This is a genomic window from Aeromonas sp. OTU364 (assembly GCF_038440395.1).
Classification (GTDB): Bacteria; Pseudomonadota; Gammaproteobacteria; order Enterobacterales; family Aeromonadaceae; genus Aeromonas.
This window is the reverse complement of sequence record NZ_JASATR010000004.1, coordinates 113,413-170,026: the sequence shown is the minus strand read 5'-3', so window position 1 is coordinate 170,026 and position 56,614 is coordinate 113,413. Positions and strand designations below refer to the sequence as shown.

The window sequence follows — 56,614 nt, the reverse complement described above, 5'->3', positions numbered from 1 at the left end:
GGCGCCATCGACGAGACGCTGACGCAGCTCGCGCAGCACAAGGGGCTGCGGGCGGTGATCCTGCACGGCGAGGGGCGGGCGTTCTGCGCCGGGCTGGATGTGAAATCCATGCTGAGGCAGCCGGTGGCGGCCCTCGATATTCTCAAGCGCGAGGCGGATGAGGCGACCAACCTGGCCCAGCGGGTCGCCTATGGCTGGCACCAGTTGCCGGTGCCTGTGATTGCCGTGACCCAGGGGGTCTGTTTCGGCGGCGGTCTGCAGATAGCGCTCGGGGCCGATTTTCGCTTCAGCACCCCGGATTGCCGCTTCTCGGTGATGGAGATCAAGTGGGGCATCATCCCCGACATGAGCGGCAGCGTCACCCTGCGCAATCTGATGGGGGTGGACACCGCCATGGAGCTGGCCATGAGCGGCCGCGAGCTGGATGCCCAGGAGGCGAGGGCGCTCGGGCTGGTGAGCCGGGTCTGCGAGGATCCCCTCGACGCGGCGCGGGAGTTCGCCAGGACCCTGATCACCAAGTCGCCGGATGCACTGGCGGGGATCAAGCAGCTCTACCATCAGGCCTGGGCCCGCAGCGACGAGCTGATGCTAAAAGAGGAGACCCGGTTGCAAAAGCAGATCCTGGGGCGCCCCAACCAGTGGCGGGCAACCCTCAACAGCCTGTTTCGTTGGCGCCTGCCGTTCGGACCGCGCCGCAACGCGCTCTGACCCGCCGCGCCCTCAAGAGAGCACAAATGAAAATGGCAGCCGAAGCTGCCATTTTGCATTGTGCCGTCTGATCACTTGGCAATGGAATCCGCATCCGGCTCGAACGGGTGACCAGATTGTTCCTGCTCCAGGTTTTGCTCGGAGCGACGGCCCGTCCAGTAGTCGGCGTTCTTGATGCCGAGTTTCTCCGGGTGGAACACGGGATCCAGCCCCAGGGCCTTTTGGGCCTCATAGTCCTTCAGGCAGGCGAAGGCGGGCTTTTGCAGCAGCAGGATGGCACCGATGTTGAGCCAGGCCATCAGGCCGACCCCGATGTCACCCAGACCCCAGGCCAGCTCGGCGGTCTTGACGGTGCCGTAGACGGTGGAGGCCATCAGGGCCAGCTTCAGCAGGAAGGTGAGCCAGGGGCGGTTTATCTTGCGGTTGATGTAGGCGATGTTGGTCTCGGCGATGTAGTAGTAGGCCACTATGGTGGTGAACGCGAAGAAGAACAGCGCGATGGCGACGAAGTAGTTGCCAAAGCCGGGCATCATGCTCTCCATGGCGGTCTGCACATAACCGGGGCCGGCCGCGATGCCGGCGATGCCGGTATAGATGGCGGCACCGTCCGGACCCTGTACGTTGTACAGGCCGGTGATCAGCAGCATAAAGCCGGTGGCGGAGCAGACGAACAGGGTGTCGATGTAGACGGAGAACGCCTGCACCAGGCCCTGTTTGGCCGGGTGGCTCACCGCGGCGGCGGAGGAGGCGTGCGGGCCCGTGCCCTGTGCCGCTTCGTTGGAGTAGACGCCACGCTTGACGCCCCACATGATGGCCAGGCCCAGAATGGCACCGAAACCGGCTTCCATCCCGAAGGCGCTCTTCCAGATCAGCAGGATCACGCCAGGCAGCTGGCCGATGTTGAGGGCGATGATGACGCAGGCGACGATGATGTAGCCGAGCGCCATGAAGGGCACCACAGTACTGGCGAAGCTGGCGATGCGTTTCACGCCGCCGAAGATGATGAAGCCGAGCAGCAGCGCCAGACCGGCGGCGGTGACGTTGGGATCGATGTCAAAGGCGGTCTGCAGACTGGAGCCGATGGAGTTTGCTTGCACCCCAGGCAGCAGCACGCCGCAGGCGAAGATGGTGGCGATGGCGAAGGTCCAGGCGTACCACTTCATGCCGAGCCCTTTCTCGATGTAGAAGGCCGGGCCGCCGCGGTACTCGCCGTTGATCTTCTCCTTGTAGACCTGGCCCAGGGTGGACTCCACGAAGGCGGAGCTGGCGCCGAGGAAGGCGACCATCCACATCCAGAACAGGGCGCCCGGGCCGCCGAAAGTGATGGCGGTGGCGACGCCGGCGATGTTGCCGGTACCGACCCGGCCGGCCAGGGTCATGGCCAGCGCCTGGAAGGAGGAGACGCCCGCATCCGTGCTCTTGCCATCAAACATCAGGCGCACCATCTCCTTGATGTGGCGCAGTTGCAGGAAACGGCTGCGCAGGGAGAAGTAGAGGCCCACCCCCAGGCACAGGTAGATGAGCGCTGGGCTCCAAATCACGCCATTGATGGCATTGACGATCTCATTCATGTACAACAACTCCTTTGTTGCGCTGTCTTGGCGAGGTCTGTGCCTCGCTCCCTTAACATTGAAATATGTGGTGACCAAGAGGGTCACTCAGTATTGTGCGGGACTTTCGACTGGTTAGTCCGCGGGTTTTAACATATCGGTTTGTATCGGCCCTTCCTAGTGAAAAGTGTTGTCACTTTGTTAATTTGTGAATTGACATTAACAAATGGTGCGTGGAACTGGACAAGATTCGGAACTTACCCATCAAGTGCATCTTTTTCCAGAGCCAGGGGCCCGCAGGGCATAGTGCAAATAGGAGGCCAGGAGTGACAATGAGAGAAAATGACTGCACCATTCGTCTCGCCGAGCGGGGGGATGGCGCCCTGTTGTCGGCGCTGTTCGCCCAGCTGGGCTATCCAACCTCGGGGGAGGAGGTGAACGGGCGGCTGGCCGAGCCGGATCCCGCTCGGGAGGTGCTGGTCGCCTTCCATCATGGGGAGATGGTCGGGGTGCTGGTATGGCATCGGTTGCAACCCATGCACCTTGCACCAGCCTGGGGCCTGATCTCGGCGCTGGTTATCGATGAAGGTGCAAGGGGCGGCGGCGTGGGTGCCCTGCTGCTGGCGGCGGCCGAGGCGCGGGCGCAGGCCTCGGGTTGCAGCCAGCTGGAGCTCTCCAGCAGCCTCAAGCGCGAGGGGGCTCACCGTTTCTACCTGGCGCAAGGGTATGGCGAGCGGCCGAAACGGTTCGTGAAATTATTCTGATGTGGCATGAGGAGTCTGTGTGTTCTGGTCCAGGTTGAAAGCGGTATTCGGTCTTGCATCCCCCGGGGAGCGTCATGTCCCCGAGGCGCTGGAGTGGCAGCAGGCCCTGGCGGCCGTGCCCATCTTGCAGGGCTTCTCCCACGATGAAGAGCAGCAGCTGATCGAACTGGCCCGCCACTTCCTCTCTCGCAAGACGCTGACCCAGATCGGGGTCGAACTCACTCCCCGTCAGCAGGGGGTGCTGGCCCTGCAGGCTGTGCTGCCCATACTGCATCTGGGGCTGGAGTGGTATCGCGGCTTTCACGAGGTGATCATCATCCCCGAGCCCGTCACCCGCCGCCAGGAGGTGCAGGACGAGTTCGGGCTGGTGAGCGAGTTTGAAGAGGAGAACGCCGGCGAGTCCTGGCCCCAGGGGCCCCTGGTGCTGGCCTGGAGCGAGTTGCAGCAAGATGGGGACTGGGATGGTTTCAACCTGGTGATCCACGAGCTGGCGCACAAGCTCGACATGCTGGGGGGGGATGCCGACGGCGGGCCGCCGCTCCCGAGCGGCATGGATCAGCGGCAATGGACCCAGGCGCTGCAGAACGCGTTCGATGAGATGAATGCCGCGCTGGCCAGGGGAGAGGTGACCCAGATAGACCCCTATGCCGCCACCCATCCCGCCGAGTTCTTCGCGGTGTGCAGCGAGAGCTTCTTCACCGAGCCCCTGCGTCTGAGGGCCGTCTATCCCGCCGTCTACGAGCAGCTCGCCCGCTTCTATGGTCAGCAGCCTGCCGCCCGCTTCCCGGCTACCCGATGGCTGGCAGGGGATGGCGAGCTGCACAGCTGACGGGCTCTATGCCTCGGCGACAGAAAAACAAAAGGCACCCGAGGGTGCCTTTTGCATGGGCGCGAGCGCCAGGGCGCGGCAGATTATGCGGCAGCCTTGAGCTGGACTGCGGCGGCTTTCTTGTGATCGCCGATGGGCAGCACGGTACGGCCGAACTGCTCGTTGATCACTGTGGCCATGGCCAGGTAGATGGCGCTGGCGCCGCAGATGATCCCTTCGAAACCGGCGATGGTGCCGATCAGGGTGCTGCCGGTGAAGTCACGGGCGGCCAGCAGGAAGAAGAGCACGGTCAGGGAGGCGAACACGAACTGCTTCACCCGCGGGAAGTTGACGGTGCCAACCAGCATGAAGAGGGTGAACATGCCCCACATCAGCAGGTACCAGCCCATGTAGGCGTGGGGAGTGGCTTCGGCCAGACCCATGGTCGGCATCACCAGCAGGAACACCAGGCTCCACCAGAAGGTGCCATAGGAGATGAAGGCGGTGACACCGAAGGTGTTGCCACGCTTGAACTCCATGATGCCGGCGATGATCTGGGCCAGACCGCCATAGCACAGGCCCATGGCCAGGATCATGGCGCTGATGGGGAAGAAACCTGCGTTATGGATGTTCAGCAGAATGGTGGTCATACCGAAACCCATCAGACCCAGAGGGGCAGGGTTGGCCAATTTTTCGCTCACGTGGCGTTCTCCAAAAATAGAGGTGGGGGTTGATAAAAGACGCGCGATTTTAGGCAGGCTCTCGGCCCTGAGCAAGGGGGTGAGGAGGCTAAATGGTAAAAAAATGACAGGAAATTTTAAGTGACCAACCATTCGTGCCATTCAGGTAGACGACAGGTGAATGGATAACGTTTTCAATGTTGCTTTTTTGTATGAAAGGCTCCCGAAATGAAAGCAGGCAACGAAAAGCGCGTCTGCGGCTATGACCGGGTTGCGGGCCCACCGCGCGCTGGAACAAGCGATGCCGGGTTGAAAATTCACCTCATATGCCATCAGACAAGAGGTGTTCAGCACCACTTGATCAGCTGGCACCCTCTGCTGATTGACGGCACAGCCCCGACGCCAGGCAGGGGGGGCCTCGGGGTAAGGCATAACCGCCCTCGGGGCAGGGCTGTGGTGCTGGTCCCGAGCCAGGAGATCGGCCAGCGAAGCCGGGAAGCCTTCTTCAGGAAGTACGGGTACAGGAAGGTGCGCATATCAGCCGCCAATCGGTCTGAGTGGAAAGTGCAGGTTCACGGAGGTGCGCCTGGACGCTGGCCTGTGCGGGAGTGCCGGATTTTCCACCCTCCCTGGGCTGGTGCCTGATCACAAGGGATGGTGCAGGGCCAGGGGCCTGCGGTTAGCAAGGAAGCAAGCAAAGCGGCGAGCAGAGAAGGGAGCAGAGAAGGGAGCAAAAAGAGGGGCCGAGGGCGCGAGCCAGAAGGGGGAAATCCCCCCTTCCTGGGGCCATCATCGCGGATCAGTTGTCCAGGGTGAGGACCACCTTGGCCTCCTTGTCGCTCTCCTTGACCTGGCTGTCGAGCACGAACAGGCGATCCGGCGTGATGCCCTGGGTATCCACCAGGTACTCCTTGGTGTTCTGGGCCCGGCGCATGGCGAGGTTGCGCAGGGACTTGGCGGTGATCAGCTGCTGGTCCCGCAGCAGGATCACCGCCTGGGTGCGCAGGGCCGGGCTCTGGGCCGGGAGCGCCAGGCGATCGGCCAGGGTGCCGAAGTTTTCGCTGAACTTGGCCTCATAGGCCTCGGCCAGGGCACCCTGCAGGGCGGGATCCTGCTCCAGCAGGGCGAGATCCACCGGGTTGCCGGTGATCTTGGCCAGCACCCGCTCCAGCTTCTGGCGCTGCAGGATGGGGCGCTCCTCGTTGAAGTTGACCTTGCCGCGGATGTTCATGCTGAGCCTGGGCCTCTCTTTCAGTGCCTGAGCCAGGGTGGTCAGCTTGCTCTGCTGGCTCGGGGTGAGGGCGGGATCGCCGGGCAGGAAGGGGAGCTCATCGAGATCCTTGGTGCCCCCTGTCAGGGACGCCAGCAGGGAGAAGGGGGAGGTGATGGCCTTGCTCAAGGTGTTGCCGAGCACGTCCCAGAAGATGTTGCCCAGGCTGAAATCCGGCTGATCCAGGTTGCCCTTCACCTTGAGGTTCATCTTGATGACGCCGCTGGCGTCGCTCAGCAGGGCGATGGCGAGCCCGAGCGGCAGATCCCTGGCCTGCTCGCTTTTGACCTTCTCGCCGAGTTGCAGCTTCTTGATGGTGATGTCGTTGTCCCCCTCCAGCCGGTTGCCCTGCAACTTGTAGTTGAGCTTCATGGAGAGCTGCCCCTTGTCGATGGCGTAGCCGGCATAGGTGCTGGAGTAGGGGGTGAAGGTGGTGAGCTCCAGGTTGTTGAAGGCCACGGCGACGTCGAGCACGGGATCCTCGATCAGCAGGTTGGCGCCCCCCTTGATGGTCACCGGGGCGTATCTGTCCACCTTGCCGTTGAAGTCGAGCTCGGAGCGCTGCCCCGGGACATTGGTGATGTGGCGGCTCTGGCCCGCGAGGGAGGCGATGTCCACCACGAACTCCGGGCTCAGGCTGCGGTCGGCGAAACGCAGGTTGCCCTGGGTGGTGCGGACCTGGTCGATGAGGATGTGCGGTGCGGGCGCGCTCTGCTTGCTGGCCGGTTGTGGCAGCAGTAACTGCTGGACGTTGGTGACACCTTCCTCATTGATCTCGATGCGGGCGAAGGGTTTGCTCAGCAGGATGTCGGCTATCTTCAGCTGCTGGCTGATGCCGTCATAGTGCAGCCCGCTCAGTTGCAGCTTCTCTATCTGCAGCAGTCGCTGGTTGTCGGCCCGATCCAGCACGTTGAGCCCCTCGATGTCGAGCCCGCCGCTCAGCGCCAGCTTGCTGAGGGCCCCTTTGTCATCGGTGGCAAGGTCCAGCCGGGTACGGCTGGCGAGCCGGCCGTCCCGCACGCTGATGCGCAGCAGATCCTGCAGGTAGGGCTGGGCCAGGGTGAGCGGCAGGCCCTGCTGCTTGAGGGTGCCGTTCAGGGCGAAGGGGGCGAGATCCAGGGTGCCATCAAAGGCCAATGTCGCCTGGGGAGGGAGTGTGCCGGTCAGGGTGAGGGGGCTACTCTGGCCGGGCTGGCTGCCGAGGGGGCCCAGGGTGAGCTCCAATCCCGAGAGCTCCCGCAGCAGGGGCTTGCCGCTGCTGGACTCGGTCAGCTTGAGCGCCCCCTGGCTGATGCGGGTCTCTCTGAGCTGCCAACGCCAGGGCTTGTTCGCTGTCGGCTGTTTGGCCGCAGCTTTGGTGTTGGGCTGCGAGATCAGCAGCGCGGCCAAGTCCAGTTGCTGCTTTTCATCGAGCACGGCGGTGACGGCGGGGGCCTTGAGAGTGGCGGCATCCAGCTCAAGGCTCTGCTTGCTGCCATCGACCCGGATCCCGGTCAGGGCCAGCTGGTTGAAGCGGGCAAATTCGCCGCCCTTTGCCCTCTTGAGCTGCCAGTTGACCAGGGTCAGCCTGCCCTTGGCGATCTGCCATGCCAGCCCCTGCTTGCCGGATGTGAGCCGGTATGCCAGCTCGGCGCTGGCCTCGCCCCTGGCCAGGGTGGCCTTGAAATAGGGGGCCCAGAGCGGGGAGAAGGGGGCGAGGGCGACCTTGCCGAGGCTGAGTTGCCCCTTGCCGGCCCCTGTCAGGATGTCGAATTCACCGTCGGCCTTGAGGGGGCTCTTCTCATTGAGGGTCGCACTCAGCCGATAGCGGTTGAGGGCCGCTGGCACGCTGGAAAAATCGGGTAGCTGCAGGGCTATCTTGCTGAGGGTGAGAGGCGGTACCCAGCCCGGGCTGCGCTGCTCGCGGCTATCGCGGTAGTGGAATTGCCCCTGGGCCAGGGCCAGCTTGCCGATGCTCACCACCAGGGGCTCGCCGGTCGATGGCGCCGGCTCCCTGCTCTGCAGGGCGTCGAGCAGGGGGGTCAGGGCCTCGGTCAGGTTGAAACTGGCCTCTCCCTTGTTATCCGCCAGGCGCACCAGGCTCACCCTGGGGGTGGTCAGGGTCAGCGCCTCCAGCACCAGGGCTCTCTGGCGCCAGCTCTCCTTCAACCTGGGGATGAGCCGCAACTCTTCGAACGACACCAGGGGCTGCTGCCGCTCATCGAGCAGGGCGCTGGGCCCCAGCACGAGGGAGGGGGAGCGCAGCCCTACCTCTATCTTTCCCAGGGTGAGCTGCAGACCATAATGGGTGGCGAGCCAGCCCGGCAGGTGGCGCTGGATGAGGTTGGGGGCTTGCCAGAGCAAGATGGTGACGCAGATGAGCAAGAGCGCGACAAGATAGAGGGCGTAACGCAACAGGCGAGCGGGCAGAGGCTTGAGCATGATGGTCTCCATTGGATGCGCACATGGTAGCAATTAATCGCCGTTCGATCATGGTATGGCTCTCGGGCTGCGCCTTACTCTGTCCGGGTTAGCTGAATTATCGAGCAAGGCTCGGCCTCCCGCGCCAGGTCGGGACTCTTTTTGGCCGAGCGGCCTTCTTGCTGTTCGGGACGGGGGGGGTTGAGCCGTCGGCAGCCTTTAGCGCCGACTCGGGTGTGCGGCGCGGGCCTGCGGGGTGTGCGGCGCCAGGCCTTGAGAGCAGGGATCCTTGTCAGGGCCATGGCTTGCTTCGGGGGCGAGCGGCCCCCAGCGCCCGTCAATCCGCGTCTGTCTTCAAGCCGCCGAGGGAGTGGATGCAGCGCTGCTCGGCGGCATCGAGCTCGGCCATCACCATCTGGATGTCTTCGAGCTGCTGGCGCAGGGAGTGGCGCCGCGCTTCTATGAGCTGGATCATGGAGTGCAGCTGCATCCGGCTCGAGCGGTCGGTGTCATACATGTCGAACAGCTCGCGGATCTCCGCCAGGCTGAAGCCGAGCCGCTTGCCACGCAGGGTCAATTTCAGGCGGATCCTGTCCTTGTGGCTGTAGATGCGGGTCTGCCCCTCCCGGGCTGGGGTGATCAGCCCCTCGTCCTCGTAGTAGCGGATGGTGCGCGGGGTGATGTCGAACTCCTGAGCCAGCTCGGAGATGCTGTAGGTTCTCTCCTTGCCGCAGAAACTGCCGCCTCTCATGGCCTGATCCTGCATGGGTCAACCTCCTGACATGACGACATGCTGCCGCTCTTCTCCCCGGCGGGGGCGCTTTCAGGGGTCATGGCACTCTCCTTGTGCTATCACATCGAGTCCTGGCTGCAGCTCTCTGGCCCTGGCGTGGAGCGCCTGCCCGACCCGCGAGCCGTTGGGGCGGCCGAGCTGCTCGCTCACCCACTGACCGGTGGCGGCCAGCCTGTCGAGGTTCACCCCTGTGCTCATGCCAAGGCCGTGCAGCAGGTAGACCACCTCCTCCGAGGCGACGTTGCCGGAGGCCCCGGGGGCATAGGGGCAGCCACCCAGTCCCGCCACCGAGCAGTCTATGGTGCGGATGCCGCGCTCAAGCGCCGGCAGCAGGTTGGCGAGTCCCTGGCCATAGGTGTCGTGAAAGTGCACCGCGAGCCGGCCGGCCGGCACTTCGTGCAGCACCGCATCCAGCATGGGGGCTACGGTGCCCGGGGTGCCTGTTCCAATGGTGTCGCCGAGGGAGATCTCGTGGCAGCCGAGATCCAGCAGCCGCTCGGCCAGGGCGGCGACCCGTTTCGGGCGGGTCGGGCCGTCATAGGGGCAGGCGATGACGGTGGAGAGGTAACCCCTCACCTTGATGCCGAGGCGGCGTGCCTCCGTCACCAGAGGGGCGAAGCGGATCAGTGACTCTTCGACGCCGATGCCGATGTTGGCGCGGGTGAAGCCGTCTGAGCAGGCGGTGAAGAGGCCAATCTCGTCGACCCTGGCCTGGATTGCGGCCTGCAAGCCCTGCAAGTTGGGCACCAGGGCGCCGTAGCGGGTCGCTCCCTTGCGGGGCAACGCCTTGAACAGTTCGGCGGAGTCCGCCATCTGCGGCACTCGCTTCGGGGAGACGAAGGCCCCCACCTCGATCCGTTGCAGGCCGCTCTCGGCGAGACGGTTGATCAATGTCAGCCGCTGCGCCAGCGACAACAGGCGGGGTTCGTTCTGCAGCCCATCCCGGGGCCCCACCTCCACCAGGCTGACCCTGTCGACGGGGGTGCCATGCTCCTTGCTCATGCTGCGCCTCCCTCGGCGTTCTCTGCGTTCGGGTCGGCAAAGTGCACCAGCACGGCGCCCTGGCTCACCTGCTCCCCCTGGCGGCAGGAGAGGGCGGTGATCACCCCCTCCTTGTCTGCTTTCAAGACGTGTTCCATCTTCATCGCCTCCAGTACCAGCAGGGGCTGCCCCTTGCCGACGGGTTGCCCGACCTCGACCAGCAGCGCCACCACGATGCCGTGCATGGGGGCCACGGCGCCCTGGGCCCCGTCGTGATCATGATGCGACCTGTGGCGCCGATCATCGGCGGCGAAGGGAATGCGCCTGCCATCGAGGTGCAGCACGAAGGCGGCCTCTGCCGCCGGGGTGACGGGGCAGCGCACCCAGCGGCCCGCCCGCTGCAGGCGGACAAAATCAGTGCCGAGCTCACAGGGGCAGGTTTCCCCCTGCCATGTGAGCAGACCGGCGCGCTCGGCCAGGGTCAGCACCCGGGCCTCCTCGCCGATCCGCACCGCCGCCGTCAGGCTCCTGCTCCCGCCCAGCCGAAAACCGGGGGCCTGCTGCCAGGGGGAGAGGCCGGTGCGACTGGCGAGCCAGAGGGTGGCCAGCGGCCAGGCGAGGTCCGGTATGGGCAGGGAGTCGGTCGGAATGGGCCACTGGGTGTGGTGCGCCATGGCCAGCACGTCCGGCTCCTCGCACAGGCGCAGCAGCAGCGGGCCGTTGTGCACCAGGGGGCCGAGACTCAGGGCCGCCAGGGCATCGGCCAGCCTGGCGAAGGCCTCGGCGCGGCTCTGACCGTGGGCGATCAGCTTGGCGATCATGGGATCGTAATAGGGGCTCACCTCATCGCCGGCGGCGACCCCGGTGTCGATGCGTACCCCCTGTGGCCAGTGGAGCCACTGGATGGGGCCGCTGGCGGGCAAGAAGCCTGCGCCGACGTCCTCGGCGTAGAGGCGCGCCTCCACCGCATGGCCGCCCAGCACCACCTCCTCCTGGGTGAGGGGCAGCGGCTGGCCCTCGGCGACCGCCAGCTGCCAGGCCACCAGATCCTGGCCGGTGACGGCCTCGGTGACCGGGTGCTCCACCTGCAGCCGGGTGTTCATCTCCATGAAGAAGAACTCGTCCCCGCACAGCAGAAATTCTATGGTGCCTGCCCCCACATAGTCGATGGCCCGGGCGGCGGCCACGGCGGCCTCGCCCATGGCGCGGCGAAGCGCCGGGGCTATGTTGGGGGCGGGGGCCTCTTCGATCACCTTCTGGTGGCGGCGCTGCAAGGAGCAGTCCCTGTCCCCCAGATAGATGGCGTTGCCCAGGGTATCGGCGAAGATCTGCACCTCCACATGGCGGGCCCGGGGGAGGTAGCGCTCGAGCAGCACCCTGTCATCCCCGAAGGCGGCCAGGGCTTCCCGTTTCACCGCCGCCAGGGCGGCGTCAAACTCGTCTATCTGCTCGACCCGGCGCATCCCCTTGCCGCCGCCGCCGCTGGCGGCCTTGATAAGAAGCGGAAAGCCGACCTGGTGCGCCTGATCACGCAGCAAGGCCTGCGTCTGATCCGCGCCGTGATAGCCGGGCAGCACGGGGACGCCGGCCGCCTGCATCAGCGCCTTGGCGCCGGATTTGTCCCCCATGGCGAGGATGGCGGCGCCGCTCGGGCCGATGAAGCGCAAGCCCCGCTGTTCGCAGGCGCTGGCAAAGTCGCTGTTCTCCGACAGAAAACCGTAGCCGGGGTGCACGGCGTCGGCTCCGGCCTCGCGGGCCATTGTCAGCACCCTGGCGGCGTCGAGATAGCTCTCCCGCGCCGGGGCTGGCCCCAGATGCCAGGCCTCGTCGGCTTCCCGCACGTGCATGGCGCGGGCGTCGGCGTCCGAGTAGAGGGCTATGGTGTGAATGCCGAGGCGGCGGGCGGTCCGGATGATACGCACGGCAATTTCGCCTCTATTGGCAATCAGCAGGCGCTTGATGGGAGCCTGATGTGTCATGTCTGCTCCTCGTCCGTCAAGGCACACTCGTTCATGAAGAGATTGAGAGGCGAAAAGCGTTGATCCGCATCCCGGTTATCCTCGCCGCGGTTGGCGATCAGCAGGCGTTTGATGGGCTGGTATTGAGTCATGTCTCATCCTTGAAACGGGGGCGCCAGCTGGGGGGGCGCTTGTCGAAGAAGGCCTGCATCCCCTCCTGGGCTTCGAGTCCGACCCGTACCCGGGCTATGGTCTCGACGGTTATCTCTTCGTGTTGATGGCCGGGCTGGTGTTCGATGGCGGCCAGCAGCCGCTTGGTCTCCTTCATCGCCTCCGGGCCGTTGCGGCAAAGACGCATGCCCAAGGCCCGCCCTTCGGAGAGCAGCGTCTCCGGCGCACAGAGCCGGTGCGCCACGTTGAGGCGGCAGGCGGTGATGGCATCGAAGGGCTCGGCGCTCAGCATGTAGCGGCGGGCCTGGCGCATACCCATGGCGCGCACCACATAGGGGCTGATCACCGCAGGCACCAGTCCCAGGCTCACTTCTGAGAGGCAGAAGCGGGCGTCCTCGCTGGCCAGCACTATGTCACAGGCACAGAGCAGGCCGAGGGCTCCGCCATAGGCCGCTCCCTGCACCAGGGCAACGGTGGGGAAGGGCAGCTCGTCCAGGGCTTGCATCAGCCTGGCCAGCACCCGGGCATCCTCCCGGTTCTTTTCAAACGAGCCGGGATCGAAGTCGCCCTGAAGCTGGTTGCGCATCCAGTTGAGATCGGCGCCAGCGCAAAAGTGCCTGCCCTCTGCCCGCAGCAGCAGGACATGGGGGCGTTCGGCCAGGGGCTGGCCGTGGCGATGGGCCAGATCCCCCAGGCAATCGAGCAGCTCCTGCATCAGATCGGCATCGAGGGCGTTGTGGCGGGCGGGGCGTGCCAGCACCAGCTCAACCAGCGGACCGTGGCGCTCAAGCCGGCAGCCGGCCAGGGGGTCATTGCACAGTGGATCGGACATGTCGAACTCCTTACATCCTGAAGATGCCGTACTGTTCCGGGCCGGTCGCGGCCCCCTGGCAGGCGGCCAGTGCCAGGGCCAGCACGGTGCGACTCTGGGCGGGATCGATGACGCCGTCATCCCAGAGCCTGGCGCTGGCGTAGTAGGGGTGCCCCTGGCGTTCATACTGCGCGATGACGGGGGCGCGGATGGCGTCCGCCTCCTGCTCCCCCAGGGTCTTGCCGTCGGCCGCCAGCTTGTCCCGGCGTACCTGCACCAGCACGTTGGCCGCCTGCTCGCCCCCCATGACGGAGATGCGGCTGCCCGGCCAGCTGAACAGAAAGTCGGGCTCATAGGCGCGGCCGCACATGCCGTAGTTACCGGCGCCGAAGCTGCCCCCGACGATCAGGGTGAGCTTGGGCACCCGGCTGCAGGCGACGGCGGTGACCAGCTTGGCGCCGTGCTTGGCGATGCCTTCTCGCTCGGCGGCACTGCCCACCATAAAGCCGGTGATGTTCTGCAGGAACAGCAGGGGAATGGCGCGCTTGTTGCACAGCTGGATGAAGTGGGCCCCTTTCTGGGCGCTGTCGCTGTGGAGCACGCCGTTGTTGGCGAGGATCCCCACGGGCATGCCCTGGATGCGGGCAAACCCGGTGACGAGCGTGGTGCCGAACAGCGCCTTGAACTCGTCAAACTCGGAGCCGTCCACCAGGCGGGCGATGAGCTCCCGGGCGTCATAGGGGCGCTTGAGGCTGGTGCCCACCAGGCCGTAGAGCTCCTCCACGGGGTAGAGGGGCTCCTCGTAGCTTGGGTGGCACCCAGGCAAGCCCGAGGCTGGCATGCGGTTTTCCCCCAGATTGCTCACCAGGGTGCGGGCGATGGCCAGGGCATGGGCGTCGTCCTCGGCCAGGTGGTCTGCTACCCCGGAGTGGGCGCAGTGCACCAGGGCGCCCCCCAGGGCCTCGGCGCTGATCTCCTCGCCGGTGGCCGCCTTGACCAGGGGCGGGCCCGCCAGAAAGATGGTGGCCTGTTCCCTGACCATGATGGATTCATCCGCCATGGCGGGCACATAGGCGCCCCCTGCGGTGCACAGCCCCATCACCACGGCGAGCTGGGGGATGTTCTGGGCCGACATGCGGGCCTGGTTGTAGAAGATGCGGCCAAAGTGCTCCCGGTCGGGGAACACCTCGTCCTGCATGGGGAGGAAGGCGCCGCCGGAATCCACCAGATAGAGGCAGGGGAGGCGCAGCCGCTCGGCGATGGCCTGGGCCCGCAGGTGCTTTTTCACCGTGAGCGGGTAGTAGGTCCCCCCCTTGACGGTGGCGTCGTTCACCACCAGCAGGCAGAGCCGGCCCGCAATCTGGCCTAGCCCCGTGATGATGCCGGCGGCGGGCACAGCTTCCTCATAGACCTGCCAGGCGGCCAGCGCCGAGAGCTCGAGGAAGGGGGAGCCCGGGTCCAGCAGCCGATTGATGCGCTCCCGGGGCAGCAGCTTGCCGCGCCCCTGATGGCGGGCATTGTTGGCCGCGCCGCCGCCCTGGGCTATCTCGGCGAGGCGGGCATCGAGATCGGCCACCAGGGCCTGCATGGCGGCCCGATTGGCGGCAAACTCGGCGCTGGTGGTATCCAGGCGGGAGTGGATCTGGCTCATGGGTTCTCTCCCATCTGGTTGTTGTTGCCGATGGCAGGTGACAAAGGGAGCAGCATCATGCGTTATCTCCCATCAGCTCGCGGCCGATGAGCCAGCGGCGGATCTCCGAGGTGCCGGCCCCTATCTCGTAGAGCTTGGCGTCCCGCAGCAGGCGGCCCGTGGGGTATTCGTTGATATAGCCGTTGCCGCCGAGCAGCTGGATGGCATCGAGCGCCATCTGGGTGGCGTTCTCGGCGGCAAAGAGGATGGCGGCGGCGCAATCCTTGCGGCTGGTGTGGCCCTTGTCGCAGGCGCTTGCCACCGAATAGACCAGGGCGCGGCTGCTGGCGAGGCGGGTATACATGTCGGCGAGCTTGCCCTGCACCAGCTGGAACTCCCCGATGGCCTGACCGAACTGCTTGCGCTCGCGCACATAGGGGAGCACCACGTCCATGCAGGCCTGCATGATGCCAAGGGGGCCAGCGGCCAGCACCACCCGCTCGTAATCGAGGCCACTCATCAGCACCCGGGCCCCGCCGTGCAGGGCGCCGAGCAGGTTCTCTGCCGGCACGGCGCAGTGGTCGAACACCAGCTCGCAGGTGCTGGAGCCGCGCATCCCGAGCTTGTCGAGCTTCTGGGCCGTGGTGAATCCCGGGGTGCCCGCCTCGACGATGAAGGCGGAGATCCCCTTGGCCCCGGCGGCCGGATCCGTCTTGGCATAGATGACGAAGGTGTCCGCATCCGGGCCGTTGGTGATCCACATCTTGTTGCCGTTCAGCACGAAGTGATCTCCCTCGCGCACTGCGGTGAGGCGCATGCTGACCACGTCTGAGCCGGCTCCCGGCTCGCTCATGGCCAGCGCCCCCACGTGCCTGCCACTGACCAGATCAGGCAAATAGCGGGCCTTCTGATCAGGGGTGCCGTGGCGGTGGATCTGGTTGATGCAGAGGTTGGAGTGGGCGCCGTAGGAGAGGCCGACCGAGGCGCTGGCGCGGCTCACCTGCTCCATCACCAGCACATGGGCCAGATAGCCGAGGCCCACCCCCTCATACTCTTCCGCCACCGTGATGCCGTGCAGTCCGAGCTCACCCATCTTTGGCCAGAGATCGCGGGGGAAGGCGTTGCTCTGGTCAATCTCGGCGGCGCGCGGTGCTATCACTTGTTGGCAGAAGGCCTCGACCTGTTCGGTCAGGGCGCGGAGGGTTTCATCCATCAGGGCATGCATCCTTGCTCTCCTTGGTCTCTGGTGCTCACCCGTCTCGCGCCTCCGAAGCGGAGGGAAACTGGTCAGTCCATTCGTGATTTAAGTTTACGTTAGCGTAAACGTAAATGAGTTGTTAGTCTAAGGTAAATTCGTTGAGTGCCGACTGCAAGGGGCATACCCCCGAGCGGGCAAACGCAAGGAGCGAGCAAGATGATCAGCGAGTGCATCCGGTCTGCCGGTCTGCCTGAGGGGCGCTGGCACAGTGCCGGCCACCGGGCAGCCAAGGAGAGTGCGGCATGAACCAACACCACACCCAGTACGGGGATCTGCCGCTCTATATCGGCGGCGAGGCGTATCCTTCCGCGAGCGAGGCCTGGATCGAGGTGACCAACCCGGCGGATCAGAGCCTGCTGGCGCGGGTGCCGAGAGCCACGGCCGGGGAAGTAGAGCTGGCGGTGCGCCGCGCTCACGACGCCTACCTGCTGTGGCGGGAGGTGCCGGCCCCCGAGCGGGCCAGGGTCATGTTCAACTACCAGCATCTGCTCAAAACCCATCACGACGAGCTGGCGACCCTGCTGGCCCAGGAGACGGGCAAGAACCTGGCGGACGCCAGGGGAGATGTGTGGCGCGGCATCGAGGTGGTGGAGCAGGCCTGCGGCGTCGCCAGTCAGACCATGGGGGAGACCATGGGCAATGTGGCGCGCCGGGTGGATGGTCACTCCTGGGTGCAGCCGCTGGGGGTCTGCGTCGGCATCACGCCGTTCAACTTCCCCGCCATGATACCGCTCTGGATGTTCCCCCTGGCGGTGGCCTGCGGCAACGGCTTCGTGCTCAAACCCTCGGAGCAGGATCCCCTGACTCCCATGCGGCTGGCCGAGCTGTTCACCGAGGCGGGGGCGCCAGCGGGCATCCTCAGCGTGGTGCACGGGGGCGCCGAGCAGGTGGATGCGCTGCTCGCCCACCCGGACGTGAAGGCGGTGAGCTTCGTGGGCTCGGCCCGGGTCGGGGCCCACGTCTATCGCACCGCCACCGACCACCTCAAGCGTGCCCAGTGTTTCGTCGGCGCCAAGAACCACATGGTGATCATGCCGGACGCCAACAAGGCGCAGGTGCTGAGCAACCTGGTGGGGGCCGGGGTGGGGGCCGCCGGCCAGCGCTGCATGGCCATCAGCGTGGCGGTCTTCGTGGGGAGCGCGAGGGAGTGGATCCCGGAGCTCGCCGCCGAGTTTGCCAGGGTCAAGCCCGGTGTCTGGCATGATCCAGAGGCCGCCTATGGCCCCCTTATCAGCCCTGAGGCAAAAGTCAGGGTAGAGAGCCTGATTGAAGCAGGCATGGCCGAGGGGGCCCAGTGTCTGCTGGACGGGCGTTTTTGCGACGTGCCCGGCTACCCGGTGGGCAACTGGGTGGGGCCGACCCTGTTTCGCGGCGTGACCCCCGAGATGCGTATCTACAAGGAGGAGATCTTCGGCCCCGTGCTCGCCTGCCTGGAGGTGGAGAGCCTGGACGAGGCGCTCGCCCTCATCAACGACAACCCCTATGGCAACGGCACCTCCATCTTCACCGGTTGCGGTGCCGCGGCCCGCAAGTTCCGCCACGAGGTGGCGGTGGGCCAGGTGGGGATCAACGTGCCCATTCCGGTGCCGCTGCCCTTCTTCTCCTTCACCGGCTGGCGCGGCTCCTTCTACGGGGATCTGCACGCCTACGGCAAGCAGGCGGTGCGTTTCTACACCGAGACCAAGACGGTGACCGAGCGCTGGTTCGACGAGGACATACCGACCGGACCCAACATGACTATTCACCTGCGCTGAGCAATGGATGATGGGCCTAGGGCTCGCCCGCCGACGCCCACCACGACCATCCACCTGCGGTGAGGAGTGGCCGATGGGCCGACGGTATCCCCATCGGCGCCTACCCTGGCTGTCCCTGCATCTAAGGGTGGATCTGCGACAAGCAATCGAGATAACGAGGAAGCGAACAAGATGGACTTTACCCTGACCGAATCCCAACGGGCCTGTGTCGACTCGGCCGGTGCCTTCGCCGATCTGGCGCTCAAGCCCCACGCCGCCCGCTGGGACAGGGAGCACGAGTTCCCCGTCCCTACCATCAAGCAGGCGGCGGCGCTGGGTCTGTGCGGCCTCTACACCCCGGAGCAATATGACGGCCTGGGGTTGAGCCGGCTCGACGCCAGCCTCATCTTCGAGCGCCTGGCCATGGGCTGCACCTCCACCACGGCCTACCTGACCATACACAACATGGTGAGCTGGATGCTGGGCAGCTGGCTGCCGAGTGAGGTGGCCGCAGAGTGGGTACCCAGGCTTAGCTGCGGCGAGCTGCTGGGCTCCTACTGCCTCACCGAGCCGGGGGCGGGATCGGATGCCGCCGCCCTCAAGACCCGTGCGGTGCGCGATGGCGACGATTACCTCATCGAGGGCAGCAAGGTGTTCATCTCGGGGGCGGGCAGCACTCAGGTGCTGGTGGTGATGGCCCGCACCGGGGGGGAGGGGGCCAAGGGGATATCTGCCTTTATGGTGCCCGCCGATACGCCGGGTGTGAGCTATGGCAAGGCGGAGGAGAAGATGGGCTGGAACAGCCAGCCGACCCGGGAGGTGAATTTCAGCGCCGTGCGCATTCCCGCCCGCTACCGGCTGGGGGAGGAGGGAGAAGGGTTCAGGTTCGCCATGCAGGCGCTGGATGGGGGGCGCATCAATATTGCCAGCTGTTCGCTGGGCACTGCCCAGCAGGCGCTGGACGACGCCCTGGCCCATGTGCAGCAGCGCCAGCAATTTGGGCACCCGATCAGCGAATTCCAGAGCGTGCAGTTCCGCCTCGCCGACATGGCCACCGAGCTGGCTGCCGCCCGCCTGTTGGTGCGTCAGGCCGCCGCCAAGCTCGACGGCGGCAGCCCGGACAAGAGCGCCTGGTGCGCCATGGCCAAGCGCTTTGCCACCGACGTGGGTTATCGCGTCTGCGATGAGGCCCTGCAACTCTTTGGTGGCTATGGTTATATCCGCGAGTATCCGCTTGAGCGCTATCTGCGCGACACCCGGGTGCACCGCATTCTGGAGGGCACGAACGAAGTGATGCGGCTCATCATCGCCCGCCGCCTGCTGGGGGATCCCGGTTTGTCGCTGGAGTAGAGGGGGGTGGCTGCCCGTCTTCCTGCTTCTGCCGGGGAATGGCTGACAGGCGCCGCGCCCTCGTCAGGCTTTGTGAGCCAGCCGAATGTCGGCTCCATTCAACCCTGTCATCATGGCGGCAGGTTTAATGACAAGGACAGTGCAATGACAAGGATCAGGCTCGAATATCACGGTCACGTGGCCTACATCACGCTCGACCACCCCCCTGCCAACACCTGGACTCTGGCCAGCCTGCAGGCTTTCTTGCAGATGATGGTGGAGCTCGACAGCCGCCCCGACGTGGTGGCCCTGGTGATCCGCGGGGCGGGGGACAAGTTCTTCTGCGCCGGCGCCGATCTCAAGATGTTTGCCGACGGCAACCCGGAGCACGCCCGCGAGGTGGCAGAGGCCTTTGGCCGCGCCTTCGAGGCGCTGGCCCGCTTCCACGGGGTCAGCATTGCCGCCATCAATGGCTTTGCCATGGGGGGGGGCCTCGAGGTGGCGCTGGCCTGCGACATTCGCATCGCCGAGCAGCAGGCGCTGCTGGGGCTGCCGGAGGCCTCGGTGGGCTTGCTGCCCTGCGCTGGCGGTACCCAGCGCCTCACCGAACTGGTGGGGCCGGGCTGGGCCAAGCGGATGATCCTCTGCGGCGAGAAGGTGAGCGCCACCCTGGCCTACGAGATGGGGCTGGTGGAGGAGGTGGTGACCGAAGGGCACGCCTGGACGGCGGCGCAGCAGATGGCGCAGCGGGTGGAGCGCCAGAGCCCCAGCGCCCTGCGCGCCTGCAAGCAGCTCATCAACCAGGGGCGCAGCGGCCACAGGGACGCGGCCCTGCCGCTGGAGCGCAGCCTGTTCCTGGCCCTGTTTGACGATGCCAACCAGCGCGAGGGGGTGGCCGCCTTCCTCGAGAAGCGTGCCCCGCGCTGGCGCTATGACAAGAGCGCGGGAGAGTCCCATGACTGAGCCCGTGCGTCTGGCAACCCATCTCACGGCGGACGGGCACCTCATCGGCATCCTGACCCTGGACAGCCCCGCCTCCCTCAATGCCCTGAGCCTTGAGATGATCCAGCGCCTGCAAGACGCGCTCACGGCGTGGGAGCAGGATCCTGCCATCGTCTGCGTGCTGCTGCAGGGGGCCGGGGAGAAGGCCTTCTGCGCAGGCGGCGACATTCGCTCCTTCTATTACCGCCGGCAGGAGGAGAGCGAGCAGGCGCTCTTTGCCTATGCCCGCGACTTTTTTGAGCAGGAGTACAGGCTAGATCACCACATCCACGGCTACAGCAAGCCGCTCGTCTGCGTGGCGGACGGCATCTGCATGGGGGGCGGTATCGGCCTCTTCGCCGGCGCCGATTTTCGGGTGGTGACCGAGAAGAGCCTGTTCGCCATGCCGGAGGTGACCATAGGCCTCTACCCGGATGTGGGGGCCAGCTGGTTCTTGAGCCGCATGCCCGGGCGGCTCGGGCTCTGGCTTGGTCTCACCGGTGCCCGTTTCAACGGGGCGGACGCCCTAGGGCTGGGGCTCGCGGATCACGCCATGACGAGCCGCGAGCGGGCCGAACTGCCGGCACGGCTCGCCGCCTTGGACTGGGCCGCGAAGGGGGATCCGCGCGAGCAGATAGATACGTTACTGGGCGGGCTGCACGCCGAGGCCCGCGAGCAGTTGCCGGCCCCCGTGATCCTGCCTCATCAGGCGAGGATCCATGCCCTGCTGGCCGGACGCACCCTGCAAGGGGTGCTGGACAGGCTGGACAGGAGCGAGCTGGACGAACCTGACCTGGCCCGGGCCCGCGACACCTGCCGCGCCGGCAGCCCCATCAGCCGCGCCATCCTCTGGCGCCAGTACTGGCAGGCGCGCCGCCAGTCCCTGGCCGAGGTGTTTGCCGACGAGCTGGCGCTCTCGGTCAACTGCGTGCTCAAGGGGGACTTCGTGGAAGGGGTGCGGGCCCTGCTCATCGACAAGGACAAGTCCCCCCGCTGGCAGCCGCCCCGGCCCGGCACTGAGTGGCTTGAGGATTTCTATCGTTGGCCCGAGGGGACAAATCCCCTGGCCTAGCGTTGCCAAGGGGCACGCCGGACGAGGAGCCGGATAACGAACGGAGCAAGGAGCAAAGCATGACAAGGATTGGATTTATCGGGCTCGGCAACATGGGAGGGCCCATGGCCGCGAACCTCGCCAGGGCGGGCCATGCAGTGCAGGTCTTTGATCTGGTGCCCGAGAGCCTGGAGCGGGCGATCAAGGCCGGTTGCATCGTCGCCGGGGATGCCCGCGAGGCGGTCAGCGGCTGCGATCTGGCCATCAGCATGCTGCCGGCCGGCGAGCATGTGCGCGGGCTCTGGCTGTCGGAGGGAGGTGGCCAGGATCTGCTGGGGGCCTTTCCGGCGGGGGCCCTGGTGATCGACTGCTCCACCATAGACGTGGCCTCGGCCCGCGCCGTGGGGGCGGCGGCGAAGGCGCGGGGCATCCGCTTCCTCGATGCCCCCGTCTCCGGCGGGGTGGCTGGCGCGGCGGCGGGCACCCTCACCTTTATCGTCGGTGGCGAGAGCAGCGACTTCGAGGCGGCCAAGCCGGTGCTCGCCTGCATGGGGCAGAACCTGTTCCACGCCGGGGCGCTCGGGGCGGGGCAGATCGCCAAGATGTGCAACAACATGCTGCTCGCCATCCACATGGCGGGCACCGCAGAGGCCCTGGCGCTCGGGGTCAAGGAGGGGCTGGAACCGGGCGTCCTCTCCACCATCATGGGCAAGAGCTCGGGCAACAACTGGAGCCTGGAGCGCTACAACCCCTGGCCCGGGGTGATGGAGAACGCCCCGGCGTCCCGCGGGTATGAGGGGGGCTTCATGACCCGATTGATGGTCAAAGATCTGGGGCTCGCCATGGCGCTCGCCGAGCACGCCCACAGCGCCGTGCCCATGGGGGCGCTGGCCCGCAACCTCTTCAACCTGCATGCGGCGAAGGGGCAGGGGGCCAAGGATTTCTCCAGCATCCTCGAGCTCTATCGGGACAACACAGATCCGGGTTAAGGGCCGCTATCCGTCTTCTTACCCGATAGTCTTTTACTCGACAGTCACCGGCCATCTCATCAGGAGCATTCATGGACATTCATAACAGAGTCATTGCCATTACCGGGGCCGGGCGTGGGCTCGGTCGCGCCATCGCCCTGCGTCTGGCCAGTCAGGGTGCCGTGCTGGCCCTGGTCGACGTCAACCGCGCCGATCTGGAGGTGACCGAGGCGGAAGTGCGCAGCCGGGATGGTCGCTGCGCCCTGTTCGTCTGCAACGTGGCGAGCGAGCCCGAGGTGGAGGCGACCTTCGCCGCCATCGAGGAGCAATTGGGTGCCTTGCATGGCCTGGTCAACTGCGCCGGCATATTGCGGGACGGCATGCTCATCAAGGTCAAAGAGGGGGTGCTGGTGGAGAAGATGAGCCTGGCCCAGTGGCAGGCTGTCATCGACGTCAACCTCACCGGCACCTTCCTCTGCGGCCGCGAGGGGGCGGCCTTGATGGCGAAAGGGGGGCAGGGGGGCGTCATCATCAACATCTCCTCCATCGCCCGCGCCGGCAACATAGGCCAGAGCAACTATGCCGCCAGCAAGGCGGGGGTCGCCTCCCTGGTGGTGACCTGGGGGCGGGAGCTGGCCCGCCACGGCATCCGGGTGATGGGCATAGCCCCTGGGGTCTTTGCCACCGACATGACGGCGGCCATGAAGCCCGAAGCTATGGCCCGGATGCAGCAGGCCATTCCGGTCGGCGCCCTGGGGCAGGGGGAGCAACTGGCCCAGACGGTGCAATTCATCCTCGCCAACGACTACCTGTCCGGCCGGATCATCGATCTCGACGGCGGTCTGCGGCTCTGACCCCGGCGGCGATCCGCCCATGCCCCTTGCCACTGGCACAGGGGCATTTTTATGGCCGCTTTACCCAAAAGACCTGCCTGACGCCCAGCGCGACCCGTTGCATGGGCATGCAGGGCTTCTTTGAAAAACAGGGCTGACATCATGGAAAAACGTGAAAGATCAACGGGTCTTTCTGAATTTGAACCAGCTCACAGGCCGGGTGAGTGAGTGCTGTAGAATTGCGCGCGGTCAAGGCGGTGCATGATTGGCACTGCGAAGGATTGCGGTCGGAATAGTCATGCAATATAGTTGCCGCCTTTTTCACGGGGTACGGATTTATCGCCCCTCCCATGTCGCGCGCTGTATGAATACGGATGCTCAGCCGCCGCTTAATAAAACAGGTTTGAGATGGACAAGAAACTAGGGCTCGGCGCCCTCATTTCGCTGGTGATCGGCTCCATGGTCGGTGCCGGGGTCTTCAGTCTGCCACAAAACATCGCAGCGCACGCCAGCGCCGGGGCCGTCGCCCTGGGGTGGGCCATCACCGGGATCGGCATGATCTGCCTCGCCCTGGTCTACCAGAACCTCTCCATGCGTCGCCCGGATCTCGACGGGGGCATCTTCAGTTACGCCAAGGCCGGTTTCGGTGATTTCGTCGGTTTCAACGCCGCCTGGGGCTACTGGCTCTGCCAGCTGCTGGCCAACGTCTCCTACGCCATCGTGGTGTTCAGCGCCCTGAGCTACTTCTTCGACACCCCGGACAGGGTCATCTTCGGCGACGGCAACACCCCGGTCGCCATCACCCTCGCGTCCCTGCTCATCTGGTCGGTGCACGCCCTGGTGCTGCGTGGCATCCAGGTGGCGGCCCTGGTGAACATAGTCACCACCATCGCCAAGATGGTGCCCCTCATCGTCTTCTGCGTCGCCGTCCTGCTCGCCTTCAACATGGAGACCTTCACCCTGGACATCTGGGGGCAGGGCAACACCGAGCTGGGCTCGGTGATGGATCAGGTCAAATCCACCATGAAGGTGACGCTCTGGGTCTTCATCGGCATCGAGGGGGCCGTGGTGGTCTCCGCCCGTGCCCGTCACCGCAAGGACGTGGGCCGTGCCACCGTGCTGGCGCTGCTCGGCGCCCTGGCGCTCTACGTCATGGTGACCCTGTTTTCGCTGGGGGTGATGAACCAGCCGCAGCTGGCGGCCCTGAAGAACCCCTCCACCGCCATGATCCTGGAAGCCGTGGTCGGCCCCTGGGGCGCCTGGCTCATCAACATCGGTCTGGTGATCTCCGTGATGGGGGCCCTGCTGAGCTGGACCGTGCTGGCGGCGGAAGTACCCTACATCGCGGGCAAGACAGGGGTCTTCCCGGCCTGGTTTGCCAAGGAGAACAAGAACGGCTCCCCCCAGGTGTCGCTCTGGTGCTCCACCTGCCTGGTGCAGGCTTTCCTCATCATCATCTACTTCCAGAGCAGCACCTACCTGGCGCTGGTCAACATCGCCACCTCGGCGGCCCTGGTGCCTTACGTCTTCTCCGGCGCCTATGGCCTCAAACTGGCGCTGCAGGGCACCACCTACGAGCACCAGCCCCATCAGCGCAAGCGTGATCTGCTGCTGGCCCTGGTGGCCACCGTCTACGGCTGCTGGCTGGTCTATGCCGCCGGGGTGGAGTACCTGCTGCTGGTGGCCCTGCTCTACAGCCCGGGGATCTTCATCTACTGGAAGGCGCGCCAGCACCATGGCCTGCGCAGCCTCAACCGGCTGGAGCGGGGGATGACGGCGGCCCTGCTCGGTTGCGCCGTGCTGGCCTTCTACAAGGTGATGGACGGTACCATTCCCCTGCATTAATCGGCACAATAACGAGATGGCGCAACGCCATCTCTTTTTTTATGGGCAATGGCGGTCAAGTTGACCGCCATTTAGCTATATAAGGAATTTTTATGCTGTTTGTGGGTTATCTGGTGTTGGGGGCCTTCGCGGGCATGCTGGCGGGACTGTTCGGGATCGGCGGCGGGCTCATCATAGTGCCTGTGCTGGTCTTGAGCTTTCATGCCCAGGGGGTGGCCCCGGAGATCATTACCCACCTCGCCCTCGGTACTTCGCTGCCCACCATGATCTTCACCGGCTTCAGCTCCCTGCGGGCCCATCAGGAGGCGGGAGCGGTCGACTGGGTGATGATACGGCGCCTGGGGGCCGGCATGCTCATCGGCGCCTGGCTCGGCGGCCTGACCGCCAGCCTGCTCAGCGCCAGCACCCTCAACATCATCATCGGCTGCTTCGCCTGGACCATGGCGCTGCAGATGGGGCTCAACCTCAAGCCCAAGGCGGAGCGCCACATGCCAGGGCCGGTCGGCACCGGCATCGCGGGCACCATCATCGGCTGGCTTTCGGCGCTGTTTGGCATAGGAGGGGGCTCCATGACGGTGCCTTATCTCAGCTGGAACTCGGTGCCCATGCGCAACGCCGTGGCGGCCTCCGCCGCCTGCAGCATGCCCATCGCCCTGGCGGGCAGCCTGAGCTACCTCTATGCCGGCTGGGGTCACGCCGATCTGCCCGAGTGGAGTGTCGGCTACATCTATCTGCCGGCCCTGCTTGGCATAGTGCTGACCAGCACCCAGTTTGCCCGCGTCGGCGCCAGGCTGGCCCATCGCCTCTCCCCCAAACGGCTCAAGCAGGCGTTCGCCCTGCTGATGCTGCTGGTGGGCGCCAAATTCATGCTGTTTAGCTGATCCATTCGGCAGATTGTTGAAAAATAAGGCGAACGGTTCGCCTCCTGGCAGAAAGCCATTGCATTGGCAGGCCAGTTTGCCTATTCTCCTCGCCGGTGGTCCCATTGGTCCTCTCGCATTGATAACTCGTCAACCTGGTCAGGACCGGAAGGTAGCAGCCAAGGCGGGGGACTCGAGTGCCGGGATGTGGCTGGTGGGGCCACCACCTGTTTCTGGAAATCAATAAGTTACAGCTAATAGCCCCCTTCAGACCTCTTGGTAATCCACTTTATGTGGATGAATCAGGAGTCTTCTCTGTGAATCTCTGGCTCAGTCCCCACGGCATCTGGTACTACCGGAAAGTCACCACGCTCCCCTGTGGTGGTCGTAAAGAGATCCAGAAATCCCTGCAAACCCTAGCCGTGCCGCGGTAACCAGGCAGCTCTCCCGTACTATCTCCAAGCGTCACACCCTCAATCCCCTTGGTTTCGCCTCCCTGTCAGCTTTAGCGTGCGTACCCCGTCAACGCACACGCTGCGGCCTTGCCTGTCACCTCGCTCATTGACCCTCTGCCCAATATCAACTGACCTCTGCTGTCCTGGCTCCCTCGCCATTCCTGCCGTCCATGACGGCAACACTCATCTTGGGATCCACGCCAGGATGAACCCGTCATGAGCTTCATGTTGCCGGGGCAATACCCTTGGCATGGGCAAGGCGCAGCTCCTCGGCGCCGAGCACGAACTCCGGGCTGTCGGTGAGGCGCTCGACCGCCAGATCGATGAAGCGACGTACCCGGGCGGGCTGGGCCGCACGGCTGCCGTAGTAGAGAAACAGGCTGTACATGTCTGTCATGTGGTCGAGCAGCAGGGGAACCAGGCGGCCGGCCCGGATGTGCGCCGCCGCCGTCGGCCCGGCGATCTGGCCTATCACTTCCCCAGCCAGCACGGCGCCCAGCTCCACCGTCTCGTCATTGGTCGATATCGCCGGACGAACGAGATGGTCCTGCACGCTCTCACCAAGCCTTACATGCCAGGGAATAAGGTGGCCGGTGCCGGCATGACGAAACACGCTGCAGCGGTGCACGCCCAGATCGTGCAGCGTTTGCGGCACCCCATGTTTGCGCAGATAGGTGGGGGAGGCGCAGATGATGAGCTGCAAGGGAAACAGGCGGCGTGCGATCAGCCCATCCTGTGGCGAGAGGCCGATCCGCAAACCCACATCGACCCGCTCCTCCACCCAGTTGCCGATGCGGTCATCGAGCTGTACATCGGGCTGGACCTCGGGGTAGAGCCGGCAGTACTCGTCCAGCACTGGGCCTATGATCATCTGCGCGACCGAGCGGGGCCCCACGATCCGCAGCGGGCCGGCGAATGCCTCCCGGGTCTGCCTCGCGGCCGACAGCGCCTGCTGCAGGCCGAGCAGGGCGGGTTGGGCCGCCTCCAGGAAGCGCTGGCCCTCTTCGGTCAGCGACATGCTGCGGGTGGTGCGATGAAACAGACGCACCCCGAGATAGGTCTCCAGCTGCCTCAGTGCCTTGCTGGCGGCCTGAGGGGAGATCTGCTGGGCCTCGGCGGCCTTGCTGAGGCTGCCCAGTTCCACCGTGCGCACGAAGGTGGTGATGGATCTCAATTCGCTGATCATGCTCTTTCTCGTCAATTTACATCATTTAGTTGTAACTGATTCATCCATTTGCCGTCTAGTTCGATGTTTGTTGCCCATTTATAGTTCAGTCCATCGAGATGCCACCCGGCATGTCCCCGGACAGCGAGACGAGCAAGATGGACAATTTCAGCTTTTACAACCCGACCCGGATCGAGTTTGGCACCGGCAAGGAGCGCCTCATCGGCGAGATCCTGGCCCAGCACGGCATCAAGAAGGTGCTGCTGGCCTATGGCAGCGATCGCATCAAGGGTGATGGCCTCTTTGCTACCGTGAGCGCCAGCCTGGGCGAGCAGGGGATCCCGTTCGTGGAATGCGGCGGCATCGTCAGCAACCCGCTCATCTCCAAGGTGCGTGAGGCCATCGCCCTGGCTCGGGAGCAGGGGGTCGACGCCATCCTCAGCGTCGGCGGCGGCTCCGTGCTCGACAGCGCCAAGGCCATTGCCGCAGGCAGCCTCTATCAGGGGGATGTCTGGGATCTGTTCGTCGGCAAGGGGCAGATCGAGGCGGCGCTGCCGGTGTTTGCCATCCTGACCCTGGCTGCCACCGGCAGCGAGATGAACAGCGGCGCCGTGGTGACCAACGATGACACCAAAGAGAAGTTCGCCATCAACTCGGTGCACACCTTCCCCAGGGTCTCCATCGTCAATCCGGCGCTGATGCAGACGGTCTCCCGGGACTATCTGGTCTACTCGGCGGCGGACATCATAGCCCACGCCATCGAGGGCTACTTCACTGCCAAGGTGCAGCCGACAATCCAGTCCCGCCTGGTGGAGTCCGTCATCGCCACCGTGCTGGAGACCACGGAGCAGTTGCTGGCAGACCCCGAAAATTACAACGCCCGCGCCGAGTTTGCCTGGGCGGCGACCCTGGCATTGAACGGCCTGACCTATGCGGGGACGTCGGGCTTTGGTTACCCCAACCACATGATCGAACACGCGCTCTCCGCCCTGTTCAATGTGCCTCATGGCGCAGGCCTGTCGGTGGTGATGCCCGCCTGGATGAAGTGGTACCAGGGCCAGAATCCGGCTCAGTTCGAGCGCTTCGCCCAGCAGCTGTTCGGCTTGAAAACCGCCGAGGAAGGTATTGCCGCCCTGGAGACATGGTTCGACAAGATTGGCACGCCGACCCGCCTCTCCCAGCTCGGCATCACGGAGGCGGACCTGCCCGCCATCCTGGAGAACCTCAAGGGCAACGCCCGCTGGTTCGGTCTGGCCGAGACCTACACCCAGGAGGTGCTGACCAGCATCCTTCGCAAGGCCATGTAAGTGGCGGTGCCTCTCGCTCCGGCGTCAGGAGCGAGCCGCGAGTCGCCAACCATCACACCAGGCGGGTGCCAGGCACCCACACCATGGCGCTTTCCCAGGAGAGCGCCTTCCAGGAAAAGGGATCCATCATGCAAACACGTACTTTGGGTAACAGCGGGCTGACGGTGTCGGCCATCGGTCTGGGCTGCATGGGGCTGAGCTTTGGCTATGGCCCGGCCACGGACAAGGGGCAGGCCATCCACCTTATCCGCCGCGCCCATGAACTGGGAGTGACCTTCTTCGACACCGCCGAGGCCTATGGCCCTGGCGATAACGAACTGCTGCTGGGGGAGGCGCTGGCCCCGTTCCGGGACAAGGTGGTGATCGCCACCAAGTTCGGTTTCAAGAACGGCAAGGTGCCCGATGGGCTGGACAGCCGGCCGGAGAATATCCGCGCCGTGGCCGAGGCCTCCCTGCGCCGCCTCAACACCGATGTGATCGATCTCTTCTATCAGCACCGCGTCGATCCCGATGTCCCCATGGAAGAGGTGGCTGGCACAGTGCGAGACCTTATCCAGGAGGGCAAGGTGCGCCACTTCGGTCTGTCCGAGGCCGGTGTCGACTCCATTCGTCGTGCCCACGCCGTGCAGCCGGTGGCGGCGCTGCAGAGCGAATACTCTCTCTGGTGGCGCGAACCGGAGCAGGCCATTCTGCCGCTGCTGGAGGAGCTGGGCATCGGCTTTGTGCCGTTCAGCCCCCTCGGCAAGGGCTTCCTGACCGGGGCCATCAAGGTCGATACCCGATTCGATGACGCGGATTTTCGCAACCAGGTCCCACGTTTTGCCGAGGCGGCGCGCCAGGCCAACCAGCATCTGGTGGAGGTCTTGAGCGATCTTGCGGCCAGCAAGGGGGTGACCTCTGCCCAGATCGCGATTGCCTGGCTGCTGGCACAAAAGCCCTGGATCGCCCCCATACCCGGCACCACCAAGCTGCATCGGCTCGAGGAGAACCTGGGCGCAGCCCGGGTGGCACTGAGCGCCGCCGATCTGGGAGACATCCAGCGTGCCCTGGCCGGGATCAAGGTGGAGGGGGATCGCTATCCGTCACACCTGCAGAAAAACGTGGGTCGCTAAGGCAGGATCCTCAACAGGAGTCTCATGAATGCAGAACCCCTCTGTACTCTCTCGCGCCGTCCCCAGGGGCCGGCGCGCTCTCTGGTTGCTAACAGGAGCCGTGATGGCAGGCATTATCTCCTATGTATTGAAACCGGGCCTGCCCGCGCACCCTGACTCTTCACAGTATCAGGGGGGTCGGTTCAGCAATGTCGTGGCACTGCCGCAGCGCAGCACCTGGGAAGGGGTCCGGCTCTGGTGGGATTTTCTGTTCGCCAAGCCTGAGGGCACAGTGCCGGATAGCGCCATCCCGGTGCAGGCCATGACCCGGGAGGGGCTGATGGCCGCCCCGGACAACAGCGTGTGGCGCCTCGGCCACTCCAGTCTGCTGTTCAAATTGCAGGGCAAGTTCTGGCTGACGGATCCCGTGTTCAGCGAGCGCGCCTCGCCGGTGCAGTGGTTCGGTCCAAAACGCTGGCACGCACCGCCCATCACCCTGGATGCGCTGCCCCCCATAGAGGCGGTGATCCTCTCCCACGATCACTACGACCACCTCGATCATGACGCCATCCTGGCGCTGCAAGAGAAGGTCGGCCACTTCATCACGCCGCTCGGGGTGGGGGCGCGCCTGGTTGCCTGGGGTGTCCCCCAGCACAAGGTCAGGGAGCTGGATTGGTGGCAGAAGGCCCGGGTCGGCGGCATCGAATTCATCGCCACCCCGGCCCAGCACTTCTCCGGCCGTGGCCTTGGGGATGGCAACCAGACCCTGTGGGCCTCCTGGGTCATTCGCGGGGAGGGAGCCACTCTCTTCTTCAGCGGTGACAGCGGCTACTTCGACGGCTTCAAGGAGATCGGCAGGCGCTACGGCCCGTTCGACATGGCCTTCCTCGAGACCGGGGCCTACGACAAGCGCTGGGAGTACGTGCACATGTTGCCGGCGCAGACGGCGCAGGCGTTTCACGATCTGCGCGGGCAGTGGCTCTATCCAGTGCACAACGGCACCTTCGATTTGGCCATGCACCAGTGGGATGACCCCCTCGAGCAGATAGTCCGTCTGGCCGCCGAGCAGCAGATCCCATTGACCACCCCGATGATGGGGGAGCCCCTGAACGTGCTGGCCCCCCACGAGGGCAGCGCCTGGTGGCGCGAGTGACACATTTTTTAAAACGCAGGAGTCGACAATGAACCCAATATCCGCCACCACGCTCGCCGCCGCCATGGCGCTCGGCCAGGCCGAGGCAAAGGAGCAGACGATACAGGTATTTTCCCCGGGGCAGGTGCCTGCAACCCAGGGGGCCAGCGAGTTCTTCGTCGGGGATGTCTATGTGGATCTGCGCTATCAGGGCACGGCGCCCGCCGCCATCTCCGGTGGTCTGGTCAGCTTCATGCCGGGGGCGCGCACCGCCTGGCATACCCATCCCCTGGGCCAGACCCTCTACGTGGTCAGTGGGGTGGGGCGGGTGCAGATGGTGGGAGCGCCTGTCCGGGAAATCCGGCCAGGGGACCTGGTGTGGATCCCGGCCGGGGTGAAGCATTGGCACGGTGCGGCGCCAGATACCCCCATGACCCACCTGGCGCTGGCAGAACAGCAGGATGGCAAGGTGGTGACCTGGCTTGAGCAGGTGAGCGAGGGTGATTATCGCGCCGCCGTCGCCGGGGGGCGGGATTGAGCATGCGGGGGAATAACAGTCAGCCCGCTGTCGGACCGGCACACCCAGGTAGCCTGCCCGAACGCGCTCATGCCCAGGAGCTCAGGATCCTGATCATCCTGAGCGCCTTGATGTCGTTTGCCTCCATTTCCACCGACATGTACCTGCCGGCGTTGCCGCAGCTGGTCCATGACTTGAACACAGACATGACCCAGGTCGAGCTGACCATCTCGACCTTTCTGATCGGTTTCAGCCTGGGACAGCTGTTCTGGGGGCCGGCGAGCGATCGCTATGGCCGGCGCCTGCCCATCATGCTCGGTATCGGACTCTTCATCCTGGGCTCGGTGGGCTGTGCCCTGGCCGAGACCGCCCCTCAGATGCTGGTGTGGCGCGTCATTCAGGCCCTGGGAGCCTGCGCCGGCCCCGTGCTGGCCAGGGCCATGGTCCGTGATCTCTATGCCAGGGAGCGGGCGGCCCAGATGCTGTCGACCCTGATCCTGATGATGGCGGTCGCGCCTCTGCTCGGGCCGTTGCTCGGGGGGCAACTGCTGCTGTACTGGTCCTGGCGAGGGATCTTCTGGGTGCTGGCCATCATGGGGGTCGTGGCCCTGATCGCCATGCGCTACCTGCCCGAAACCCTGGCACCGGCGGGCCGAAGCCAGGCGTCTCTGGCCGTGACAATGAAAGACTATGTCGCCCTGGCGATGGACGGACGCTTGCTGCGCTATGCCCTCGCCGGCGGCTTTTACTACGGCGGTTGCTATGCCTTTATCGCCGGAACCCCGTTTGCCTACGTCGATTACTACCAGGTGTCGGCGCAGGCCTATGGCCTGCTCTTTGGCGCCAATATCCTGGGGTTGATGGTGCTGAATTTCGTCAACACTCGCCTGGTGGCGAAGTGGGGGCCCGAGCGCCTGTTTCGCTACGGTGCCTGGGCTGCCGCTGCCTCCGCTCTCTGGCTGGCCCTCGATGCCTGGTGGGGATTGGGTGGGGTCGCCGGGTTGGCCGTGCCCATCTTCTGCTACATGTCGGTCAGTGGCTTCATCGTCGCCAACTCGGTGGCCAGCGCCCTGGCGCTCTTCCCGAAGCAGGCGGGCGCGGCCTCTTCCCTGGTCGGTGCCATGCACTACGGCAGCGGGGTGTTCAGCGCGGCCCTGCTCGGCTGGTGCACCGATGGCACCCCCTGGACCATGGGCTGGATAGTGGCTGTCGGGGGAGTGGGCTGCCTCGTCTTTGCACTGTGGCGACGCACCGAGTCCGAGGCGTCTTGCGAGCCGATGTCGCAACCCGAGCCGGTGCGATAAGGACGCTTGGCGATGACGCCATGGGGAAACAGGGGGGAGCCAAAGAGATGAAAGCCCCGATCAGCGCCGTGAAGGCACTGACCGGGGCGATGGGGGTATCGTCAGATGTTCTTTTCGAAGAAGGCATCGATCCGGCTCATCGCCTGATCCACGTAGCGAGGCACCCAGTAGGTTTCAATGTGCGTCGCCCCCTCGATGAGGAACAGCTCTTTATGGGCGGTGCCGGTGGCTTTCTTGAAGGCGCTTTCCGTCATGTAGCGCGAGTCCGCCTTGGTCCCCGCCATCATCAGCAGCGGTTGATTGATGAGCTCCATGTTGCTCTGGGCATCGAAGTTCATCAGGTCGAGCAGGCTGCTGGTGGTGTAGCGGAATGTCGAATTGGGATGGGCATGGGTCTTCCAGTAGTACTCATAGCCTTGGCGGTAAAGCTCGAACGGCAGCTTGGCTATCTGTTCGTCGGTCAGGTTGGCATCGCCGGAGTAGCTCACCTCACCCGTGGTGACCTCCCTGGTGCGGGCATCGGTGGCCTGCTTCAGGCGCTCTTGCACGGTGGCGAGTTGAGAGTCCTGATATCCGTTGCGACGCACCAGCCCTGAGTCAAACATGCTCAGGGTCGCCAGGGCCTTGAAACGCTTGTCGGTCTGGGCCGCTTTCAAGGAGTAACCGCCACCGCCGCAAATGCCAAGCAGGCCGATGCGTTCCTTGTCAACGCCGGGGTATTGGCCGAGGTAATCCGCCATGCCGTGAATGTCCTCGATGCGGTTTGCCGGTTTATCGACGCTGCGGGGCATGCCTCCGCTGGCCCCCTGGTAGGCGGCGTCCGCCGTGATGGCGATGTAGCCTTGCTCTGCCAGGCGCTGGGCATAGAGGCCCGCGACCTGCTCCTTGACCCCTCCGTTGGGGTGGGCAACGACCACGGCCGGGTAGGTTTTGGCGGGATCATAGTCGGCAGGGGTATAGACATTCGCGGCTATCTGGATGCCATGCAGGTCATATTTCACCGGGTGGAGGTTGACCCTGCCCTGGATGTTTTCGGTGATGGCCCCTTCATAGGCCAGGGTAAACGGATTTTGTCTGTGATCGGCGGCCTGGGCGGTGGCGGCAAAGCCTGCCAGCGCCGTCAGCACCATGGCATTGAGAAAGGTCTGTTTCATGTGGACTCCCGAGGGTAAGCGCGGCCTGGCTCCAGAGGCACGCGGTGGATATTGCCGGACAAGGGTAAGGGGAGGGGGCTGTCAGCCCCATGACGGGGAAATGACAATGCTGTCAGTCAGGTGGTGGCCTTGGCCTGGATTTCTGACACGGCTGTCAGCTTGCTGTCAGGGGAATGTTGGTAACGAATCAATAGGATGTGGCAATACGAAGTGGTCTTCGTCACCCGTCTGGTCATAAAAGGAGTCTCTTATGGAGAGCAAACCAGCAGTGTTTACGCCCGATGCACCCGCGATGCCGGCGCGACGCAAGTTGCTGATCGCGGGGGCCGGCATGGCCGCGGCCTCGTTGATCCCCCAGGTCAACGGGGCTCAGCCATCCCCACAGTCCCATGGCGCAGGTCAGCCCGTTGCCGGGCCAGGAAGGCGCAAGCTGGGTGGACTTGACGTCTCTGCCATCGGACTGGGGGTGCAGAACATGAGCCGCAAATATGACACCTCCGTCCCCTGGCGCCCTGAAATGGTCAACATAGTGCGCAGGGCCTTTGATCAGGGGGTGACGTTCTTTGATGCCGCCGAGGCCTATGGTCCCTTCGAAGTGGAGCGGATCCTGGGCGAGGCCGTGGCACCCTTCAGAGACAAGATCGTCATCGCCACCAAGTTTGGCTGGAACATCGATCAACAGACCGGTGAGCGGCGTCCCGGGCTCAACAGTCGGCCCGAGCACATCAAGCAAGTCGTCGAGGGAATGCTCAAGCGCCTGCGCACGGATCGTATCGATCTGCTCTATCAGCACAGGGTCGATCCCCTGGTGCCTATCGAGGATGTTGCCGGCGCGGTGAAAGATCTGATGGATCAAGGGAAGGTGTTGCACTGGGGCCTGTCTGAAATGGGGATCGACACCTTGAAACGCGCCCATGCAGCGCTCCCCGTCACGGCGGTTCAGAGTGAGTACTCGATGTTATGGCGGGGGCCGGAACAGTCTGTGCTGCCGACCTGCGAAGCGTTGGGGATAGGGTTTGTGCCGTGGAGCCCGCTGGGGGTGCAGTTCCTGACTGGCTGGATCGACAAGAATACCCGCTTTGCCCCCGGTGATTTCCGGGGGACGGAGTCGCGCTTCGCACCCGAAAATCTGGAGCATAACCTTGGGCTCGTGGCCGTACTGAAAACCTGGGCTGAACGCAAGAGTGCGACGCCCGGGCAGATAGCGCTGGCCTGGTTGCTGGCCAGGAAACCCTGGATTGTGCCTATCCCGGGCACCACTAACATGGACCACATGCTGCAAAACACGTCGGCAGCGGGGATCCAGCTGAGCGCTGCCGAGATGACGGAGCTCACCCGATCTCTGGATGCCATCGTCATCAAGGGACAGCGTCTGCCGGACGCAGTGCAGGCCTATTCCGATGTGGACGCGCCGCCAAAGCGCTGACTTGCTGGCCGCTGGCGGGATGAATGGAGGTAGGGCCCCGTTGGCACCCTGTTCATGCTGTCATGAGCGCGAGCCCTGGATATAAGGAGGTGGATGCCATGCGTCTGTTGTTGGTAGAGGACGAAGAGAAGACCTCGTCATATCTTTGTCGCGCACTGGGAGAGTCGGGCTTCATGGTCGATGTCTCCGCGGAGGGGGCCGAAGGACTCCATTTTGCGCTGGAGTACGAGTATGACGCCATCATTCTGGATGTGATGTTGCCTGGCATGGATGGCTATCGGGTGCTGGAGGGGCTTCGTGCGAGCAAGCAGACACCGGTGCTGATGCTCTCCGCGCGCGGATCCGTGGACGAGCGGGTCAAGGGGCTGCGTCTGGGGGCCGATGACTATCTGCCCAAACCCTTCTCGCTCATTGAACTGGTTGCCCGTATCCAGGCCCTGGTGCGTCGTCGCGGGGCCGATGGCGCGGACATCACCCAGTTGCAGATCCACGATATGCATCTGGATCTGCTGGCGCGTCGGGTGTCGCGCGCCGGCCATCGGCTGGAACTCACCGCCAAGGAGTTTTCCCTGCTCAGCCTGCTGGCCCGCCATCAGGGGGAGATCCTCTCGAAGATGATGATTGCCGAGCAGGTCTGGGATATGAATTTTGACAGTGATGCCAACGTCGTGGAAGTCGCGATAAAACGGCTGCGAGCCAAGATAGATGCGCCTTTCGAGGTCAAGCTGCTGCACACGGTGCGCGGCATGGGCTATGTGCTCGAAGTCAGGCCGGACCTGCACCCTTGAGGGGAGGAAACAAGATGTTCACAGGCTCCATCTCCGGACACCTGGCGCTGATGTTTGCCCTGAGTGCCGTCCTGATCGTCTCGGCATCCGGTTTGCTGCTGAGGAGTTCGCTCCATGACTCCTTGCAAAAGCAGATGCACAACGAGCTGTCGTTTCGTGAATCCTTGATGAGCCCCTGGATCAGTGCCCGCACCTCCAGCGAAGGGTGGTCAGTGCTCGCCAGCAAGTTCACCAATCTGGCCAGCTCCGAGGGGAACCGTGTTCACTATTGGATTGTCAGCGACGATCCCCGCTTCAGGGTGGGAGGCATACCGCCATCGGGGGTAGCCTGGGACGCTCTCAAGGAGGGGTTCAACAAACTGCCCGGCGCCTCGGAGGAGGCCTGCTCGCTCTTCCTGCTGGTGAAGACCATTCCCGCCAATGGGGAAAGGCCCGAGCTGCGCTATGTGGTGTCCATCGACTCGACACCCTATATGAGCACACTGGACGCCTTTACCCGCACGCTGCTGATCATCACTCTCCTTGGCGTGCTGATGGTCGCCTTGCTGGGGTATGGCGTTGCCCGGATTGGTCTGCGCCCGGTGGGGGCCTTGAGTCAGCAGGCCCATCGACTGGCGCCGGGAGACCATGGTCAGCGGCTGGACACAGACGCCTTGCCCGAGGAGCTGCAGCAGCTGGCCTCCTCGTTCAACGGCGTCTTGGCACGTCAGGAGGTGGCATGGCGGCAACTGGAGAGCTTCAATGCCGATGTGGCCCATGAGCTGCGGACCCCACTCACGAATCTGATTGGCCAGACTCAGCTGGGATTATCCCGCAGGCGTTCGCCAGAGGAGCTGGGCGACTTGCTCGGCTCCAATCTGGAGGAGCTGGAGCGGATGGCTTCCATCGTCAACGACATGCTGTTTTTGTCCCATGCCCATGCGGGGGAGCATGCCTCCCAATTGGAGCGGGTTTCGCTGCGGGAAGAGACCCTCAAGACGGTGGAGTATGTGGAGCCCTCCCTCGCCGAAAAGCGGCTCTCATTGCAGGTGGAAGGGGATGTGATTGCACATATCGACCGGCGTCTGTTCCATCGTTCACTCGCCAATTTACTGGAGAATGCGGCAAGACACTCACCGCCCCACGGAACCATCACCGTCAGACTGAGCCAGCGCGAGGAGCAGGCCTGTGTCGCTGTCTCAAACCCCGGCGATCCCATTGCCCCTGCCCATCTGTCTCGCCTGTTTGAACGCTTTTACCGGGTTGACTCAGCCAGGGCCCGCAGCGACACCCATCATGGCCTGGGGCTGTCCATTGTCCGGGCGGTGGCGATCATGCACCGGGGAGAGGTGTTTGCCCAAAGCGAGGAGGGGGTTAATACCTTTGGGCTCACTTTTGCTCTGTCCCCACAGAGGGGACGGGATCATGAGTCAGCTCCCGCGCTGGAGAGACGATTGGCGCCTTCCATGCTCGGTCTATCCTGACGGGAACGTCAGCCTGGGGTCAGCCTGACGACATCTCGTGCTTGCTAGCATGGCAGTGGTTTAACCCCAGGCTCACTCACTAAAGGGATCGCGTTTCATGTCAGGAAAAATGCGTTATTTCGCTCTGCTGCTGCCGCTTATGAGTTGCGTCGCCATTGCGGCGGAGCAAGGTGCAGCCACCGGCATCGCCGTCGCGGGCAGCCAGGCGGCGGTGTACGGTTCGGCGGACAACTTTACCGGCCGGGTCCGGGTCGATCCGCTTTTCACGGCCGACCAGGCTATCCCGGTATCGGGTGCTTATGTCACCTTCGAGCCCGGGGCGCGTTCGGCCTGGCACAGGCACCCGGCAGGGCAGCGGCTCATTGTGACCTCGGGGGTCGGCTTGACCCAGCAGGAGGGTCAACCGGTACAGATCATCCGTCCCGGTGATGTCGTCTCCTGCCCACCCGGGGTCAAGCATTGGCATGGTGCCACCCCCGGCAGTGCGATGACGCATCTGGCGGTGACCGGCAATGTGGACGGCAAGAGTGTTGAATGGATGGAGAAGGTGACAGATGAACAATACCAGGCACATTAAGGCGATCACGGCAGCGGCGCTGCTGTTCCTTGGCACTGGACTGCCCTACGGGGTGGCCGCCATTGAGGGTTCCACCCAGGTGAGCCAGCAAGGGTCAGTGACCGATACCCTGACCACGCGCCAACAGGCCATTCCCTTGATCGCCTCGGCGATGGCGACCAGCAACATGGAGAGGCTACGAGATACCCTCAATCGGGGTCTGGATGCAGGATTGACGGTGAATGAAGCCAAGGAGGTGCTCGTTCAGCTCTATGCTTATGCCGGTTTTCCTCGCAGTCTGAATGCCTTGAATGAGTTGATGAAGGTTGTCGAGGCCCGCAAGGCTCGGGGCATCAGCGATCCTCTCGGAAAAGAGCCCGTCACCCCCATCCCGGTCGGCGATGAATTGCGCCGAGTGGGGACCGCCAACCAGACCAGGATCTCGGGCGCACCGGTACAGGGTCCGCTCTTTGAGTTTGCCCCTGTGATCAACCAGTACCTGCAGACGCACCTGTTTGGCGATATTTTTGCTCGCGACAACCTGGACTGGCAGAGCCGTGAACTGGCGACGGTAGGGGCGTTGGCTTCCATGCCAGGGGTGGAGGCCCAGTTGCTGTCCCATATGCGTGCCAGTCAACGGGTCGGCCTGAGCGCCGGTCAACTGCATCAGGTGGTGCAACTGCTGCGCGAACAGGGCGAAGTCGATGCCGCCACCCGGGCACAGAAGGCACTGCAGCAGGCGCTGGCCACGACCAAATAGGGCAGTGGACGTTACCAAGGAGCAGGCAGCATGTCAGATCACCATGACCCCACCCGAAGGAAGCTGCTGGCGGCGCTGCCGGGCTTGACGCTGGTGAACCTTCCCCTGGGGCAGGCCATCGCCAGTGCGCAGGCGCGACAACCCAATGGCAGTATCCTGGTCGCCTATTTCTCCCGAAGCGGCAATACGCAGGTGATCGCGGGGGTGATCCAACGCACGCTGCAAGCCGATCTGTTCGAGATAGCGCCAGCGAGCCCATATCCGGCGGATTACTTCCAGACCGTCGCGCAGGCGCAGCGTGAGCGGGATCTTGGGCTGACCCCTGCGCTGAAACAGTCCGCCACCATGGCGGGCTATTACACCCTTTATGTCGGCTTTCCCATCTGGGGGATGACGGTTCCCCCCGTGGTCAAGAGCTTCCTGAGCGGCCATGATCTGGCGGGTAAGCGGCTGGTGCCTTTCATCACCCACGGTGGCTATGGCATCGGGGATAGCGAGGCGGTACTCGCCAGACTGGCGTCAGGTGCCAGGCGAGATGCGCCACTGATCATGGAGTGCGATCAGGAGAGGCGAACGACCGAGACAGTCGCCCGGTGGCTGGAGGGCAGAGGGAGTTGATCTCATCTTTGGGCGAGGCAGACAGGTCATCGTCGTGAGGGCGACAGGTGATGCTCATATACGTAAACAGGATTGAGGCCACAGGCCAAACAAGGGAACACAACCATGAAGAGACTCAGTAAATCATTGCTGTCTTGTATGCTGGCGGGGGCGCTGGTGGCACCCGCTCATGCCGATCCCCTGGTTATCCAGGAGCAGGGCAGCTTTGCCGCGGGGGGCGCCGTCGTCACCGCACCCGGCACCTTTGACCCCAGGAAACCACTGGACCCTGCCGGTCAGACCTACCATGGGGATCACGCCAGCGTCTTCTATCAGATCCCGTCCAACCCGCACCCGTATCCGATCGTCATGCTCCACGGCGCTGGCCAGTCTTCCCGTACCTGGCAGACCACGCCGGATGGCCGGGAAGGTTTCCAGACCCTGTTCCTGCGCCGGGGGTTTGCGACCTATCTGGTCGATCAGCCCCGCAGAGGCAGCGCGGGTCGCAGCATGGTGGAGGGGACAGTGGCCCCCAATCCGGATGAGCAGTTGTGGTTCAACCAGTTCCGCCTCGGCGTCTGGCCGGATTATTTCAACGGCGTCCAGTTCTCGCAGGATCAGGCGGTGCTGAACCAGTATTTTCGCCAGATGACCCCCAACACAGGGCCCTTTGATGCCAACGTCATCGCCGATGCCATGGCGGCGGTGCTGGACAAGAGTGGTCCTGCCATCCTGTTCACCCACTCCCAGGGGGGCGGACCTGGCTGGCATACCGCCATAAAAAGCAACAAGGTGAAGGCCATAGTCGCGTTCGAACCAGGCAGTGGCTTCCTCTTCCCTGAGCAGGCGTTGCCAGCCCCCATGCCGAGCGCGTTCGATACCCTGAAGGGGGAGCCGGTGGCGATGGCGCAGTTCATGAGCCTGACCAGGATCCCGGTGCTGATCCTGTATGGCGACAACATCCCGGACAAACCGACCGCCATGCCCGCCCAGGACAGCTGGCGAGTCAGGCTGGCGATGGCTCGCCAGTGGCGGGATCAGGTCAACCAGCATGGGGGGGATGTCAGCGTCGTTCACCTGCCCGAAATCGGCATCAAGGGCAACACCCACTTCCCCTTCTCCGATCTGAACAATGTGCAGATCGCCGATCTGGTCAGCCAGTTCCTGAAAGAGAAGGGTCTGCAATAACCACGGGAGACAGCAAGGGTGAGGACGAGATTCATGAATATTGCTAATAAACCCTAGCAAGATCCCGGGTCTAATCTCGTCAATCCCCTTGCGTTATGCTGGGTACACACTATCGGAAGGATATAGTCATGCACACAGTCAGACTCAATAACGGTATAGAAATGCCCCTGCTGGGGTTTGGTGTCTTCCAGATGACGGACGCGGCAGAGTGCGAGCGCGCCGTCATCGAGGCCATAGACACCGGCTATCGGCTGATCGATACCGCCGCCTCCTATCAGAATGAGATTCAGGTCGGGAACGGGATCAGGCAGAGCGGCATCGGACGCCGCGAGCTCTTTGTCACCACCAAGCTCTGGTTGCAAGATGCCAGCTACGAGGGAGCCAAGGCGCAGTTCGAGCGCTCCTTGAACCGCCTGCAGCTCGATTATGTGGATCTCTATCTCATCCATCAGCCCTACGGGGATGTCCACGGCGCCTGGCGGGCAATGGAGGAGTTGCAGCAAGCCGGCAAGATCCGGGCAATCGGCGTCAGCAACTTCCAGCCGGATCGGCTGGCGGATCTCATGGCGTTCAACAAGGTGGTGCCTGCCGTCAATCAGATAGAGGTGAACCCCTTCAATCAGCAGCTGCATGCCGCCCCCTGGATGCAGAGTCGACAGATACAGCCACAGGCGTGGGCCCCCTTCGCCGAGGGCCGAAATGGTCTGTTCCAGCACCCGGTGCTGACCGCCATCGGCGCGAAGCGGGGAAAGAGCGTGGGACAAGTGGTGTTGCGCTGGATCTTCCAGCGCGGCATAGCGTCGCTGGCCAAGTCGGTGCGCAAGGAGAGAATGGAGGAGAACCTCGACATCCTCGACTTCGAACTCAGTCAGGACGAGATGGTGCAGATAGCCGCGCTGGATACGGCGACCAGCGCCTTCTTCTCTCACCGCGACCCCGCCATGGTGGAGTGGCTGACCCAGCGCAAGCTCGACGTCTGACAGGGGCAATCAGCAATGGCGTCGGGAGATGACAGACGGTGGGTGGCGCGGTTCGCCGCCAACCGTTCTTCCTGCTGAGGGAGCACAGTGCCCACGGTCGGAGAGGGGAGGCATCATGCCCGCAAGCGCACGGCGTCCAGGAACAGCCGAAAGGCGGGAGAGTTCTGGCGCCGGCTGGGGTAGTAGAGGTGATACCCGGGGAAGCGTGGGCAATAGGGGGCCAGTACCGAGATCAGCGCCCCTGTGGCCAGATGGGGTTCGGCCATGTCTGAAGGCAGATAAGCCAGACCGTGGCCTGCCAGCGCGGCGCGCAGTACGGGCGTGCCTGTGTTGAAGATGCACTGACCCTGTACATGGGCCTTGATGGGTTGGCCATCTTGCTCAAACTCCCACAGCATCAGGTTGTCATAGGTGGGCAGCCGCAGGCCGATGCATTGATGAGCCGCCAGATCCTGAATGGTGTGGGGGGCCGGGTTGCGGGAGAGATAGTCGGGGGAGGCCACCACGACGATCTGCATATCCTGGCTGATACGCACCGCAATCATGTCTTTCTCCACCTGTTCCCCCAACCGGATCCCCGCATCAAACTTCTGCTCGACTATGTTGGTCAGGCCGTAGTTGATATCGATTTCTACCTGAATGTCCGGGTACTCCTTGAGCAGCGGCGATATGCGCGGCCACAGGTAGGTGTCTGCCGCATGCTCGGCGGTAGTGATACGGATCAAGCCCGCGGGTTTGTCCTTGAGCTCATTGAGCGCCGAGATCTCATCCTCGATCCCCTCAAAATGCGGCTGCAGGCGTTCAAGCAGCCGCTCGCCCGCCGGGGTTGGGGAGACGCTGCGCGTGGTCCGGGTCAACAACCGAATGCCCAGTCGCTCCTCCAGCCCCCGCATGGCGTGGCTCAGGGCGGACTGGGATACCCCCAGGTGAGCCGCCGCGCGGGTAAAGCTGCCTTCTCTTGCCACCGCCATGAAGGAGATCAAGTCGTTGTAGTTGGTTTTTGCCATGAGTTGCCCTGCCGAAGGTCGTGATAGGGGGGAGGTGCGTGCCGGCAGGGTAACTGCCGACTCGGCATCATTACTAGCGTAAATTCATGAGATTTTCTCATAAACCCATTCTGATTATCCCGTCTAATCACGTTATCCAACAACCAGTACACTGCCGTCACTGAACACCACATCGGTGCTCACCGCATTACCGCCATGGGGCGGTGCACAGCGAAACCATGCCTGGCGCGACACTGTGTCTCTGGCATGGCCGACAAGGAGACGTCGTTCTGGCCTGCGGGCCTTCCACCATTGACGATGTGAGAATGATGATGAAACACGCAATCACACTGCTGGCCTTCTTCGGCCTGATGAGTTCCCCTCTGGCCATGGCCGCCATCTCTGCCAAGATCAACGCTATCCCCGGCGCTCTGATCGTGAACTGGCAGCCCCAAGACGCCGGACAGCGCATGGGCGATGCCCTCGAGGTATACAACGATTCTGGCGATCTGCTGGCACGGGTTCCGGCCAGGATGTCGGGCCAGCAGCGGGTCGTGCTGCCCGCAAAGACACAGGGTGATCTGCGTCTGAGTCTGGGAAGTGAACAGGCGCAGTATCGCGTGCCGTTCGGTTTTGGTGGCGGTCAGGAATAAGCCGCTCAGTCCCTTTGTGCTTCGTTTTGCGGGCAGGCTTCGTCTGCTGGGCCTGCCCGCATTTTTGCTGCCATCAGCAGAACTGACCAGAATATCGCCCCCCTTATTTTCAGAGCGGATGAATTCATCTGCTCTCGTCGAACTTCACCATCAATGGACTACGTGAATATGACTGCCAGAACAGGTTTTACTGCGCGGCGTGCGGCGCCCTATCTGGTGGCCCTCTCGGTGGCATCTGCCCTGGGGGCTGCCCTCTATACCCACCAGAGCCAGGCCGAGGCGCCAGTCATGGCCGAGGCCGCGGTGCCTGTCTCCGTGAGCAGGATAATGCCCAATCGCATCAAGCTGTGGGAGGCGTTCTCCGGCCGGATGGAGTCGGTGGAGCGGGTGGAGCTGAGGCCCCGAGTGGCCGGCACCATACAGGGGATCCACTTTCGGGAAGGGGCATTGGTTGCGCGCGGCGATCTGCTGATCACCATAGACCCTGCCCCCTATGCAGCCCAGGTGGCCCAGACCGAGGCGGTGGTCGAGGCTGCGCGTGCCCGGTTGGCTCAGGCGGGATCCGATCTGACGCGTGCGCAGCGGTTGATTGCCTCCAGCGCCATCGCTCAGCGGGATCTCGATCAGCTGCACAACGCCAAGCTGGAAGCCGTTGCCAACTTGCGCGGCGCCGAGGCGAGCCTGCAAGCGGCTCGGCTCAACCTCGATTACACCCGGGTTAGGGCGCCCATCTCGGGGCGGATCGGCCGCCTCGACATCACAGTGGGCAACCAGGTGGCGGCGGGACCGACGGCCCCTGTCATGAGCACGCTGGTCTCGGTGTCCCCCATCTATGCCAGCTTCGATGTGAGTGAGGCGACCCTGGATCGGTTGCAGGTATCGCGGGAACAGATCGGTGACACCCCGGTGCAGCTTGGCACCAGTGGAATGACGGGCACGCCACTGGAGGGGCGTCTGCAATTTATCGACAACCAGGTGGATGCCGGTAGCGGCACCCTCAGGGTTCGCGCCACGCTGGATAACCGGGACGGCAGCCTGATCCCTGGTCAGTTTGCCAGGATCAGGCTGGGATCTTCCCGTCAGGTCGACGCCCTGTTGGTGAGCGAGCGGGCTATCGGCTCGGATCAGAGCAAGCAATTCGTCATGGTGGTGGGCGAGGGGAACCGCGCCGAGTACCGCGAGGTGAGCCTTGGCATGAGTGTCGAGGGGGAGCGTATTGTCACCCGTGGCCTGCAGCCCGGGGAGCGAGTCATCGTCGATGGTCTGCAGCGGGTGCGACCCGGCACACTGCTGGCACCCAGCCCGATTGAGCCCACTGCACTCACGACCACCCAAGCCCGGACGGCCAGTCGCGGCTGATGGCCGCGTCATTGCATCAGAGTCACACCATGAATATGTCAAAGTTCTTCATCGACCGGCCCATCTTCGCCGGCGTTATCTCCATCCTGTTCGTGCTGGCGGGACTGGTGGCAGTCAATGCTCTGCCCATCTCCGAGTATCCCGAGGTGGTGCCACCCCAGGTGGTCGTGCGGGCGACTTACCCGGGAGCCAGTCCCAAGGTGATCGCCGAATCGGTGGCCATGCCGCTCGAGGAGTCCATCAACGGGGTTGAGGGGATGATCTACATGGGCAGCCAGTCCACCACGGATGGCACCATGACCCTGACCGTCACCTTCCGTCTTGGCACGGATCCGGACAAGGCGCAGCAACTGGTGCAAAACCGGGTGGCTCAGGCCGAGGCGCGCCTGCCCGAGGAGGTGCGTACCCTGGGGGTGACCACGGTCAAGGCGAGCCCGGACCTCACCATGGTGGTGCACCTGGTCTCACCGGAGGATCGTTATGACATCGACTACCAGCGCAATTATGCGCTGCTCAATGTGCGTGACCGATTGGCCCGGATCCAGGGGGTGGGGGACGTGGCCATCTTTGGTGGTGGGGAGTATGCCATGCGGATCTGGCTTGATCCCGACAAGGTCGCCGCCCGTGGCCTCGCGGCCAGCGATGTGGTGGCGGCGCTGCGTGAGCAGAACATTCAGGCGGCGGCCGGGGTGGTCGGCGGGTCGCCGGCGCTGCCGGGTACCGAGCTGCAGCTCTCCGTCAATGCTCGGGGCCGGCTGCAGAGCGTGGAGGAGTTTGGCGACATCATCGTCAAGTCGGGCGGCGGCGGCGCGGTGACGCACCTGCGTGACATCGCCCATATCGAGCTCGGGGCGGCCGACTACTCGGTGCGCTCGAAACTCAATAACAAGCCGGCGGTCGGCATCGGCATCCACCAGGCACCGGGCGCCAACGCATTGCAGATCTCCGACGAGGTGCGCAGCACCATGAGCCAGATAGCCAAGACCATGCCCCAAGGGCTCGAGTACCGTATCGCCTACGATCCGACCCAGTTCGTGCGCGCCTCCATCGACTCTGTGGTGCACACCCTGCTCGAGGCGATCGCCCTGGTGGTACTGGTGGTTATCCTGTTCCTGCAGACCTGGCGCGCCTCCATCATCCCGCTGCTGGCGGTGCCTGTCTCCATCATAGGGACCTTCGCCGTCATGCTGCTGTTTGGCTTCTCCCTCAATGCGTTGACCCTGTTTGGGCTGGTGTTGGCGATAGGCATAGTGGTGGATGACGCCATCGTGGTGGTGGAGAACGTCGAGCGCAATATCGAGGGGGGACTGTCGCCGCGCCTGGCGACCTACCGCGCCATGCGGGAGGTCTCCGGCCCCATCATCGCCATTGCCCTGGTGCTGTGTGCGGTATTCGTGCCGTTGGCCTTCATCACCGGGCTGACCGGCCAGTTTTATCGCCAGTTTGCCCTGACTATCGCCATCTCCACCGTCATCTCGGCCATCAACTCACTCACCCTTTCGCCGGCGTTGGCGGCCCTGCTGCTCAAGGGGCATGGCGAGCCCAAGGATGCCCTGACGCGAGGCATGGAGCGGCTGCTTGGTCCACTGTTTGCTCGCTTCAACCGCGGCTTCGAGCGCGGCGCCCGCGTCTATGGTGCCGGCGTGCAGGGGATCTTGCGACGCAAGGCCCCGACGCTGCTGCTGTTTGCCGGCCTGCTGGTGCTGACCTATGGCCTGTTCCAGAGCGTGCCCGGGGGCTTTGTGCCCTCCCAGGACAAGCAGTACCTGATTGGCTTTGCCCAACTGCCGGATGGTGCCACCCTGGATCGGACCGACAGGGTGATCGAGCGGATGGGGGCTATCATGGCCAGCAATGAGAGCGTGGAGGGGACCCTGGCGTTCACCGGGCTCTCGATCAACGGCTTCACCAACAGCCCCAATGCCGGAGTGGTGTTCGCCATGCTCAAGCCGTTCGAGCAGCGCAGAGGCGCCGATCAGAGTGGCATGGCGGTGGCGGCGCAACTGAACCAGGCATTCGCCGGCATCGAGGAGGCGGTGGTGGTGATGTTCCCGCCACCCCCCGTGCAGGGGCTTGGCACCACGGGAGGCTTCAAGTTGCAGCTTGAGGATCGCGGCGGGCTCGGGTACGGGGAGATGGATGAGGCGGTGCAAGGTTTCCTGGCCAAGGCGGCCAAGGCTCCCGAGCTGACCGGGCTGTTCAGCAGTTGGCAGATCAATGTGCCGCAGCTCTTTGCCGACATCGACCGTACCCGTGCCCATCAGCTCGGGGTGGAGGTGACCGATATCTTCAACACGCTGCAGGTCTACCTTGGCTCGCTTTATGTCAACGATTTCAACCAGTTCGGGCGTACCTACTCGGTGCGGGTGCAGGCAGATGCCAGCTATCGCAGCCATGCCGATGATATCGGCAGACTGAAGGTGCGTTCGCTCTCGGGCGAGATGATCCCCCTGTCGGCCCTGATGAAGGTGGATCACACAGTCGGTCCTGAACGGGCGATGCGCTACAACGGTTTCCTTTCTGCCGATATCAGTGGCGGGCCGGCGCCTGGTTTCAGCTCGGGGCAGGCCAAGGCCGCCATCGAACGGATCGCCGCCGAGACCTTGCCTCAGGGCATAGGTTTCGAGTGGACCGAACTCACCTATCAGGAGATCCTGGCTGGCAACTCGGCGCTGTGGGTCTTCCCGCTTGCCATCCTGCTGGTGTTCCTGGTGCTGGCCGCCCAGTACGAGAGTCTGACGCTGCCGCTGGCCATTTTGCTCATAGTGCCGATGGGGCTGCTCTCGGCCATGGCTGGGGTCTGGCTCTCTGGGGGGGACAACAACGTCTTCACCCAGATAGGGCTCATCGTACTGGTGGGGCTCTCGGCCAAGAACGCCATTCTCATCGTGGAGTTTGCCCGTGAACTGGAGTTGGCGGGCCGGGCGCCGCTGGCTGCCGCCATCGACGCCGCCAGGTTGCGGCTGCGGCCCATTCTGATGACCTCGCTGGCTTTCATCATGGGGGTGCTGCCCCTGGTGCTGGCAAGTGGCGCCGGCGCCGAGATGCGCTCGGCCATGGGAGTGGCGGTCTTCTCCGGCATGATAGGGGTGACCCTGTTCGGTCTGTTCCTGACCCCGCTCTTCTATGTGCTGCTGCGGCGCCTCGCAGGCAATCGCCCGCTGGTGAGCCATGGAGACCAGAACATGGAGTAGTGAGCCTGGCTGCTGAAGCCATGAACCGATTGAACATAGCCCGCTGACGTCGGGCTATTTTATTTGCTCCGGCGTTCGTCAATTTGGGTATATCCAAGGGATATCTTGTGCTTTGTGCTCCTTGCGTCGCCCCCGTAATCTCGGGGGCGTCATCACTTATTCCCAAGGACACAACTATGTTGAAAACCCTATTTAAATTGACGCCGTTGGTTGCCGCCATCATTGCAGGATATGCCAGCGCCGGGGAAACCATACGGCTGGGTATCATGAGCGGAGAGGATGAAGATGTGTGGGCCGTTGCGTCTGCACAGGCCAAAAAACAGGGGCTGAATATCGAGCTTGTCAAGTTCAATGACTATATCTTGCCCAACGAGGCACTGGAAAATGGCGAAATAGATGCCAACGCATTCCAGCACAAACCTTATCTGGACAATCAGGTGAAGAGCCGCGGTTATCATATAGTGCCGGTCGGCAATACGGCGGTGTGGCCCATCGGCCTCTACTCGAAGAAATTCAATGCGGTCAGCGCCTTGCCGAAAGGGGCCATCATAGGGGTGCCCAACGATCCCAGCAATGAAGGGCGTGCGCTGCGGGTGCTGGCGTCGGCCGGCGTCATCAAGCTGCGTCCCGGCTCGGGCATATTGGCGACCACCACGGATATTATCGACAACCCCAGGAAATTGCAGATCAGGGAGCTGGACACCGGCATCATAGGGCGCTCCGTGGATGATCTGGATGCCGCCGTGGTCAATACGGACTGGGCATTGAAATCCGGCTTGAGCCAGCAGCAGCGTATTTATTCCGAGACCGCAGAAGAGAATCCTTACAATAATTTCATCGCGGTCAAAAGCGGCAATGAAAGCGCCCCCTGGGTAAAAACCCTGGTGGCCTCCTATCAGAATGAGGCCGTCAAGGCTGCGCTGGACAAATACTATAAAGGGACGGCTATCCCCGCGTGGTAATGAATGGCCGATGATCGATCACTCATGATTTATTGGTTATCCATGCTGCCTTCTATTGGGGCCGCCATCTTGCCCGAGCGGCTTCCCCGCGTGCCTTTGCGGGGGGTCAGGGGGACTGGGTGGTGGGGCGGGCGAATACTCGCGCCCGGCCACCATAAAGGCGTGTTATCGCGAGGCCTCTGCCTGGGTTGACCGGGCGCAGGCCCCGCGACGGTTTCACTCAAGGGGGGCGACGGCAGCCTGCCGCTTGAAGGGAGTGGGCTTGCCGGCCTTGCGCTGTTCCGAGACCAGGATCAGCAGGCGCTGCAGGGCGATGAAGCTAAACAGCAGCAGGCCTATGATGATCTTGGTCCACCAGGAGCTGAGGGTGCCGTCGAAGTTGATGTAGGTCTGGATCAACCCCTGGATCAGCACCCCGAACAGGGAGCCGAAGACGGTGCCCACTCCGCCGCTCAGCAGGGTGCCGCCGATGACCACGGCGGCGATGGCATCGAGCTCCACCCCGACGGCGGCGAGCGGATAGCCCGCCGAGGTGTAGAGCGCGAATACGATGCCCGCCAGGGTCGCCAGGGTGGTGGAGAGCAGGTAGATGCGGATGGTGGTGTGGCGCACCGAGATCCCCATCAGGGCCGCCGAGGTGGCGTTGCCGCCGATGGCGTAGACGTTGTTGCCAAAGCGGGTGCGGTTGGCGAGCAGGATGCCAAGCACCACCACCGCCAGCATGATGAGGGCCAGCAGGCTCAGGCGTCCGCCCCCCGGTATCTTCCACGACAGGCTCGACAGGTAGGTGAAGCTGGGGTGATCGATGGGCAGGGACTGCTCGGAGATGAGGAAACTGGCCCCTCGCAGGAAGAACATGCCCGCCAGGGTGATGATGAAGGCGGGGATCTTCAGGGTGTCGATGAGCCAGCCCATGAGGGCGCCAAAGCCCGCTCCCAGCACCAGCACCAGGGGGATGGCCAGCACGGGGCTGATCCCCAGCTCCCCGATGAGCTTGGCCAGCAGCACGCCGGTGAAGGCGATGACGGCTCCCACCGACAGATCTATGCCCCCCGAGAGGATGACGAAGGTCATGCCCACCGCCACTATGCCGAGGAAGGCGTTATCCGTCAGTATGTTGCAGATGATGCGGGTGGACATGAAGGCCGGGAAGGAGGCCAGGCAGAGCAGATAGCCCAGCACGAAGACCATGATGGTCACCATCAGGGGGAGGTTGCGTTTAAACATGGCGAGTCCCTCGCTGGAACAGGTGGTTGAGGGCAGGCGACTGCATGACCAGCACCGCCAGCACCACCATGGCCTTGACGATCTGGTTCCACTGGGGCTGGTAGCCGGAGAGCAGGATCCCGGTGTTCACCCCCTGGATGATCAGTATGCCGACCAGGGAGAGGGCGAGGTTGAAGCGCCCCCCCATCAGGGAGGTGCCCCCAATCACCACCGCCAGGATGGCGTCCATCTCGAGCCAGAGTCCGGCGTTGTTGGCATCGGCCCCGCGGATGTCGGCGGCGACTATCATGCCGGCGACGGCGGCCATGATGCCGCTCAGCAGGTAGGTGGCGATCACCACCATGGGGGTGTTGAGCCCGGCGTTCTTGGCGGCCCTGATGTTGATCCCCACTGCCTCGATGAAGAGGCCGAGGGCGGTGCGCTTGGTCAGCAGCCAGAGCAGCAGCGCCATCCCCAGGGTGATGATGACCGGGGTGGGCAGATAGCAGAGGGCGCCGCTGCCGATCCAGGCGAGGGCCTCGTTGTTGAAGGTGATGATCTGCCCCTCGGTGATGAGCTGGGCGATGCCCCGGCCCGCCACCATGAGGATCAGGGTCGCGACTATGGGCTGGATCTTGAACACCGCCACCAGCAGGCCGTTCCAGAGGCCGCACAGCAAACCCACCCCAAGCACGGCGGCGACGATGACCGGCAGGCTGTGACCGCCGGTGGCCAGGCTGGCCATGGTGGCCCCGCTGATGGCCATCACGGCTCCCACCGACAGATCGATGCCACCGGTGGCGATCACCAGCGTCATGCCGAGGGAGAGCAGGGCCACGGGGGCGCAGCGGTTGAGGATGTCGATGAGGCTGCCAAACAGCCGCCCATCCTGGATATGGATGGCGAAGAAGTTGTCGGCGACCAGGGCATTGACGAGCAGCACGCAGAGCAGGGCGGCGCACTGGGCCGAGCCCGTGGGCAGGGCTCTGCGGGGGCGCGCCGGCCCGCCAGGGAGGGGGAGGGTGGATGACGTCATATCAGGCCTCACATGCAATGGCGTTCATGATGGCAGGGACGCTGAGGGCGTCCGTCGCAAGCTCTGCCACCTGCTTTCTGTCGCGAAGGACGATCACCCGATCGGCATAGCCCACCAGCTCCTCAAGCTCCGAGGAGATGACCAGCAGGGCCAGCCCGTTGGCGCAGAGGGATTCGATGAGGCGGATGATCTCGGCGTGGGCTCCCACGTCTATGCCTCGGGTGGGCTCGTCCAGGATCAGGAACTGGGGTTTGGTGAGCAGCCAGCGGGCCAGCAGCACCTTCTGCTGGTTGCCCCCGGAGAGAAACTGGATGGGTTGCTCCGGCCCCGGGGTCTTGATCGCCAGCTGCTCGATGAGGCGGGCGCTGATCTCGTCCTGCTCCTTGCGAGACAGGGGGCGCAGCCAGCCCCGCTGGGCTTGCAGGGCCAGCACCATGTTCTCGCGCACCGAGGCAGAGGCGATGATGCCGGCGCTCTTGCGATCCTCCGGGCAGAAACCAAAACCGTTGGCGGCCGCCTGGCGCGCAGAGCGGATGGTCACCGCTTTGCCCCGCACCTGGCAATCGCCACTGTCGCTCGGCACTATGCCGAACATCAGCTCGGCGGTCTCGGTGCGACCTGAGCCGAGCAGGCCGGCGAGGCCCACTATCTCCCCTGGCATGACGTCGAGACTGAAAGGGGCCAGGACCCCGCGCTTGCCGTAGCCCCTGAACGACACCGTGGGCTGGTTGCTGCGCAACGTCTTGCCCGCCCGCTTGAGGGCGTTGTCGTCAAGCTCGCGCCCCAGCATCATCTTGACCAGCTCCAGTTGCGGCAGTGCGGCGGTGTCGCGGGTGCCGACCAGCTCGCCGTTGCGAAGCACTGTGATGCGATCGCTGATGGCGTAGACCTGATCGAGAAAATGGGTGATGAAGACGAGGCTCACCCCCTGATCCCGCAGGCTCCCCATCAGGGAGAAGAGCATCTGCACCTCGCTGGCATCCAGGCTGGCGGTGGGTTCATCGAGGATGAGGATCCTGGCGGACAGGGAGATGGCCCGGGCGATGGCCACTATCTGCTGCATGGCGACCGAGTAGTGACCCAGAGGCAGGGTGACATCCATCTCGAAGCCGTATCCCGCCATGATGGCCCTGGCCTGCCGGGTCATGGCGGCTCTGTCGATGAGCCCGAAACGGCGGGGTTCGTGGCCGATGAAGAGGTTGTCCGCCACCGACATGTTCGGCAGCAGGTTGACCTCCTGATAGACGGTGCCGATCCCCAGGCGCTGGGCGTGGGCTGTGTCCGTCGGGGAGATGGGGACGCCATCGAGTTCGATGCGCCCCCCGTCGGGCTGGTAGACGCCGGTGAGGGTCTTGACCAGGGTGGACTTGCCGGCGCCGTTCTCGCCGAGCAGCGCCATGATCTCTCCCCGGCGCAGGGAGAAGTCCACCTGATGCAGGGCACGCACCCCGGGAAAGATCTTGCAGATACCGCGGGCGTTCAGCAGCACATCCTGAGTATTTTCTGACATGAATAGGGGCTCTCCGATATAACGCGCCATATCGCAACGTTGCCGATATGGCGTGTTATTTAACAGGCTGGCTCAGCGGGCGAGCGGCATTAATAACCCATGTCTTTTTTCAGCGCGAGCTGGGCCTCGGCACTCTCTGGCTCGAACAGAATAGATGCCGTCTTGATAAGTTTCGGGGGCTGGGCGCCGTCCTTCTTATAGGCCAGCAGGGCATCGAAGGCCGGGCCTGCCATATTCGGCGTCAATTCCACCGAGGCATTGGCTTCGCCGGCCATCATCGCCTTGAATATATCCGGCACCCCATCGATGGAGATGATCTTGATATCCGTGCCCGGTTTCAGCCCGGCCTCTTTAATGGCCTGGATGGCGCCGATGGCCATGTCATCGTTATGGGCGTAGACGGCGCAAATATTCTTGCCGTTATTCTCCGCCTTGATGAAGCTCTCCATCACCTCCTTGCCCTTGCTGCGGGTGAAGTCCCCTGACTGGGTGCGGATGATCTGGATGGTGGGCACCGCCGCGACGGTGTCGAGGAAGCCTTTCTTGCGATCCAGCGCCACGCTGGCCCCCACTGTGCCCTGCAATTCCACCACGTTGCAGGCCTTGCCATCCTGCTGCTTGATGAGCCATTGGGCCGCCACAGCTCCTTCGTGGACGCTGTCTGCGGCAACGCCGGTCATGAAGAGGCCGTCATCTTTCACCGTGATGTTGCGATCCAGCAGGAACACCGGGATTTCGGCCTCTTTCGCCTCCTGCAATACCGGATCCCAGCCGGTCTGCACCACGGGCGCAATAAAGATGGCATCCACCCCCTGGGCAATGAAGGAGCGAATGGCCTTGATCTGGTTCTCCTGTTTCTGCTGGGCATCGGCAATTTTCAGGGTGATGCCGCGCTTTTGCGCTTCGCTCTTGGCGACCGAGGTTTCCGCCGCCCGCCACCCGGACTCAGAGCCTATTTGAGAGAAGCCCACCGTCATCTCGGCAGAATATGCAGAGGCAGAGAGAATGAGGGTGCTGATAATACCCGCCAGTTTCACTTTCTTATACATGTGACACTCCTTTGTGATGCATGGTGAAATAAACCGGAACGCGTCAGGTTTTTATTGTTCGGGTCAAGGTTATAGGCTCTTGGGTTTAACGACGGGAGGTGGCTCACAGAAAATTTTCAGCAGCACGATGCTTCATACAAACAGCAGACAAGTTCATATATGGCGCGAGGCTTATGCTGATTTCTCTGCATATTTATTTATTCCGGCAGCCATGGTGTCCAGAGCCGGCGCCGTGGGCGCCATCCGGCTTGGCCATAAATCAGGCCAGCCTGGTGCACAGGTATGTTTAGAAGGTGAGGGGCCCTTGCCTCAGAGGCGCACCGCCGCCAGCAGGTAATCCACGAAGGCACGCACCCGGGCAGAGAGGTGGCGATGCTGGGGATAGAGGGCGTAGAAGGGGCGGGATCGCCCCGCAAAGGGGGTCATGACTTCCACCAGCTTGCCCTGGCACAGCGCCTCTGCCGCCACGAAATGGTAGATCTGGAACAGACCCCCGCCAGCCACCGCCCAGCCAAGACCCGCCAGCACATCCTCCAGCACCCGCTGCCGACTGTGGAGACTGACCTCGACCGGAAGCCCCTTCTCATCGATGAAGCTCCAGGGGAAGGGGCGCCCCGTGCTGGGGGTGATGAACTGGATCAGTTCATGCTGGTGCAGCGCGGCCAGGGAGGTCGGGGGCGGGCGGCGAGCGGCATAGTCGGGGGAGCAGAAGACCCCGACGCTGGCCTCCTCCAGCTTGCGGGCGATCACCCGGGAGTCGCGCGGCTCACCCAGACGAATGGCGAGATCGTAACCATCCTCCACGAAGTCGATGTTTCTGTTCGAGACATTGAGTTCCAGCTCTATCTCGGGATAGGCGGCCATGAAGCCCGGCAGCAGGGGTACCAGGCGATGGTGTGCATAGACGGTGCCCACGCTGATGCGCAGCAGCCCCTTAGGGTGGTGCTGTCGTCCGGTGATGGCCCGCTCGGCTTCGGCGATCTGATCGAGGGCCTGCTGGCACTGCGCCCGATAGAGCTCACCGTCGTGGGTGAGGCGCACGCTGCGGGTGGTGCGATTGAAGAGTTTGACGCCGAGCCTGGCTTCGATGCGCTGGATGGAGCGGCTCACCGAGGCCGGCGTCACCCCCAGCACCTGGGCCGTGGCGGTGAAACTGCCAAGCTCGGCCGCCTTGCAAAAGAGCTCTATGCTGCCGAGCTGAACGGGGTCGAAGGCGCGGGACATATGTTCATCCATGTAAATAAACAAGTTCAATGACGTCAGTTTATCCGCAGCAAGGTAATAGGTAAATTCTTCATCCAGCGCGGCGCCCTTGCCGCCCAAGCGATCACTGACCATTCCAAGGAGTATCAAGATGAAGAGCACCCTCAAGGCCCTGCTGGCATCACTGCTGCTGGCGACCTCGGCCGCGGCCAGCGCGGCGTCCAAGGGAGAGATCCTGGTTTTGCTCTCGAGCGAGACCGCACTGCCGCTGCAAGGGGGCAAGAGCCTGACCACCGGCTTCTACCAGAATGAACTGGGGGTGCCTGCCGCCGCCCTGCTGGAGGCCGGTTACACCCTGACCCCGGTGACACCGAGAGGGAACCGGCCCGTTGCTGACAAGAGTTCCGTCGATCCCCAGTACTTTGGCGGCGACCCGCAGGCGATGGCGCGCATCGGCGACGTCGTGAACAGCCTGTTCGGCGCCGGCAAGGTGCTCTCCCTGAAGGAGGTGCTGCAATCCGGTCCCGAGCGCTATGCCGGCCTCTTCATTCCCGGCGGCCATGCCCCCCTCATCGATCTTGCCACGGATCCCGAGGTGGGCACCCTGCTGCGCCATTTCCATGACAACCACAAACCCACGGCGGCCATCTGCCACGGCCCCATCGCGCTGCTGGCGGCGCAGGGGGATCCGGCCGGGTTCGAGCAGTCGGTCATTGCAGGCAAGGCGGACGGCGCCAGAGAGTGGATCTACGACGGTTACAGGATGACCATCTTCTCCGACGAGGAAGAGGCGGTGTTTGAAGCCTCGCTCAAGGGCGACAGGCTGCGCTACTACCCGGCGCAGGCCATGGCCCGGGCCGGTGGCAAGATGCAGTTTGTCGCCCCCTGGCAGCCCGGCGTGGTGGTCGATCGCGAACTCATCACCGGCCAGAATCCCTTCTCGGACCACGCCCTGGCGAGCGCCTTCATCGCGGCGCTGGACAAGCGCACCGAGGCGAACTGAACACTATCTGCGCAGCCCGGCCCGTCATGGAAAGGGCTGTCATCCTCTTGCCGGGTCGACCGCCCCGGGGGAGTGAAGTACCGCGAGGAGAGGGAAGGAGAGCCCGGTCGGTCGGAGCCTAAAATGGGATTCGTTCAGGGTTGAAATTACGCAGCGCGCCCCCTACACTGCCCGCCCCAAACAGCCTGGTAGAGAGGAGGATAGAAGATGAGAAGAGTCATTCTCACACCCTTGCTGGCCCTTGCCATGAACGGATGCGGGGGTGGAGAGGGCGGGAAAGACGATGCCATTCCCCCCACGATAACAACGTATTTCGAGGCATCCACCCAGAGCACCCAGGGTGGACAGTTGAGCCCGGCCAGCCTGCGTCTGAGCGTCGGTGAGCAGGGCCGTTTCACCGTCGCAGCCGACGCAGGCTATGTGTTGGCGCAGATTGCGGGTTGTGAGGGGACGCTGGACGGCCTCACTTATACCACGGGCCCCATGCGCGGCGATTGCCAGGTCTCGGCGAGCTTCACTCAGGAGACGGCCCCCGTCTATTTCGAGGCCACCACCCGCAGCAGCCAGGGTGGACGGCTGAGCCCGGCCAGCCTGCGCCTGAGCGCCGGTGAACGGGGGCGTTTCACCGTAGCGCCCGACGCCGGCTTCGTGCTGGATAGCATAGAGGGCTGTGACGGCACCCTGCAGGGTCACGACTACATCACAGCTCCCATGGGCGCCGATTGTCAGGTGTCGGCTCGCTTCATCAAGCATGCCGCCCATGCCATTGACCACGAGGATCACGCCCTCGCCAGCGACATGGAGCTGATCGCCCATGCCCGTGGCGCCATCGCCGACAGTGAGGCGCGTCGCACCGAACTGGTCCGCACCCTCTATCGGGGTCTGGATGCCATCAGCTGGAACCCGAGCCACGACTCCATCACCTTCTCCAGCTTCCAGCCCGAACACACCGTGACCCTGCTCCCTTCCAACATCAATGGCAAGGGGGAGAGCGAGATCCGCGGCCTGGTGATGGTCTCCGAGCAAGATGACTATCGCCGGGCAGCCATGGGGGCAAACCTGTTTGCGGTGGATCGCACGCCCCAGAGCGAGGCGCTGCTCAGGGGGCTGATCGGCTGGCTGACCCGGGGGAGGGATAGTGATGACGATGGTCTTCGCATCCTGACCGCCCAGATGCCGAGTCGCGCC

48 protein-coding genes and 1 other RNA gene (2 of these 49 running past the window's edge) are annotated in these 56,614 nt (G+C 64.0%); 31 read left to right on the top strand and 18 right to left on the bottom strand.

Annotated elements, in window-relative coordinates; genetic code table 11:
* Positions 1 to 708 carry the 3' portion of a crotonase/enoyl-CoA hydratase family protein gene (locus tag AAHB08_RS06760; RefSeq protein ID WP_247626284.1) on the top strand. Its footprint begins 99 nt before the window's first position, so the window shows 708 of its 807 coding nt (coding positions 100–807); the start codon falls outside the window, past its left edge; the stop codon is at positions 706 to 708.
* 71 nt (positions 709 to 779) lie between these two features.
* Here the strand turns inward: AAHB08_RS06760 and AAHB08_RS06755 are convergent, their stop codons facing one another.
* Positions 780 to 2,279: an alanine/glycine:cation symporter family protein gene (locus AAHB08_RS06755; RefSeq protein WP_342058494.1), complete on the bottom strand. Its 1,500-nt coding sequence runs from the start codon at positions 2,277 to 2,279 to the stop codon at positions 780 to 782.
* Between the two features lie 311 nt (positions 2,280 to 2,590).
* Here AAHB08_RS06755 and AAHB08_RS06750 point away from each other — a divergent pair, with 311 nt between their 5' ends.
* Positions 2,591 to 3,022, top strand: coding sequence for a GNAT family N-acetyltransferase (locus AAHB08_RS06750; protein WP_342058493.1), 432 nt, complete (start codon positions 2,591 to 2,593; stop codon positions 3,020 to 3,022).
* 19 nt (positions 3,023 to 3,041) lie between these two features.
* A complete protein-coding gene (locus AAHB08_RS06745) occupies positions 3,042 to 3,851 on the top strand; it encodes a zinc-dependent peptidase (RefSeq protein WP_202045418.1) in 810 nt (269 codons plus the stop codon).
* An 83-nt stretch (positions 3,852 to 3,934) separates the two neighbouring features.
* On the opposite strand, the gene AAHB08_RS06740 is transcribed toward AAHB08_RS06745, so the two are convergent.
* From AAHB08_RS06740 to AAHB08_RS06700, 9 genes are all read right to left on the bottom strand, one after another.
* Positions 3,935 to 4,531, bottom strand: coding sequence for an acetate uptake transporter (locus AAHB08_RS06740; RefSeq protein ID WP_005315399.1), 597 nt, complete (start codon positions 4,529 to 4,531; stop codon positions 3,935 to 3,937).
* Between the two features lie 778 nt (positions 4,532 to 5,309).
* Positions 5,310 to 8,213: a DUF748 domain-containing protein gene (locus tag AAHB08_RS06735; protein ID WP_446699514.1), complete on the bottom strand. Its 2,904-nt coding sequence runs from the start codon at positions 8,211 to 8,213 to the stop codon at positions 5,310 to 5,312.
* A gap of 304 nt (positions 8,214 to 8,517) precedes the next feature.
* A complete protein-coding gene (locus AAHB08_RS06730) occupies positions 8,518 to 8,931 on the bottom strand; it encodes a MerR family transcriptional regulator (protein ID WP_139439381.1) in 414 nt (137 codons plus the stop codon).
* Positions 8,932 to 9,003: 72 nt separating this feature from the next.
* The gene (locus AAHB08_RS06725) at positions 9,004 to 9,975 is read right to left on the bottom strand and encodes a hydroxymethylglutaryl-CoA lyase (protein WP_342058491.1); all 972 of its coding nucleotides are present in this window, start codon (positions 9,973 to 9,975) and stop codon (positions 9,004 to 9,006) included.
* On the bottom strand, positions 9,972 to 11,933 hold the full coding sequence (locus AAHB08_RS06720; protein WP_342058490.1) for an acetyl/propionyl/methylcrotonyl-CoA carboxylase subunit alpha: 1,962 nt from the start codon (positions 11,931 to 11,933) through the stop codon (positions 9,972 to 9,974). The genes AAHB08_RS06725 and AAHB08_RS06720 overlap by 4 nt, the downstream gene beginning before the upstream one ends.
* Positions 11,930 to 12,064: a hypothetical protein gene (locus tag AAHB08_RS06715; protein WP_269091827.1), complete on the bottom strand. Its 135-nt coding sequence runs from the start codon at positions 12,062 to 12,064 to the stop codon at positions 11,930 to 11,932. Before AAHB08_RS06715 ends, AAHB08_RS06720 begins: the two co-directional genes overlap by 4 nt.
* On the bottom strand, positions 12,061 to 12,915 hold the full coding sequence (locus AAHB08_RS06710; RefSeq protein ID WP_342058489.1) for an enoyl-CoA hydratase-related protein: 855 nt from the start codon (positions 12,913 to 12,915) through the stop codon (positions 12,061 to 12,063). Before AAHB08_RS06710 ends, AAHB08_RS06715 begins: the two co-directional genes overlap by 4 nt.
* A gap of 10 nt (positions 12,916 to 12,925) precedes the next feature.
* Positions 12,926 to 14,545 (bottom strand): carboxyl transferase domain-containing protein, encoded by a 1,620-nt coding sequence (locus tag AAHB08_RS06705; protein ID WP_342058488.1) that lies wholly within the window; start codon positions 14,543 to 14,545, stop codon positions 12,926 to 12,928.
* 55 nt (positions 14,546 to 14,600) lie between these two features.
* Complete coding sequence (locus AAHB08_RS06700; protein WP_265437502.1) at positions 14,601 to 15,749, bottom strand: isovaleryl-CoA dehydrogenase; 1,149 nt, start codon at positions 15,747 to 15,749, stop codon at positions 14,601 to 14,603.
* Positions 15,750 to 16,024: 275 nt separating this feature from the next.
* Between AAHB08_RS06700 and AAHB08_RS06695 the strand changes: the two genes are divergently transcribed.
* The 9 genes from AAHB08_RS06695 to ffs all read left to right on the top strand — a co-directional run bounded on the left by AAHB08_RS06695 (position 16,025) and on the right by ffs (position 25,602).
* Positions 16,025 to 17,536, top strand: coding sequence for a CoA-acylating methylmalonate-semialdehyde dehydrogenase (locus tag AAHB08_RS06695; RefSeq protein ID WP_342058487.1), 1,512 nt, complete (start codon positions 16,025 to 16,027; stop codon positions 17,534 to 17,536).
* Positions 17,537 to 17,707: 171 nt separating this feature from the next.
* Positions 17,708 to 18,865 carry an acyl-CoA dehydrogenase family protein gene (locus tag AAHB08_RS06690; protein ID WP_202045427.1) on the top strand — a complete coding sequence of 386 codons (1,158 nt, stop codon included), beginning with the start codon at positions 17,708 to 17,710 and terminating at the stop codon, positions 18,863 to 18,865.
* Between the two features lie 144 nt (positions 18,866 to 19,009).
* On the top strand, positions 19,010 to 19,807 hold the full coding sequence (locus AAHB08_RS06685) for an enoyl-CoA hydratase (protein WP_111912052.1): 798 nt from the start codon (positions 19,010 to 19,012) through the stop codon (positions 19,805 to 19,807).
* Positions 19,800 to 20,897, top strand: a complete 1,098-nt coding sequence (locus tag AAHB08_RS06680; RefSeq protein ID WP_342058486.1) for an enoyl-CoA hydratase/isomerase family protein — start codon at positions 19,800 to 19,802, stop codon at positions 20,895 to 20,897. The genes AAHB08_RS06685 and AAHB08_RS06680 overlap by 8 nt, the downstream gene beginning before the upstream one ends.
* 59 nt (positions 20,898 to 20,956) lie before the next feature.
* Complete coding sequence (gene mmsB, locus AAHB08_RS06675; RefSeq protein ID WP_342058485.1) at positions 20,957 to 21,865, top strand: 3-hydroxyisobutyrate dehydrogenase; 909 nt, start codon at positions 20,957 to 20,959, stop codon at positions 21,863 to 21,865.
* Positions 21,866 to 21,936: 71 nt separating this feature from the next.
* Positions 21,937 to 22,698 carry an SDR family oxidoreductase gene (locus AAHB08_RS06670; RefSeq protein WP_247626271.1) on the top strand — a complete coding sequence of 254 codons (762 nt, stop codon included), beginning with the start codon at positions 21,937 to 21,939 and terminating at the stop codon, positions 22,696 to 22,698.
* 387 nt (positions 22,699 to 23,085) lie between these two features.
* Positions 23,086 to 24,522, top strand: a complete 1,437-nt coding sequence (gene arcD, locus AAHB08_RS06665; RefSeq protein ID WP_265437112.1) for an arginine-ornithine antiporter — start codon at positions 23,086 to 23,088, stop codon at positions 24,520 to 24,522.
* A 92-nt stretch (positions 24,523 to 24,614) separates the two neighbouring features.
* Positions 24,615 to 25,403, top strand: a complete 789-nt coding sequence (locus AAHB08_RS06660) for a sulfite exporter TauE/SafE family protein (protein WP_247626269.1) — start codon at positions 24,615 to 24,617, stop codon at positions 25,401 to 25,403.
* Positions 25,404 to 25,505: 102 nt separating this feature from the next.
* An RNA gene (gene ffs / locus AAHB08_RS06655) (signal recognition particle sRNA small type) lies at positions 25,506 to 25,602 on the top strand.
* A gap of 458 nt (positions 25,603 to 26,060) precedes the next feature.
* Here the strand turns inward: ffs and AAHB08_RS06650 are convergent.
* Positions 26,061 to 27,023, bottom strand: a complete 963-nt coding sequence (locus tag AAHB08_RS06650; protein WP_342058484.1) for a LysR family transcriptional regulator — start codon at positions 27,021 to 27,023, stop codon at positions 26,061 to 26,063.
* Between the two features lie 137 nt (positions 27,024 to 27,160).
* Here AAHB08_RS06650 and AAHB08_RS06645 point away from each other — a divergent pair, with 137 nt between their 5' ends.
* From AAHB08_RS06645 to AAHB08_RS06625, 5 genes are all read left to right on the top strand, one after another.
* Positions 27,161 to 28,309 carry an iron-containing alcohol dehydrogenase gene (locus tag AAHB08_RS06645; protein WP_342058483.1) on the top strand — a complete coding sequence of 383 codons (1,149 nt, stop codon included), beginning with the start codon at positions 27,161 to 27,163 and terminating at the stop codon, positions 28,307 to 28,309.
* Positions 28,310 to 28,437: 128 nt separating this feature from the next.
* Entirely contained in the window at positions 28,438 to 29,421 is a 984-nt protein-coding gene (locus AAHB08_RS06640; RefSeq protein ID WP_342058482.1) for an aldo/keto reductase, read from the top strand.
* A gap of 103 nt (positions 29,422 to 29,524) precedes the next feature.
* On the top strand, positions 29,525 to 30,553 hold the full coding sequence (locus AAHB08_RS06635; RefSeq protein ID WP_342058481.1) for an MBL fold metallo-hydrolase: 1,029 nt from the start codon (positions 29,525 to 29,527) through the stop codon (positions 30,551 to 30,553).
* A gap of 28 nt (positions 30,554 to 30,581) precedes the next feature.
* The gene (locus AAHB08_RS06630) at positions 30,582 to 31,070 is read left to right on the top strand and encodes a (R)-mandelonitrile lyase (RefSeq protein ID WP_342058480.1); all 489 of its coding nucleotides are present in this window, start codon (positions 30,582 to 30,584) and stop codon (positions 31,068 to 31,070) included.
* A gap of 2 nt (positions 31,071 to 31,072) precedes the next feature.
* Positions 31,073 to 32,353 (top strand): Bcr/CflA family multidrug efflux MFS transporter, encoded by a 1,281-nt coding sequence (locus AAHB08_RS06625; protein WP_342058479.1) that lies wholly within the window; start codon positions 31,073 to 31,075, stop codon positions 32,351 to 32,353.
* A 101-nt stretch (positions 32,354 to 32,454) separates the two neighbouring features.
* On the opposite strand, the gene AAHB08_RS06620 is transcribed toward AAHB08_RS06625, so the two are convergent.
* Positions 32,455 to 33,507 (bottom strand): alpha/beta hydrolase, encoded by a 1,053-nt coding sequence (locus AAHB08_RS06620; RefSeq protein ID WP_342058478.1) that lies wholly within the window; start codon positions 33,505 to 33,507, stop codon positions 32,455 to 32,457.
* A 250-nt stretch (positions 33,508 to 33,757) separates the two neighbouring features.
* Between AAHB08_RS06620 and AAHB08_RS06615 the strand changes: the two genes are divergently transcribed.
* From AAHB08_RS06615 to AAHB08_RS06580, 8 genes are all read left to right on the top strand, one after another.
* Positions 33,758 to 34,933: an aldo/keto reductase gene (locus AAHB08_RS06615; protein ID WP_342058477.1), complete on the top strand. Its 1,176-nt coding sequence runs from the start codon at positions 33,758 to 33,760 to the stop codon at positions 34,931 to 34,933.
* 98 nt (positions 34,934 to 35,031) lie between these two features.
* Positions 35,032 to 35,721: a heavy metal response regulator transcription factor gene (locus AAHB08_RS06610; RefSeq protein ID WP_043555748.1), complete on the top strand. Its 690-nt coding sequence runs from the start codon at positions 35,032 to 35,034 to the stop codon at positions 35,719 to 35,721.
* Between the two features lie 14 nt (positions 35,722 to 35,735).
* Positions 35,736 to 37,184: a heavy metal sensor histidine kinase gene (locus AAHB08_RS06605; protein ID WP_342058476.1), complete on the top strand. Its 1,449-nt coding sequence runs from the start codon at positions 35,736 to 35,738 to the stop codon at positions 37,182 to 37,184.
* Positions 37,185 to 37,281: 97 nt separating this feature from the next.
* On the top strand, positions 37,282 to 37,761 hold the full coding sequence (locus AAHB08_RS06600; RefSeq protein ID WP_342058475.1) for a (R)-mandelonitrile lyase: 480 nt from the start codon (positions 37,282 to 37,284) through the stop codon (positions 37,759 to 37,761).
* Entirely contained in the window at positions 37,739 to 38,500 is a 762-nt protein-coding gene (locus AAHB08_RS06595) for a carboxymuconolactone decarboxylase family protein (RefSeq protein ID WP_342058474.1), read from the top strand. The genes AAHB08_RS06600 and AAHB08_RS06595 overlap by 23 nt, the downstream gene beginning before the upstream one ends.
* A 30-nt stretch (positions 38,501 to 38,530) precedes the next feature.
* Positions 38,531 to 39,118 carry a flavodoxin gene (locus tag AAHB08_RS06590; protein WP_342058473.1) on the top strand — a complete coding sequence of 196 codons (588 nt, stop codon included), beginning with the start codon at positions 38,531 to 38,533 and terminating at the stop codon, positions 39,116 to 39,118.
* Positions 39,119 to 39,223: 105 nt separating this feature from the next.
* Entirely contained in the window at positions 39,224 to 40,285 is a 1,062-nt protein-coding gene (locus tag AAHB08_RS06585) for an alpha/beta hydrolase (RefSeq protein ID WP_342058472.1), read from the top strand.
* 128 nt (positions 40,286 to 40,413) lie between these two features.
* The gene (locus AAHB08_RS06580; RefSeq protein ID WP_342058471.1) at positions 40,414 to 41,265 is read left to right on the top strand and encodes an aldo/keto reductase; all 852 of its coding nucleotides are present in this window, start codon (positions 40,414 to 40,416) and stop codon (positions 41,263 to 41,265) included.
* Positions 41,266 to 41,378: 113 nt separating this feature from the next.
* On the opposite strand, the gene AAHB08_RS06575 is transcribed toward AAHB08_RS06580, so the two are convergent.
* The gene (locus tag AAHB08_RS06575; protein ID WP_043142485.1) at positions 41,379 to 42,272 is read right to left on the bottom strand and encodes a LysR family transcriptional regulator; all 894 of its coding nucleotides are present in this window, start codon (positions 42,270 to 42,272) and stop codon (positions 41,379 to 41,381) included.
* A 305-nt stretch (positions 42,273 to 42,577) separates the two neighbouring features.
* Between AAHB08_RS06575 and AAHB08_RS06570 the strand changes: the two genes are divergently transcribed.
* The 4 genes from AAHB08_RS06570 to AAHB08_RS06555 all read left to right on the top strand — a co-directional run bounded on the left by AAHB08_RS06570 (position 42,578) and on the right by AAHB08_RS06555 (position 48,419).
* A complete protein-coding gene (locus AAHB08_RS06570; protein ID WP_342058470.1) occupies positions 42,578 to 42,904 on the top strand; it encodes a hypothetical protein in 327 nt (108 codons plus the stop codon).
* A gap of 168 nt (positions 42,905 to 43,072) precedes the next feature.
* Positions 43,073 to 44,263, top strand: a complete 1,191-nt coding sequence (locus tag AAHB08_RS06565; RefSeq protein ID WP_342058469.1) for an efflux RND transporter periplasmic adaptor subunit — start codon at positions 43,073 to 43,075, stop codon at positions 44,261 to 44,263.
* A gap of 29 nt (positions 44,264 to 44,292) precedes the next feature.
* A complete protein-coding gene (locus tag AAHB08_RS06560) occupies positions 44,293 to 47,457 on the top strand; it encodes an efflux RND transporter permease subunit (protein ID WP_342058468.1) in 3,165 nt (1,054 codons plus the stop codon).
* 176 nt (positions 47,458 to 47,633) lie between these two features.
* A complete protein-coding gene (locus AAHB08_RS06555) occupies positions 47,634 to 48,419 on the top strand; it encodes a MetQ/NlpA family ABC transporter substrate-binding protein (RefSeq protein WP_342058467.1) in 786 nt (261 codons plus the stop codon).
* 216 nt (positions 48,420 to 48,635) lie between these two features.
* On the opposite strand, the gene yjfF is transcribed toward AAHB08_RS06555, so the two are convergent.
* The 5 genes from yjfF to AAHB08_RS06530 form a co-directional block, all read right to left on the bottom strand.
* Positions 48,636 to 49,646: a galactofuranose ABC transporter, permease protein YjfF gene (gene yjfF, locus AAHB08_RS06550; protein WP_342058466.1), complete on the bottom strand. Its 1,011-nt coding sequence runs from the start codon at positions 49,644 to 49,646 to the stop codon at positions 48,636 to 48,638.
* Positions 49,639 to 50,661, bottom strand: coding sequence for a galactofuranose ABC transporter, ATP-binding protein YtfT (ytfT, locus tag AAHB08_RS06545; RefSeq protein ID WP_342058465.1), 1,023 nt, complete (start codon positions 50,659 to 50,661; stop codon positions 49,639 to 49,641). The genes yjfF and ytfT overlap by 8 nt, the downstream gene beginning before the upstream one ends.
* A gap of 1 nt (position 50,662) precedes the next feature.
* On the bottom strand, positions 50,663 to 52,171 hold the full coding sequence (locus AAHB08_RS06540) for a sugar ABC transporter ATP-binding protein (RefSeq protein ID WP_342058464.1): 1,509 nt from the start codon (positions 52,169 to 52,171) through the stop codon (positions 50,663 to 50,665).
* An 89-nt stretch (positions 52,172 to 52,260) separates the two neighbouring features.
* Entirely contained in the window at positions 52,261 to 53,220 is a 960-nt protein-coding gene (gene ytfQ / locus AAHB08_RS06535) for a galactofuranose ABC transporter, galactofuranose-binding protein YtfQ (protein WP_342058463.1), read from the bottom strand.
* A 309-nt stretch (positions 53,221 to 53,529) separates the two neighbouring features.
* On the bottom strand, positions 53,530 to 54,444 hold the full coding sequence (locus AAHB08_RS06530) for a LysR family transcriptional regulator (protein ID WP_342058462.1): 915 nt from the start codon (positions 54,442 to 54,444) through the stop codon (positions 53,530 to 53,532).
* 130 nt (positions 54,445 to 54,574) lie between these two features.
* Here AAHB08_RS06530 and AAHB08_RS06525 point away from each other — a divergent pair, with 130 nt between their 5' ends.
* Together AAHB08_RS06525 and AAHB08_RS06520 are read left to right on the top strand one after the other, a co-directional pair.
* Positions 54,575 to 55,426, top strand: coding sequence for a type 1 glutamine amidotransferase domain-containing protein (locus tag AAHB08_RS06525; RefSeq protein ID WP_342058461.1), 852 nt, complete (start codon positions 54,575 to 54,577; stop codon positions 55,424 to 55,426).
* Between the two features lie 348 nt (positions 55,427 to 55,774).
* Positions 55,775 to 56,614 carry the 5' end (the start) of an ImpA family metalloprotease gene (locus AAHB08_RS06520; protein WP_342058460.1) on the top strand. It continues 2,454 nt past the right edge of the window, so only the first 840 of its 3,294 coding nucleotides appear in the window; the start codon lies at positions 55,775 to 55,777; the stop codon falls past the right edge of the window.

What these genes read in the sequence shown, in the direction of transcription:
- AAHB08_RS06755 (WP_342058494.1), bottom strand. Translation starts at nt 2,279, where the DNA reads ATGAATGAGATCGTCAATGCCATCAATGGCGTGATTTGGAGCCCAGCG.
- AAHB08_RS06750 (WP_342058493.1), top strand. Translation starts at nt 2,591, where the DNA reads ATGAGAGAAAATGACTGCACCATTCGTCTCGCCGAGCGGGGGGATGGC.
- AAHB08_RS06735 (WP_446699514.1), bottom strand. Translation starts at nt 8,213, where the DNA reads ATGGAGACCATCATGCTCAAGCCTCTGCCCGCTCGCCTGTTGCGTTAC.
- AAHB08_RS06730 (WP_139439381.1), bottom strand. Translation starts at nt 8,931, where the DNA reads ATGAGAGGCGGCAGTTTCTGCGGCAAGGAGAGAACCTACAGCATCTCC.
- AAHB08_RS06725 (WP_342058491.1), bottom strand. Translation starts at nt 9,975, where the DNA reads ATGAGCAAGGAGCATGGCACCCCCGTCGACAGGGTCAGCCTGGTGGAG.
- AAHB08_RS06720 (WP_342058490.1), bottom strand. Translation starts at nt 11,933, where the DNA reads ATGACACATCAGGCTCCCATCAAGCGCCTGCTGATTGCCAATAGAGGC.
- AAHB08_RS06715 (WP_269091827.1), bottom strand. Translation starts at nt 12,064, where the DNA reads ATGACTCAATACCAGCCCATCAAACGCCTGCTGATCGCCAACCGCGGC.
- AAHB08_RS06710 (WP_342058489.1), bottom strand. Translation starts at nt 12,915, where the DNA reads ATGTCCGATCCACTGTGCAATGACCCCCTGGCCGGCTGCCGGCTTGAG.
- AAHB08_RS06705 (WP_342058488.1), bottom strand. Translation starts at nt 14,545, where the DNA reads ATGAGCCAGATCCACTCCCGCCTGGATACCACCAGCGCCGAGTTTGCC.
- AAHB08_RS06700 (WP_265437502.1), bottom strand. Translation starts at nt 15,749, where the DNA reads ATGCATGCCCTGATGGATGAAACCCTCCGCGCCCTGACCGAACAGGTC.
- AAHB08_RS06695 (WP_342058487.1), top strand. Translation starts at nt 16,025, where the DNA reads ATGAACCAACACCACACCCAGTACGGGGATCTGCCGCTCTATATCGGC.
- AAHB08_RS06690 (WP_202045427.1), top strand. Translation starts at nt 17,708, where the DNA reads ATGGACTTTACCCTGACCGAATCCCAACGGGCCTGTGTCGACTCGGCC.
- AAHB08_RS06685 (WP_111912052.1), top strand. Translation starts at nt 19,010, where the DNA reads ATGACAAGGATCAGGCTCGAATATCACGGTCACGTGGCCTACATCACG.
- AAHB08_RS06680 (WP_342058486.1), top strand. Translation starts at nt 19,800, where the DNA reads ATGACTGAGCCCGTGCGTCTGGCAACCCATCTCACGGCGGACGGGCAC.
- mmsB (WP_342058485.1), top strand. Translation starts at nt 20,957, where the DNA reads ATGACAAGGATTGGATTTATCGGGCTCGGCAACATGGGAGGGCCCATG.
- AAHB08_RS06670 (WP_247626271.1), top strand. Translation starts at nt 21,937, where the DNA reads ATGGACATTCATAACAGAGTCATTGCCATTACCGGGGCCGGGCGTGGG.
- arcD (WP_265437112.1), top strand. Translation starts at nt 23,086, where the DNA reads ATGGACAAGAAACTAGGGCTCGGCGCCCTCATTTCGCTGGTGATCGGC.
- AAHB08_RS06660 (WP_247626269.1), top strand. Translation starts at nt 24,615, where the DNA reads ATGCTGTTTGTGGGTTATCTGGTGTTGGGGGCCTTCGCGGGCATGCTG.
- AAHB08_RS06650 (WP_342058484.1), bottom strand. Translation starts at nt 27,023, where the DNA reads ATGATCAGCGAATTGAGATCCATCACCACCTTCGTGCGCACGGTGGAA.
- AAHB08_RS06645 (WP_342058483.1), top strand. Translation starts at nt 27,161, where the DNA reads ATGGACAATTTCAGCTTTTACAACCCGACCCGGATCGAGTTTGGCACC.
- AAHB08_RS06640 (WP_342058482.1), top strand. Translation starts at nt 28,438, where the DNA reads ATGCAAACACGTACTTTGGGTAACAGCGGGCTGACGGTGTCGGCCATC.
- AAHB08_RS06635 (WP_342058481.1), top strand. Translation starts at nt 29,525, where the DNA reads ATGGCAGGCATTATCTCCTATGTATTGAAACCGGGCCTGCCCGCGCAC.
- AAHB08_RS06630 (WP_342058480.1), top strand. Translation starts at nt 30,582, where the DNA reads ATGAACCCAATATCCGCCACCACGCTCGCCGCCGCCATGGCGCTCGGC.
- AAHB08_RS06625 (WP_342058479.1), top strand. Translation starts at nt 31,073, where the DNA reads ATGCGGGGGAATAACAGTCAGCCCGCTGTCGGACCGGCACACCCAGGT.
- AAHB08_RS06620 (WP_342058478.1), bottom strand. Translation starts at nt 33,507, where the DNA reads ATGAAACAGACCTTTCTCAATGCCATGGTGCTGACGGCGCTGGCAGGC.
- AAHB08_RS06615 (WP_342058477.1), top strand. Translation starts at nt 33,758, where the DNA reads ATGGAGAGCAAACCAGCAGTGTTTACGCCCGATGCACCCGCGATGCCG.
- AAHB08_RS06610 (WP_043555748.1), top strand. Translation starts at nt 35,032, where the DNA reads ATGCGTCTGTTGTTGGTAGAGGACGAAGAGAAGACCTCGTCATATCTT.
- AAHB08_RS06605 (WP_342058476.1), top strand. Translation starts at nt 35,736, where the DNA reads ATGTTCACAGGCTCCATCTCCGGACACCTGGCGCTGATGTTTGCCCTG.
- AAHB08_RS06600 (WP_342058475.1), top strand. Translation starts at nt 37,282, where the DNA reads ATGTCAGGAAAAATGCGTTATTTCGCTCTGCTGCTGCCGCTTATGAGT.
- AAHB08_RS06595 (WP_342058474.1), top strand. Translation starts at nt 37,739, where the DNA reads ATGAACAATACCAGGCACATTAAGGCGATCACGGCAGCGGCGCTGCTG.
- AAHB08_RS06590 (WP_342058473.1), top strand. Translation starts at nt 38,531, where the DNA reads ATGTCAGATCACCATGACCCCACCCGAAGGAAGCTGCTGGCGGCGCTG.
- AAHB08_RS06585 (WP_342058472.1), top strand. Translation starts at nt 39,224, where the DNA reads ATGAAGAGACTCAGTAAATCATTGCTGTCTTGTATGCTGGCGGGGGCG.
- AAHB08_RS06580 (WP_342058471.1), top strand. Translation starts at nt 40,414, where the DNA reads ATGCACACAGTCAGACTCAATAACGGTATAGAAATGCCCCTGCTGGGG.
- AAHB08_RS06575 (WP_043142485.1), bottom strand. Translation starts at nt 42,272, where the DNA reads ATGGCAAAAACCAACTACAACGACTTGATCTCCTTCATGGCGGTGGCA.
- AAHB08_RS06570 (WP_342058470.1), top strand. Translation starts at nt 42,578, where the DNA reads ATGATGATGAAACACGCAATCACACTGCTGGCCTTCTTCGGCCTGATG.
- AAHB08_RS06565 (WP_342058469.1), top strand. Translation starts at nt 43,073, where the DNA reads ATGACTGCCAGAACAGGTTTTACTGCGCGGCGTGCGGCGCCCTATCTG.
- AAHB08_RS06560 (WP_342058468.1), top strand. Translation starts at nt 44,293, where the DNA reads ATGAATATGTCAAAGTTCTTCATCGACCGGCCCATCTTCGCCGGCGTT.
- AAHB08_RS06555 (WP_342058467.1), top strand. Translation starts at nt 47,634, where the DNA reads ATGTTGAAAACCCTATTTAAATTGACGCCGTTGGTTGCCGCCATCATT.
- yjfF (WP_342058466.1), bottom strand. Translation starts at nt 49,646, where the DNA reads ATGTTTAAACGCAACCTCCCCCTGATGGTGACCATCATGGTCTTCGTG.
- ytfT (WP_342058465.1), bottom strand. Translation starts at nt 50,661, where the DNA reads ATGACGTCATCCACCCTCCCCCTCCCTGGCGGGCCGGCGCGCCCCCGC.
- AAHB08_RS06540 (WP_342058464.1), bottom strand. Translation starts at nt 52,171, where the DNA reads ATGTCAGAAAATACTCAGGATGTGCTGCTGAACGCCCGCGGTATCTGC.
- ytfQ (WP_342058463.1), bottom strand. Translation starts at nt 53,220, where the DNA reads ATGTATAAGAAAGTGAAACTGGCGGGTATTATCAGCACCCTCATTCTC.
- AAHB08_RS06530 (WP_342058462.1), bottom strand. Translation starts at nt 54,444, where the DNA reads ATGTCCCGCGCCTTCGACCCCGTTCAGCTCGGCAGCATAGAGCTCTTT.
- AAHB08_RS06525 (WP_342058461.1), top strand. Translation starts at nt 54,575, where the DNA reads ATGAAGAGCACCCTCAAGGCCCTGCTGGCATCACTGCTGCTGGCGACC.